This is a genomic window from Metapseudomonas otitidis (assembly GCF_900111835.1).
Lineage (GTDB): Bacteria > Pseudomonadota > Gammaproteobacteria > Pseudomonadales > Pseudomonadaceae > Metapseudomonas > Metapseudomonas otitidis.
Genome location: NZ_FOJP01000009.1, coordinates 225,682 through 272,521 on the forward strand (window position 1 = coordinate 225,682; position 46,840 = coordinate 272,521).

Genomic DNA, 46,840 nt, shown 5'->3' on the forward strand with positions numbered 1-46,840 from the left:
GGTGATGGTGGTCGGCGGCGGTCCGGCCGGCATGAAGGCGGCCGCCGTGGCGGCCCGCCGTGGCCATCAGGTCACCCTCTACGAAGCCGGCGCCCAGCTCGGCGGACAGGTGTTGCTGGCCCAGCTGCTGCCCCGGCGCAGCGAATTCGGCGGCGCCGCCACCAACCTGCAGCGCGAGCTGGAGCTGGCCGGCGTGCAGGTGCAGCGCAACACCCGGGTGGACCTGGCCCTGGTGGAGCGGGAGCGCCCGGACCGGGTCATCCTCGCCACCGGCGCCCGCCCCTACTGGCCGGCGTTCGAACGCGGCGGCGACCTGCAGGTGGTGGATGCCTGGCAGGTGCTGCGCGGCGAGGTGAAGGTCGGTCGCTCGGTGCTGGTGGCCGACTGGCGCTGCGACTGGATCGGCCCCGGCATCGCCGAGCACCTGGTGCGCCAGGGGCATGCGGTGCGGCTGGCGGTGAACGGCACCCACTGCGGCGAGAGCCTGCCGCTGTACGTGCGCGACCAGATGGCCGGCGAGCTGCATCGCCTGGGCATCCCGGTCACGCCCTACGCGCGGCTGTATGGCTGCGACGACGACACGGTGTACATGCTGCACAGCGCCAGCGGCGAGCCGATGCTGTTCGAGCAGGTGGACACCCTGGTGCTGTGCCAGGGCCATGCGCCGTTCGATGAGCTGGGCAGTGCCCTGGAAGGCCGGGTGCCGTTCCAGCGCATTGGCGATTGCCTGGCGGCCCGCACAGCGGAAGAGGCGATCTTCGAGGGGCTTCAGGCAGCCTGGACGCTCTGAAGCCGGGGCGCGCGGCAAGGGTCGAACCTGCCTTACAATGCCGCGCCCGACACACCGGGCCGCCGGCCTACAAGGACAGCCAGACCATGAGCCCACTGCCGCCCTCGCCCCAGGCCGTACCGCCTGAAAGCCAGTTCCTCGGCACCCGCATCCGCGGCCTGCGCAAGCGCCGCGGCATGACCCTGAGCGAGCTGGCCGAGCAGAGTTCGCTCACCGCCGGCTACATCAGCCAGCTGGAACGCAACCTCGCCTACCCCTCGATCCCGGCGCTGTTCAACATCGCCCGCAGCCTGGGGGTGACCATCCAGTGGTTCTTCGGCAGCGAAGCCCCCGTGGCCGAGGCCGACCGGGGCTACGTGGTGCGGCGTAACGCCCGCATGAGCCTGCATTACGAGGACGGCATCACCGACGAGCTGCTCAACCCGCAACCCAGCCGCTCGCTGGAGGTCCTCCATTCGCGCTTTCCGCCCGGCACCTACAGCGAGGAGAGCTACAGCCACGAAGGCGAGGAAGCCGGCTACGTGCTGAGCGGGCAGTTCGAGCTGTGGGTCGGCGAACGCCACTTCCTGCTGAACGAAGGCGACAGCTTCGCCTTCTCCAGCCAGGAGCCGCACCGCTACGGCAACCCCGGCGAGCGGGATGCCCTGGTGCTGTGGATCGTGACCCCGCCGACCTTCTGATCCGGCGCCGCCTCGGCGACGCTCCTCACTTCTTGATTCGGGCAGCCAGGCCAGCCAACAGGCGCTCCAGCGCGCCCTGGTTCGCCCGCAGCACGCCGAGCCCGGCATCGCGCATGGCAGCGGCGCGTGCGGCGTCGGCCCAGAGCCCTTCGACGTCGCGGGCCAGGGCCTCGGCGCCGTCCACCTCCAGCAGGGCGCCGGCATCGCGCAGTTGCGCGGCGATTTCGAGGAAGTTGAACAGGTGCGGGCCGGACAGCACCGGCTTGCCCAGGGCCGCCGGCTCCAGCAGGTTGTGCCCGCCGTTGGGCACCAGGCTGCCACCGACGAAGGCGCTGTCGGCCAGGGCGTAGAGGAACAGCAGCTCACCCATGGTGTCGCCCACCAGCACCAGGGTCTGCGCCGCCACCGACTCGCCACTGGAGCGGCGCTGGCTGGCGAAGCCGGACTGGCGGCTCAGTTCGTACACCGAGGTGAAGCGCTCCGGGTGGCGCGGCACCAGGATCAGCAGGGCATCCGGACGCCGGGCCAGCACGGCGCGATGGGCCGCGAGGATGATCTCGTCCTCGCCGGCATGGGTGCTGGCGGCGATCCACACCGGTCGCCCGCTGGCGCCCCAGGCGGCGCGCAGCTCGGCGGCACGGGCCGGCAGGGCCGGGTCGATGGTGAGGTCGTACTTGATCGAGCCGGTCACCCCCACGCATTCCGGGCGCGCGCCCAGTTGGCGGAAGCGCTCGGCTTCGGCCTCGGTCTGCACGGCGATCCAGTCCAGCTCGGCCAGCATCGGCGCGGTGAGCCTGGCGAAGCGCGCATAGCCCCGGGCGGAGCGGGCCGACAACCGGGCGTTGGCCAGCACCACCGGGATCCGGCGCCGCGCGCACTGGTGGATGTGGTTGGGCCAGAGTTCGGTTTCCATGATCACCGCCAGCTTCGGCCGCACCCGGTCGAGGAAGCGCGACGCGGCCCAGGGCAGGTCGTAGGGCAGGTAGCAGTGCTGCACGCGATCGCCGAACAGCGCCTGGATGCGCTCGGAGCCGGTGGGGGTCATGCAGGTGAGGGTGATGGGCAGGTCCGGGTGGCGCGCCATCAGCTCGCGCACCATGGGCGCGGCGGCGATGCTCTCCCCCACCGACACGGCATGCACCCAGATGCCCCCCGGCTTGAGCGGCGGCAGGCCGAGGGCGAAACGCTCGCCGATGCGCCGGGCATAGGCCGGCGCCCGCCAGGCGCGCCAGGCCAGGCGCAGGGCCACCAAGGGCAGGCCGAGATGGAACAGCAGGGTGTAGAGGGTGCGATTCATGGTGAGGCCAGTGATGCGGACAGGGGGCGGATGATAACTGAGCGGTCCGCCAACCGAAGCGTTTTCGGGCGCCGGCGGCTGGGCCTCAGCCCAGGGCCTGCAGGTGCTCCGCCAGTTGGTCGGCCAGCCACAGCGCGGCGGGGCCGAGGGCTTCGTCGCGCCGGCAGACCAGCTCCACCACCAGCGAGGGCGGCGTCCAGTCGCTGCGCAGCTCCACCAGGTGGCCCTGGTAGGCCGGGTATTGGGCCACGTGCCGGGGCAGCCAGGCCCAGCCCAGCCCGCGCATCACCAGTTCGGCCATGACGTAGAAGCTGTCGGCGCGCCACACCTGGGGCCCGAGCTGCTCGCCGCCGGGGTAGTGGCTGTCCTGCGGGGCCATGAGGATCTGCCGGTGGCGCACCAGCTCGCGGCGGTCGGCGTAGCCGCTGGCGGCCAGGGCGTGAGTCGCGCCACAGACGGTGACCATCTCGATGGTGCCGAGGCGCTGGCGCTCCAGGGCGTCGGGCATGTGTTCGTGGTGGAACAGCAGGCCGAGGTCGGCGCGGCGCTCCAGCAGCTTGCGCGCCACGTCGCCCTGGGCGCTGCTGGCCAGTTGCACCTCCAGCAGCGGGAAGGCTGCCCCCAGCGCCTCCAGGCTGGCCAGCACCGGCTGGTAGGGCATGGCCTCGTCCTGGGCCAGGCGCAGGCGTGCCTCCTCGCCACGGGACAGCCCCTGGGCGCGGCCCTCCAGGCGCTGGCACTGGCGCAGCACTTCGCGGGCCTCCTCCAGCAGGGCCGCCCCTTCCAGCGTCAACCTGGGCTGGCGCCCGCTGCTGCGGTCGAACAGCGCCACCCCCAGGTCCTCTTCCAGCAGGGCAATGGCGGTGCTGACGGCGGACTGGGCGCGGCGCAGATCCCGTGCGACGGAGGAAAACGAGCGCCCCTCGGCCACGGCGACGAAGACGCGGATCTGTTCGAGGTTCCAGTGCATGGCGGCTCAACCTATCTCTGATTCAGATGGGTAATGACTTTATCCCATCACAGAAAACTCTAGAATCCGCCCACCTGACAGGAGGGCCCGACCATGACCGGCTACATCTACCTCGCCATCGCCATCGCCGCCGAAGTGGTCGCCACCACCTCGATGAAGGCCATCGACGGCTTCAACAAACCCCTGCCGCTGGTGCTGGTCATCGGCGGTTACGCCATCGCCTTCTGGATGCTGACGATGGTGGTGAAGAGCATCCCGGTGGGCATCGCCTACGCCATCTGGGCCGGCCTCGGCATCGTCCTGGTGAGCATCGCAGCGCTGGTGATCTACCAGCAGAAGCTCGACCTGCCGGCCGTGGTGGGCATGGGGATGATCGTCTCGGGGGTGGTGGTGATCCAGCTGTTCTCCAGCAGCACGGGGCACTGATCCAGCGGCGAACGGCCACGCACGGCACACTCGACAGGGGCGCTATACTGCGCCCCTGTTTTTTCCCAGGCGTCGTCTCCCATGGCCGAACCCCTCAGCACCGACATCCTCATCCTCGGCGGCGGCATCGCCGGCCTCTGGCTCAACGCCCGCCTGCGCCAGCTAGGCTACGCCACGCTGCTGGTGGAATCCGCCAGCCTGGGCGGCGCCCAGAGCGTGAAGTCCCAGGGCATCATCCATGGCGGCACCAAGTACGCCCTGCACGGCGCCCTCACCGGCGCCTCCGAAGCCATCTCCGACATGCCGCGCCGCTGGCGCGAAGCCGTGGCCGGCAGCGGCGAGCTGGACCTCTCCGGCGTGCGCCTGCTCTCCGACGCCCACTACCTGTGGTCGCCGGGCAGCCTGTTCGGCAACGTCACCAGCTTCTTCGCCAGCAAGGCCATGCGCGGCCGGGTCGACCCGGTCAGCGGCAGCGAGCTGCCCCCGGCGCTGCAACACCCGAAATTCAAGGGCAAGGTCTACCGCCTGGCCGAGCTGGTGCTGGACGTGCCCAGCGTGATCGCCCGCCTGGCCGAGCTGGCCGGTGACAGCCTGCTGGCCGGTCACCAGGTGGAGCCGCTGCGCGACGGCGAGGCCCTGGTGGGCCTGCGCGTGGACGGCCGCGAGATCCGCGCCCAGCGCATCGTGCTCAGCGCCGGCGCCGGTAACGAGGCGCTGCTGCAGGCGCTGGGCATCCAGCAGCCGGCCATGCAGCGCCGCCCGCTGCACATGGTCATGGCCAAGGGGCCGGGGCTGAAACCGCTGTATGCCCACTGCCTGGGCGGCGGGCCGAAGCCGCGGGTCACCGTCACCAGCCACCCGGCGGCCGATGGCCAGTGGGTCTGGTACCTGGGCGGCGACCTGGCGGAAGCCGATGGCGTGGCCCGCAACGAAGCCGAGCAGATCGCCGCTGCCGAGCAGGAGATGCAGCAGTTGCTGCCGTGGATCGACTACACCGGCACCCAGTGGGCGACCCTGCGGGTGGAACGCGCGGAGCCGGCGCAATCCGGCCTGGTGCGCCCGGACAACGCCTTCCTCGCCGAGCAGGGCAACCTGCTGGTGGGCTGGCCGACCAAGCTGGCCCTGGCGCCGGACTTCACCGACCGCGTGCTGGCCAGCCTGGACCGCGACGGCATCCGCCCCGGCCAGCACGCACCGCTGCCCACCCTGCCACGCCCGCCGGTGGCCCAACCGGCCTGGGAGGAACTGCTGGGATGAACAGCCTGCACCACCTGCACCGCCCTCTCGGCGACACCGGCCTGCGGGTCTCCCCCCTGGGGCTCGGCACCGTCAAGCTGGGCCGCGACCAGGGCGTGAAGTACCCCTCCGGCTTCACCATCCCCGACGATGCGGAAGCCCGCCAGTTGCTGGCGCTGGCCCGTGACCTGGGCATCAACCTGATCGACACCGCGCCGGCCTATGGCCGCAGCGAGGAGCGCCTCGGCCCGCTGCTGCGTGGCCAGCGCCAGGACTGGGTGATCGTCAGCAAGGTGGGCGAGGAGTTCGAAGCCGGCCAGTCGCACTTCGACTTCAGTCCGGCCCACACCCGCCGCTCCGTGGAGCGCAGCCTCCAGCGCCTGGAGACCGACGTGATCGACCTGGTGCTGGTGCATTCCGACGGCAACGACGTGGCGGTGCTACGGGACAGCGGCGTCTACGAGACCCTCGCTGAGCTGAAGCAGGCCGGCAAGATCCGCGCCTTCGGCCTCTCCGGCAAGACGGTGGAAGGCGGCCTGCTGGCGCTGGAGCACGGCGACTGCGCGATGGTCACCTACAACCTCAACGAACAGGGCGAGCGCCCGGTGCTGGACTATGCTGCCCAACACGCCAAGGGCCTGCTGGTGAAGAAGGGCCTGGCCAGCGGCCATGTCTGCCTGGCCCCCGGGGTGGACCCGGTGCGGGCCAGCTTCGAGCTGATCTTCGGTCACCCGGGGGTGACCAGCGCCATCATCGGAACCATCAATCCGCTGCACCTGTCCCATAATGTCGCGACGGCCGCCGCGGTACTGGGTGGGCCAGCCTGACGCCGCGCCCGCGGCCGACCCCGACGCAAGGAGGAGCCGCCATGCCGCGCACCCTGGCACGCAAGGACCCGACCCTCTTCAAGACCCTGCCCCTGCAGGTGGACGCCAGCCCGGACGGGCTGGCCTACCGCAGCCTCGGCCTGCCGATGAACTTCGCGCAGATGCTCGAACGGCGTCGCCAGCCCCTGGTGATCGACGACAACCAGCGCTTCTCGGTGCAACTGGCCAACCTCGGGGTTTCGGTGCGCCTGACCCTGACCCTGCACGGCCAGACCTACTGGGTGGTGGTGCGCCAGCGCCGCCAGGACCGGGGCGACACCGTGCTCAAGCTGATTTCCGGTTATGTGCCGGCCCATGAACTGAACCTGCCGCTGCTGACCGCCATCCAGGAAGTGGCCGAGGAATGCCTGATCGAGACGCCGGACGGCTGGCTCGCCGGCCGCTTCGCCGACACCTGGCTGCCGACGCCCTACCCCAAGGCCCTGCATTACCTGGAGCACGCCTACTTCCGCCTCAGCCCGCTGTCCGGCGCGGCACGGCCGGCGCAGAGCGGCAGCCTGACGCTGCTGGAGCGCCCCCACGCCTACGTGCACCTGCCCACCGCCTCCCTGCAGTTGGTCTACGACCTGGCCCTGGAGCTGCCCCGCGAGGCGCGCCAGCCGAGCCTGTTCCACGTCGATGAAGTGCTGCAGGGCGAGGCCCTGGTGGCCAGCCTGGAGCGCCGCCGGCCGGACATCTACCTGCTGCCCTGCCAGGACGGCCAGCCCACCGGCGAGCTGTTCACCCTGCTGGATGGCGAGCTGAAGCCGGCCAGCACCCGGGGACTGTGGCTGTCGGAAGGGTTTGCCGAGCAGGACGGCTGGCTGGTGCGGGACGAGCGGGTGCGCTGGAAGGACTGGCTGGCACGGGTCGGCACCGCGCCGATGAGCCGGCGGCGACTGGCGGGCTGAGCCCGCCAGCCGCACTCGCGGCCTACTTCAGCTCGCTGGAGCTTTTGCCCAGCAGGCGCCGGGCCACGATCAGCAACTGGATCTGCTGGGTGCCTTCGAAGATGTCGAGGATTTTCGAGTCCCGCGCCCATTTCTCCAGCAGTTCGTCTTCCCCGTAGCCCAGCGCGCCACACAACTCGACGCACTTGAGGGTGACCTCGTTGGCGACGCGCCCGGCCTTGGCCTTGGCGATGGAGGCTTCCTTGGAATTGGGCAGCTTGTTGTCGGCCATCCAGGCGGCCTTGAGGGTCAGCAGCCGCGCCGCTTCCCACTCGGCCTCCAGGCGATAGAGGGTGGCTTCGGCGTGGCTCACGCTGAGCAACGGCTTGCGGTAGTCGAAGCGGCAGCCGGCCTTCTTCAGCAGCTCGCGGGTCCTGTCCAGCGCGGCCTTGGCGACGCCGATGGCCATGCCTGCCACCAGGGGTCGGGTGTTGTCGAAGGTCTCCATCACCCCGGCAAAGCCCTTCTGCACGTCGATCTCAGGGTTGCCCAGCAGGTTGGCCGCTGGCACGCGGCAGTCGTTGAAGCTGATGGAGGCGGTGTCGGAGGCCTTGATGCCGAGCTTCTTCTCCAGGCGGGTGACGGTCATGCCCGGGGTGCCCTTCTCCACCACGAAGGACTTGATCGCGGCGCGGCCGAGGCTCCTGTCCAGGGTGGCCCAGACCACCACCGCATCGGCGCGCTCGCCGGAGGTGACGTAGATCTTCTCGCCGTTGAGCACATAGTGATCACCGTCCTTCACCGCCGTGGTGCGGATGGCGGCGGAGTCCGAGCCGCAGCCCGGTTCGGTGATGGCCATGGCCGCCCAGGTGCTGCCGAAGCGCTTGAGCTGCTCCTCGTTGGCCACGGCGGCGATGGCGGCGTTGCCCAGGCCCTGGCGGGGCATGCCCAGCAGCAGGCCGACGTCGCCCCAGCACAGCTCGATGACGCCCAGCAGGGCCGAGAGGTTGCCGCCGTTGCGCACGCCCTCCTCCGCCTGGCCACTGCCGCGCTTACTGGCGGAGGTGGCGCCGACGGCGTCGGGTGAGCCGGCGTTCATGCCGTCCAGCAGGGCGGCCAGCAGGTCCAGCTCCTTGGGGTAGGCGTGCTCGGCCTTGTCGTACTTGCGGGAAATGGGGCGGAAGTAGTTCGCCGCCACCTGGTGGGCCTGGTTGGCCAGGCCACGGAATTTCTTCGGGGTTTCCAGGTTCATCACAAAGTCCTCAGGACCGGATTTCGACCGCTCGAGCTAGACGCGCAATCGGTAGAAAACGGTTCTCACAAGTGCAGGCCGCCGGCCATGACGGCCACGGCACGCAGGTCGCGGTACCAGCGCTCGGCCGGGTGTTCCTTGGTGAAGCCGTGGCCACCGAGCAGCTGCACGGCGTCGGTGCCGATCTTCATGGCCTTCTCGGCGCACAGCAGGCGCGCCAGGTAGGCCTCGCGACGGAAGTCCTCGCCGCGCTCGGCACGGGCGCAGGCCCGCCAGACCATCAGGCGCATGGCATCCAGCTCGATGCCGATGTCGGCCACCATGAAGGCCACGCCCTGGCGATGGCTGATGGGTTCGCCGAAGGCGACGCGCTCGTTGCAGTAGGTCACCACGTAGTCCAGCGCGGCCTGGGCGGTGCCCACGGCGAGGGCGCACCAGGCCAGGGTGGTGTAGGCGAGAAAGCGCTCCAGATCGAAGGCACTGCCGGCCAGGCGGTCCTCCACCGGCACCCGTACGCCCTTCAGGCTCAGCCGGGCGGTGGCGCAGGCCTTGAGGCCCATGGCCGGTTCGGGGCGCAGGTTCAGGCCCTTGGCACCGACATCCACACGGAACAGTGCCGGGCCGTCGGCCGTCTGGGCAGCGACCAGGATGGCGCTGGCGTTGAGGCCTTCGAGCACCAGGCATTTCTCGCCGTCGAGCTGGTAGTGACGCCCCTTGCGCTTGGCCCGGGTGGCCAGGCGCAGCGGGTCGACCAGCAGGCCCGGCTCGCTGACGGCGATGGCCATGGCCGGCGGGCGCGCAGCCCCGACGAAGGCGGGCAGCCAGCGGGCCTGCTGCTCCTGGGAGGCCCAGCGGCGGATGCAGTTGGCCACCGACAGCGGCACCAGCAGCGAGGCCGCCAGGGACAGGTCGCCCCCGCCGAGGGCTTCGGCGATCAAGGCGTTGGTGACGACGGTGCGCTCGCCGGCCATGCCGCCCAGCGCTTCGCTGACGCCGTAGTGGGCCAGGCCCAGTTCCAGGGCCTGGTTGATCAGCTCGGCGGAAACGCAGCCCTGGGCATCCGCTGCTTCCGCAGCGGGTCGCAGGACCTCGCTGGCGAAGGCGCCGAGCATTTCCACGAGCATCTGCTGCTCGTCACTGAGAGACAGGTCGAAGAGGCCGTCCGGGTCCGCCGGGCGCGGGGCCTTGGCAGATTTGGCGGGCTTGGCCGCCATCCGGAAGCCGGCACGGCTGCCGGTGTACAGGAGGCGTTCGAAGGGTTTGCGCAGCTTGAACCGGTCCGGCCAGTCGGCCTGGGCCACGCGGTTCAGCACGGACAGGGCACGGCCCTGCACATCGGTACTCATGGCATCGCTCCACGCGGGGTGAGGATGCCGGGATGATGCGCGCGCGCCGCCAGGGGCGCCTATGACCGGGCCGACGTGCCGCTGTGGCGCATCGGCCAGTGGGAGCCCCGTTCAGGGGCTGCTGGGCGTCGGCCCTGCCGGACCGTGGGAAAGCTCAGCGAATCAGCGGCTGCGGATCTTCTCGACGATGGCGGTGGTGGAGCTGTTCTCCACCAGGCCGAGCACCCGCACCTCACCGCCGTAGGCACGGACCAGGTCGGCGCCGACCACCTGCTCGACGCCGTAGTCGCCACCCTTGACCAGGATGTCCGGCTTGACCTCGCCCAGCAGGCGCTCGGGGGTGTCTTCGCTGAAGCTCACCACCCAGTCCACGGCGCCGAGACCGGCGAGCACGGCCATGCGCCGGTCCACCGAGTTGATCGGCCGGCCGGGGCCCTTGAGGCGGCTGACGGAGGCGTCGTCGTTGATCGCCACCACCAGGCGGTCGCCCTGGGCGCGGGCCTGCTCCAGGTAGGTCACGTGGCCGGCGTGGAGGATGTCGAAGCAGCCGTTGGTGAAGACGATCTTCTCGCCGTGGGCGCGGGCGTCTTCGATGGCCAGCAGCAGTTGTTCCAGGCTCAGCACGCCGCGCTCGGAACCCTGCTCGCGCTGCACCGCGCGGCGCAGCTCGGGGGCACTGATGGCGGCGGTACCCAGCTTGCCGACCACGATGCCGGCGGCCAGGTTGGCCAGGGCGACGGCCTGGGGCAGGTCTTCACCGGCCGCCAGGCTGGCGGCCAGGGTGGAGATGACGGTGTCGCCGGCGCCGGTGACGTCGAACACTTCGCGGGCACGGGCCGGCAGGTGCAGGGCCGGGTGGCCGGGGCGCAGCAGGGTCATGCCGTGCTCGCCACGGGTCACCAGCAAGGCGCCGAGGTCCAGCTCCTGCATGAGCCGGGCGCCCTTGGCGACCAGCTCGGCCTCGTCGGCGCAGCGGCCGACGATGGTCTCGAATTCATTGAGGTTGGGGGTGATCAGGCTGGCGCCCCGGTAGATGCCGAAGTCCTTGCCCTTGGGATCGGCCAGCACCGGGATGCCCTTGCGACGGGCTGCCTGGATCAGCGCCTGGTGGTTCTTCAGGGCGCCCTTGCCGTAGTCGGACAGCACCAGCACCTTGACGCCGGTGAGCAGGCGTTCCACCTCGGCGGCCAGGGCCTCGGCGTCGGTGTCGAAGGGCTCTTCGAAGTCCATGCGCAGCAGTTGCTGGTGGCGGCTCATGACCCGCAGCTTGACGATGGTGGGCTGCCCGGCGATGCGCTGGAAGCGGGCATCCACGCCGGCGGCGCCGAGGCTGGCGAGCAGGCTCTCGGCGGCTTCGTCCTCACCGGTGACGCCGACCAGGGCCGCGGGTGCGCCCAGGGCGGCGATGTTCAGCGCCACGTTGGCGGCACCGCCCGGACGGTCTTCGATCTGGTCCACACGCACCACCGGAACCGGCGCCTCGGGGGAGATGCGCGAGGTGCCGCCATGCCAGTAACGGTCGAGCATGACATCGCCCACCACCAGAACGGGGGCCAGATCGAAACGGGGCATGGTGAGCTTCATGAAGACTCCAGGGCATGGAAAAACGGCGCGGATCATACCATAGCAGCCGATCCACCCCGGCGAAGGCGCCCGTCAATCGGAAAGCCGGCGGACCCAGAACAGCTCGTGGCGACGCACGGCCTTGCGGAAGAATTCGTCCTCGCCGGTGGCTGGCCAGCGGCGGCCTGCGAGGCAGCGCTGGATCAGCCGGCGCAGGCGTTTCTTGGTGGGCAGCGGCCCCTGCAGGTCATGCTGCATGGCCAGGGCCTGGGCCTTGTCACGCTGTTGCGCGGCATCCAGGCAGAGGCTCCACAGCGGGTCGGCCGGAAGCGGCTCGATGGCCGGCGGCAGCGCGATGCCCTGGCCGGCGGGGCCCATGGGCCAGCGGTCGTTGTCGTGCAGGTGGTTGGCGTAGAGCAGCAGGCTGGCGGGCTGCCAGTCGGCTTGCTGGATGGCCGCGAGCAATGCCTGGGTCGCGGCGACGTGGTCGCTGTGGGGGTCCAGCTCGGGATGGGGCGTGACCACCACCTCGGGGCGGAAATGCTCCAGCAGGTGCGCCAGGTCAGCCACCAGATTGGTCCAGCTGGGCACGCCGTCGGCGTCGCCTGGCAGCTCGATGGGGTTGTGCTGGCGCACGGTGCGGACGTCGGCATCCCTGGAAACCTTCGAGCCGAAGCCCTGGTCGGGTGCCTGGGCCATGGCCGGGAGCTGCAGGCAGTAGTAGCCGAGCTGCACACAGCGGGATTGCGGGACACCGCCCCAGAGCGGGATGGCCAGGCTGTCCCAGCTGCGCAGGCGCCCTTTGAGGCGGGCGGCATCGGCGGCATCCAGGCCGAGCCGCTGGTAGTGCTCGGCTTCGATCTCGCCCTGGGTGAGGGTGACGATGCTGGCCTCGGCGGCCTGGCTGTACAGCCCGAATGCGGCCAGTTCGGCGTCGTCGGCGTGGGGGGCGATGACCATCACCCGCTGCTGGCGGAAGTCCGGCTGGGCGAGGGCGTAAAGAGTGGCGTCGGCGGCGACCCGGCAGAAACGCCCACGAATGACGAGGGTGCCGGCCTGCAGCAGGTCGTGCTGGCCGGTCAGGTTGAGGTAGCGCCAGCCATCGACGCCGCGCTCGAAGTCCTGGCGGTCGTCACCCACGCAGACCGTCGGGTCCAGCCAGCGGCCCAGCCAGGACGCGCGCAGGCGCACCCGCAGGATCAGCGTATCCGCGGCGCCTGCGCCCTCGGGCAGGTGGACACGGCCGCTGGCCAGGTCGAGCTGCCACTCGGGCGTACCGGCCGGGAAGGCGTAGCGGTAGTCATCGCTCGGGGCGTAGAACAGGTGGTCGGCGAACCAGGCCTCATGGGCGATCCAGCCCAGCACCAGGGCCAGCGGCACCAGCCACCAGGCCACGCCGATGCCCAGGGCCACCAGCAGGACGAGGGCCACCAGCAGCGCGATGCGCTTCTGCCGGCGGTGGCGTTTCAGCAGTTGCTGCTTGCGTCCGCTCATGGGTTCACACCTGGTAGACGGGCACGCGGTGGCACCAGCGGTCCTTGTATTCGCGGTCGGCACGCCCGAAGGAGTAGCGCAGCGGCTTGTCCAGGGCGCGGGCCTCGGCCCAGGCGGCCTGGGTGTTGACGAAGCTGAGGACGCTGCCGGGGCTGAAGGCGCGCTCCTGGGGATCGACGCCACCGTTGATGTATTCGAGGCTGACCCAGCGCGGGGCCTCGACCCGGTAGAGCACCTGGATGGCCACGGGGCGGTCCTCCAGGTAGATCAGCGAGCCGGTCATGAACTCGCGCATCAGGCCGAACACCTCGGCCAGGTGCGCCTTGCCGGTGGCCTCGAAGCCCCAGCGACGGTGGAAGAGGTCGGCATAGATGGCCGCCTGCTCCGCCGGTTCCAGCTCCAGCATGGGGCGGATCACGCCGCCCGCCTCTTCCAGCAAGCGTTGCTCGCGGCGCTGGTTGTAGCGGAACTTCTTGCTGTAGTCCTCCGGCTCGCGGGCCAAGGCCAGACCCTCGGGCTGCTCGCGCAGGCCGGTGATGCCGCCGAGGTTGAGGGCCGAGACATAGCGGGCCCGATGACGCAGGGCTACGCCGGCCTGATCGGCGATGGGCAGGATGATTTCGGCGTTGCCCAGGTCGAACAGACCGCGTTTGCCCTGTTGCTTGAGCACGTCCTTGGACAGCGCCAGGTGTCGGCCCCAGGTGGGCAGCGCGGCGACCAGGCGGCCGCCCTGGTTCCAACCCAGGTAGCGCACGGGGATGCCGACCAGGCCGGCCAGGCGCTCGACCACCTCGGGGTGAGTGGCGACGCTGCCGCCGAACTCATGCCAGGCACGGGCATAGGTGGCGGCGTCGATGGGCTCCCAGCCCCGCTCACGCCAGGCGCGCAGGTAGCTGAGCATCAGGCGTCCTGCTCCACCACGTCCTTGCCGTCGTCCTCGAACTGCTTGGCGTGCAGGCGGGCGTAGTAGCCGTTGAGGGCCAGCAGTTCGCGGTGGGTGCCGCGCTCGACGATGCGGCCCTGGTCCATCACCAGGATCAGGTCGGCCTTCTCGATGGTGGAGAGGCGGTGGGCGATCACCAGGGTGGTGCGGCCCTTCATCACTTCGTCCAGCGCGGCCTGGATGTGCCGCTCGGACTCGGTGTCCAGCGCGGAGGTGGCCTCGTCGAGGATCAGCAGCGGGGCGTTCTTCAGCAGGGCGCGGGCAATGGCCAGGCGCTGGCGTTGGCCGCCGGACAGCAGCACACCGTTCTCGCCCACCAGGGTGTCGTAGCCCTGGGGCATCTTCTCGATGAACTCGGCGGCGAAGGCGGCTTCGGCAGCGGCCTTGACGTCTTCCAGCGGGGCGCTGGCGAGGTCGCCGTAGGCGATGTTGTTGGTGACCGTGTCGTTGAACAGGGTGACGTGCTGGGTGACCAGGGCGATGTGCCGGCGCAGGTTACGCAGGCGGTAGTCCTCGATCTCGACGCCATCCAGCAGGACCTCGCCGTTCTCGTGGTGGTAGAAGCGCGGAATGAGGTTCGCCAGGGTCGACTTGCCGCTGCCGGAGCGGCCCACCAGGGCCACCATCTGGCCGGGTTCGGCGACGAAGGAGATGTCGTCCAGCACGGGCTTCTCGCTGCCCGGGTACTGGAAGTTCAGGTGGCGGACCTCCAGGCGGCCTTCGACGCGCTCGCGCTCGACGGTGCCGCGGTCGATCTCGGGCTCCTCATCGAGCTGTTCGAAGATGCTCTCGGCACCGGCGACACCGCGCTGGATGGTGGAGCTGACTTCGGACAGCTGGCGGATCGGCTTGGGCAGCAGGCCGGCCAGGGTGATGTAGGCCACCAGGTCACCGGCCGAGGAATCACCACGCATGTAGAGGACGAGGAACATCAGCACAGCCATGGCGCTGTAGATCACCAGCTGCAGCATGGGGGTGTAGACCGCCGAGGTCTTGGTCATCTTCAGCTGGCGGTCGGTGTTGCTGGTGCTGGCGTCGAGGAAGCGGCTCGACTCGTAGGACTCGCCGCCGAAGCTGCGAACCACCCGGTAGCCCTGGATGGTCTCGGAGGCGACGTGGGTGACATCCCCCATGGCGACCTGGATCTTCTTGCTCTGCTTGCGGAACTTGCGGCTGGCGCTACTTACCATGAAGGCGATCAACGGCAGGATGGCCACCATCACGAGGGTCAGCTGCCAGTTCATCCAAAGCAGGGAGGCGAACAGGAAGACCACCGTCATGCCTTCGCGGATCACCACCTTGATGGCGTCGGTAGCGGCGCCGGTCACCATGGTGACGTTGAAGGTGATGCGGGAGATGAGGTGCCCCGAGTTGTGGTTGTCGAAGTAGCGGTTCGGCAGCACCAGCAGGTTGTTGAACAACGCCAGACGCAGGTCATGGACCAGACCGAGCGAGACCTTGGCCAGGAAGTAGTTGCCCAGGTAGGAGCCGATCCCCTGCCAGAGCGCGATGAACACGATCAGCAGCGGCACGGCCTGCAGCAGTTGCAGGCGCGCCAGCCAGGGGTGGTCCTGCACGAAGGGCACGCCAGCGAAGAAGCTGGCCTCGGGGTTGTTCAGCCCGTCGACGAAGTACTTCAGCACATAGCCGAACATGGGCTGGGTCGAGGCGAAGATCAGGAACCCGACGATGCTGATGAGGAAGAGGCCGATGTAGGGCTTTACGTAGGAGAGCAGCCGGAAATAGATCTTCAGGCTGGAGACGTTGCCCTGCTTGGGGGAATCGGACATCGGTGGACTCGACTGGACAAGGGGCAGCTATATTAGCACCGCCATGAAGCCATCATGGAACCGCAGGCCGCCCTTGGGGCATCATATGCCGCCCCCTGCCTGCCCGAGTATCGTCCGTGTCCACCTTCACGCCCCTGCCCGCCGCCGACCTTGAACAGATGATCCAGGGTGCGACCCTGGTGGAACAGGACAGCTTCGGCCCAAAAGTCTACCTATTGGCTAACGGCGATTACCTCAAGCTGTTCCGGCGCAAGCGCTGGCTGTCCTCGGCCTTGCTCTGCCCCCATTCGAGGCGTTTCCTCGCCAACGCGGCGGCTCTTGGAAAACTCGGCGTCCCGACCCTTGAACCCCGTCAACTGTTCCGCCTGGACAAGGCAGGCTGGACAGCCGTGACCTACCGACCACTCCCCGGGCAGACCCTGAACCAGTTGTTGAAAAGCGGAGAGGAGAGCTGGGAAAGCCTGGTGCAACCTCTAGCCTGGTTCATCAACCAACTGCACCTCCAAGGCATCTATTTCCGCTCGCTACACCTGGGGAACATCGTCAGGACTCCGGAAGGCACGCTGGGGCTTATCGACATTGCCGACATGCGCGTGCGCCGCGCCCCTCTGGGCCGCAGCCTCATACAGCGCAACCGGGAACACTTCGACAAATACATCCGCAAGGAAAAGTTGCCTTATCGCAGCGAAACGCTCTGGGCACTCTGCGATGAACTGAGCCCCACCTGAAGCAGGCGGGGCTGTCTCGGGTTCAGCGTGTCGCAACAGCAGGCCGCTGGGAGGGGTTTTCCAGCAGGGCCAACGGCAGGAGTATCAGCACCCAGAGTTCATCAGGGTTGCCGATCAACTGGCTGCCATCGAAGTTCAGGCAGGCCAGTGCCGAACACAGGTAGAGCCCCCAGGGATCGCGGAACTTCCAGGCCTTGGCCAGGGCCAGCAAGCTGATTGCCAGGAACAGCAGCAGCGCCGGCAACCCGTTGTAGACACCGAAGGCGATAAAGATGTTGTGGGGGTGCTGGATAGGCGTGCCGTTATTGATGGTAACGGCGGTATGGAACTCCACACCGCAGCCCCTCAAGATACCGCAGTTGTTCCACTCGTCCATCATGATGCGCCAGAGGTCGAGGCGGCCTGAATCGCCTCGTTCTAAAATGAGGGCATGATACTCTGGGTAAAGCCACCACACGGTCACGCCCACCCCGACAACGGCAACCAAAAGCCCGACCAGGCTGATGAGCAGACGCCCGCCTGAACGCACTGCCCACAGAAGCGCCAGCCCCATAACTAAACTCAATCCGACCAGGCCGGTACGGCTTTGCAGAACGAAGGAAACGCAGAACAGTGCCAGCGCAAGGGCTGCCCCCATTTCCAACCAGCGACGCCCAGTAACCCAGTAGGGCATGGCCAAGGCAAAGCAGCAGGAGATCCACATGCTGGTGTAGATCGGGCCGGACATGCGCGACGGGAGCCAGATGACCCGTTCACCCACTGCGTAACGTCCAGTGATCCAGTAGACGATGGCCGACCCGGTTACATAAAGAATAAGCACCCAGAACAATCCGCGTGCGAACAGTTCACTGCGAAAGAAGTCCGGTGATACCAGGCGACTCGCTGCTACCAGGAACAGCGCCACGTAGAGCACATGCTTGACATACTGGCCACCTCCATCGGAGACGCCGACGGCGAGACTCCAGATCAGAAGCAAGGCCCAGCACGCAACCGGCCAGCCCAGAGGTGGGAGTCGATCCCGTAACACCCACAACCCCGCGAACGTGGGTAATGCCAATGCTGCGTAATACAGATTGTTGACCATCTTCGCGGTGGGCAACAGTAAAAATGCAGCGACAAACGCTATGAGCGCAAGTGTCAGGTAGCCGGAAAAGCGCCCCTGGCCAAATACCTGCGTCTTGACATTCATATCAACCATCCCAGCAGAACTCCCAATCCAAACACTACAACCAGGCGCACCCGATCCATTTGTTTACGTTTCTTCTTCTTCCTACGCTCTTCGGGCACCCCAACGTGCTCACCGAAACCGGTATGCAGTACCGCATCGTTCTCCAGGATCAGGGCATAGCGCTGGTCGGCGGCATACAAGCGCGAAAGATCCTTTTCCCCGTCATGCTGCGCATAAGGCGCATGACGCTGGTAATCCTGCATCCGCCGCAACCCCGGATTGAAGGAGAACCCCTGCCACTCTGCCTTGGACGAGCGAACCTCATAGCTGACGACACCATCCACTACGCGGCGCTCCCCCAGGGAAACGTAGGGGCTGTGAATGGCCAGGTCATGAGCGGCACTGCGCAACCATACCTGCAGGGCCTGGGGATCGGCTTTCAGCAGCGCCATGGAGTCTTCGATGAACCCAGGCCGGTAGAACGCCCAGTCATCCTCGCAATGAAAAACCCAAGGGGTCTCGATATGGCTGTAGGCCAGGTCGACAGACGCCATCTGCCCCAGTCGAGGCCGGTTGACGAACACCGTAGTATGCGGACGCCAATGCTCCGGAATGCACTCGCGCACGGCCTCTTCACCCGAATCCTCGGTGATGAACACAGCACGGATCGGGTAGGTATTGAATCGATCCAGTGACTCCAGTGTGCGGCGCAGCAGATCGAACCGGCCACAACTGGTCACCATCACGCTGACATCGCTGTCCTCAGAAAAGATCACGGATCACTCCTCACGGAAACCTTCGGCGGTCACGCACCAGGACGCACGCTCAGCCAAGCCGGCAGGGCCACACAGGACCGGCTCTGCATGTGCCGGCCAGCGGTCGCACTTCCAGGCAATGAAATGGAAATAGGGAAAGCTTCGATCGCCATCCCGGTCGTTGGTCAGCACACCTTCCCGCCATACCCATTTCGACGGGAAATCGAATGAGCCATCGTGCCAGGGGATGCGTCCCCCCGGGGTGCTGAAGGCCTCTTGGAACAACGATTGACGGCGCCAGGGGTTCAGGCGGTCCAGCAGCCAGCGCAAGGCCGCAGGGCGATTCTTGTAGCGTACGAACAACCGGCTGAATGCTGCCTCGTCGAAGGCGTTATGCGTTGGACTGGCCAGGGCCTCACGCCATCCATCGACCTGCATGAAGGCCTCTCTCATCCTGGCGCTGTTGCGCATCATGCACAGATGCCCTGACACACGACGCACATGAGTCGAGACCAGCTCATAGCGTTGCAGTTGAAGGGCACTCAGGTAGCCACGCAGGTCGCCATAGATCAGGTCGATGTCGCTGAAACCCCAGTAGTCATAAGATGCAAGACGATCCGTATGGATGTATCCAAGGGCCGGTTTCAGGTCGCACAACTTATAAGGTGAGTCGGGCGTGAAGGCGATTCCGAGCCGATCGGACACGTGCTCGCAATAGGCCTCGAAGGCCAAGGTCTCGAAGCGGACGTTGGCGGGCGCCTGTTCGGGTACGCCGCAATCCGTGAAAAAGAGCCAGTCGATGTCTGGATTACCTGCACATCCACGCAAGAAGAACGGCATCCAGAACGGCCAGCGACCAAAGTAGGGAATCAGGAAGAGCAGCCGAGGCGACGCTTTCATAGACCCAACCGCAAACGCAATCGCTCAAGCAGGCCAGGCGGCGGCTGGTCTCTCAGGGCGGGCTGCATGGCTGCTACGACCTTATGGCCGATAGCCCCGAACCCATAGGCATCCTCCACGAGCCGCCGTCCGTTAACGGCGATCCGCTGAGCAAGCTCCGGATCGGCACGCAGGGCAGCCAGCTTTTCCTGCAGGGCCTCCACAGAACGGTAGAGCACGACGTTGTCCATGTCCTCGAACCCCAGCGCGCGATTCTCCTCATCCCCCTGGTCATAGGCCAGGAGTACACAACCGCAGGCCATCGCCTCGAAGTTCTTGATCATGTATTCGCCCATCCCCACATCCGCACTGACGAAGAAGCGGATGCGATTGAGCATCGACAGGTACTCGTCTCCTGAATTGGTGCGGGTGACGACGAGGTTCTCGACCTGGCTCAGCGACTCCAGCAACTGGCGACGACCGCTGTAAGCGACGCTCTTGATACTGCCGACGAAGCCCAGTTCGATATCCCGGGACTGCTCCAGATCCCGAAGGAGCGCCTGGTCGTACCCCTTGGGTACGAAGCAGGCATCGAACCCCTCTTCACGCAACCGCCGCGCGACTTGCGCGCCCGAGCTGATGACACGCACCCAGGGCATGCGGGCGTAGTGCCGACTGAAGGCGCCGGTGTATTTGCAGGGGATGTAGTTCTGATAGGCGTCATGCTCCAGAACGACGAGGTTCGGCACGCCACGCAGGAAGCGCCACTGGCGCATCTCCTTCTTGAAGCGCAGGAAGCACAGCACCCGGTCATAGCGGGAAAGGTCTACATTCCGCTTGAAGTAGCGACGCAGATTGGCCTGTTCGTCGCTGCTCAGCCAGCGGATGTCACAGGTGTCGCACGCCTCGACGATGCCGTCGTACAGACGATCCAGGATGGCCCTCTGCTCGGCCTGAACCAGAAACAAGACCCGCATCAGAACAAGCTCTCCTCATCCAGTGAACGGCAACCCGTGCTGGCAATATCCACGATGGAATAGGTTGCAGTCCCTCCATTCGAGGCCGCGAGCGCTGCACAAAAGCGCTCAGGCTGATCCAGAGGAAGTGAATGCAGTGCAGCGGGCGCAGCTGTCCACCAGCGGCTGTCCAGCAATTGCTCACGAAGGGGCTCGGGAAAGCGGAACCTGACGACACGAGCGGGCACGCCCGCAACTATCGCATAGGGTGGAACATCACGCGTCACCACCGAACGCGCCGCCACAACAGCACCAATGCCGATGGAAACGCCTTCAAAGACCATCGCCTCGCGACCAATCCAGACATCGTGCCCCAGGGTAGTGGCACGAACCCGTGCATCGTAACGGCGTGACTCAACCTCGTGTGCGATGGGATGGGTAGTCACCCAATCCAGCGGATGGCCCGCCTTGTCCTGCCCCAGCACCACACCGTTGCCGATCGAACAGAAACGGCCGATCTCGCTGACGTTGTGTAGCTCACACCCGCTGCGCAGATACGATTGGGCACCGATGCGGATTTCCCTGCAGCCGAATTGGACATTGCTGATGGCGACCCCTTCCTCGACAAGAATCCGGGTACGCGATGGAAGCCCTGCGAGGCTCGTGGCGAACTTGACGCCCCGACGGCGAAGCCATCGGCGGAAGTACCTGTCCCGGAGTGCGGCTAGCAGCTTCACAGGCGAACGCCTTCGCCAGTTACGGGCAACAACGGCAACGCCCAGAAAGCGCGGCGCACAGCGGCATCGGAATAGACACGCTGGAGCCGCTCTTGCGCGGCGCTGACATTCGGTGCTGCTGCAACGCGCTGCCCCAGTAAATGCGATAACGCGGCCGCATCGCCCATCGGGAACAGATCCTCAGCCGCCCCGACCACCTCGGGCGCTCCGCCACAATCGGTTGCGATCACAGGCAGTCCGGCCGCCATCGCCTCCAGCAGCACCATGCCGAAGGGCTCCTGATCGGACGAGAGCACGAACAGGTCGAACGCACGGAAATAACGCCGCCCCTCCGGGACCTGCCCAAGGAAGCGTACCCGTGCAGTAACGCCCAATTGCTCGGCCAGCGCTTTCAGGGAAGCCTCAAGCCGTCCACTGCCCATGATGGCCAGCAGGCTGCCAGTTGGCAGTTGCGGCAACGCTTCGGCGAATCCGCGGATCAGCGTGGCCTGGTCCTTGTCCGGGTGTAGGCGGCCGACATTACCGACCACCCAGGCATCCTGGGGCAGGCCCAGCGCCTCGCGCGCTTCTTCGCGAGACTTGAGGCCAGCCTGGACCGCCGCGATATCGATCCGGTTGTAGAGGGTCTCGATCCGCTCAGCAGGCCAGTCGGGCAGGCAACGGCGCATGTCGTCACGCACCGCGTTGGACACCCCCAGCAACGCCAGGCGCTTGCGGAAGAAGTTGGCGAACACCCGGCGCGACGACCGCTGGTAGTCACCGAAAGCATGGTGCACGCCGATCACAGGCAGCGATGTACCCAGCAAGGCGATGTAGATCGGCTTGAAACGGTGGGCAATGCAGAAACGGAAATCGCGACCTGCCACGATCTTGCGGATCGCACGGATCGCACCGAGCTTGAGCCCCCTCACGTCACGGCTGCTCTGGCCGAGGAAGATCACTTCATCGGAAGCCGATCCCTGCACCACCGCCTCACTCGGCTCGCCCGTGAGGTAGACGGTCGTCACCTTGTAAGGGGTGCCCTCGAACAGCACGGCGTACTGACGGGCGCAATCCAGAAAGGGCCCGTCATAGCCGTGGCAGAACTGCAGGACGCGCGGTTCAGAGCTGCTCATACCACTCGGCGCCTTCCTTGACCACGAGGATGTCTTCCATGATCAGGTACTGCAGGTCCGACCCGTAGAACATGTTCAGGGCATCGGTCGGCGAGCAGATCATCGGCTCGCCGCGACGGTTCAAGGAGGTGTTCAGCGACACGCCGTTGCCGGTCAGCTTCTCCAGCTCGAGCATCAGGTCGTACCAGCGCGGGTTGTGCCGACGCTCCAGCACCTGGGCCCGAGAGGTGCCGTCCTCGTGCACCACCTCTGAGACACGCTCCTTCCACTCCTCGTTGACCTCGAAGGTGAAGGTCATGAAGGGGCTCGGGTGGTCCACCTTGAGCATCTTCGGGGCAACGGTATCGAGCATCGACGGGCAGAAGGGCCTCCAGCGCTCGCGGAACTTGATCTGTTCGTTGATGCGATCGGCAACGCCCGGAACGCTCGGGCAACCGATGATGGAACGACCGCCCAGGGCACGCGGGCCGAACTCCATGCGTCCCTGGAACCAGGCCACCGGGTTGCCGTCGACCATGATGCGGGCGATGCGCTCCGGGGTGTTCTCGATACGCTTGAACACCGGCTTGTTCGGGTGCTTGGCGCAGGCGGCGATGACCTCCTCGTTGGAGTAGGACGGACCGAGGTAGACGTGCTCCATCCTCTCCACCGGCACGCCGCGCTTGTGGGAGACATAGGCCGCGGCGCCCACGGCGGTGCCTGCGTCGCCGGAGGCCGGCTGCACGAACAGCTCCTTCACCTCCGGGCGGGCGATGATCTTCTGGTTGAGCTTGACGTTGAGCGCGCAACCGCCGGCGAAAGCGATCTTGCCGGTGTCACGGATGATGTCGCCCAGGTAGTAGTCCATCATCTCCAGCGCCAGCTTCTCGAACAGCGCCTGCATGCTGGCGGCGTAGTGGATGTAGGGGTCGTCGGCGATGTCGCCCTGGCGCTTCGGTCCGAGCCACTCGATCAGCTTGGGCGAGAAGTAGTAGCCCTTGCCGTTTTCCTTGTAGCGGCGGAAGCCGATGACGTTGGCGTAGTCGGTGTTGATCACCAACTCGCCGTTCTCGAACTTGGCCAGGCGGGAGAAATCGTACTTGGCGGCGTCACCATAGGGCGCCATGCCCATGACCTTGAACTCGCCGTCGAGCATCTCGAAGCCAAGGTACTCGGTGATCGCGCCATAGAGGCCGCCGAGGGAGTCCGGGTCGAAGAATTCCTTGATCTTGTGGATCTTGCCGTTCTCGCCCCAGCCGAAGAAGGTGGTGGCGTACTCGCCCTTGCCGTCGATCCCGAGGATCGCGGTCTTCTCCTTGAAGCCGGAGCAGTGGTAGGCGCTGGAGGCGTGGGCCAGGTGGTGCTCCACCGGCTCGATCTTCACCTTCTTGGCGTCGAAGCCCAATTGCTCCAGGCACCAGACGATCTTGTTGCGGTAGCGCTTGTAGCGGCGGTTGCCCATGAGGATCGCGTCAAGGGCGCGATCCGGTGCGTACCAGTAGCGCTTGGCGTATTGCCAACGGGCCTTGCCGAAGAGGCTGATGGGGGCGAAGGGGATGGCTACCACGTCCACGTCGGACGGCTTGATGCCCGCCTGCTCCAGGCAGAACTTGGCCGACTCGTAGGGCATGCGATTCTTTGCGTGCTTGTCGCGCACGAAGCGCTCTTCTTCGGCGGCCGCGATCAGCTTGCCGTCGATGTAGAGCGCGGCTGAAGGATCATGGCTGAGGGCGCCGGAAAGGCCGAGGATCGTCAGTGCCACAGTGTTAAGCCTCTATCAAAGCGGCCGGGTGTCGTGACGCCCGGCAAGTTGTCCAGTACACAGCCCCTCGGGGCTCATTCCCAGCTTCAAGCCTCGGGCTTCAAGCTGGCCTTGGGTAAACGTTCATCCAGGTGGCGGTACAGCACCGAATCCGCCGGCCAGTTGCGCAGGAAGCGCTCGCGATCCCGGGCATAGGCCCTGGCGAAGCTGCGCTCGCTGCCGTGTTGCCGGACCGCATCCAGGTCGATCAAAGACCAGTGCCCGTCCTGCCAGAACAGGTTGTGCCCCTTCAGGTCGCCGTGGCTGATGCGCTCACGGATCAGCGCGGCAAACAGGCGATCCAAGGCTCCCAGCTCGGCTTCCGGCGGCAGCCCCTGGTTCGCAGCGTCCGCCTGGGCGTCTCGAAAACGGGCGATTATATCTTGACCCGGCAGATATTCGGTAATCAGGTACGCGCGTCCGCGCAGGCCCAGCCAACGGTGCTCCACCACCGCCAGCGGACGCGGCGTGGCGATGCCGAGGAAGGCCAGGCGATGACCCTCGCGCCAGCTATGCCAGGCACGGGACGGCCGCCAGAAGCGTTTTAGCCAGTGCAGCAGGTTCTTGATGTTGTAGCGTTTGACCAGCAGCGTCTCGCCGCCCTGCTCCACCCGTGCCACCGTTGCGGCACCGCCGTCCTTGAAGCGATGACCGGCGGCAATGGCGGCATCCGGCGCGGCCAGCAGCGGCGCCACGCGCGCCTCGGCATCCCGACGAACGGCACGCAGGCCGAACAGCGAGCGCCGGACGCTGAACAGGCTGCATTCGCGACCGACCTTCTCGAGGAAGTCACGCAGGCGCCAGCGGCGGACCCGGGCGATCTCCTTCTCCAGCATTTCCAGCGGCAAGGCGTGCTCGCCGTTGGCCAGCAGGTAATGCACCAACAACTCTTCCAGGTAGGGCGCAAGGGTGGCGGGCAACTGGGCGAAGAACACCCCGAGATTGGCCAGCACCTGCTCGCGGGGCAGGGGTTCGCCCTCGCAGACGGCACGCACGCCGCCACCATCGATCAGCTTGAGCTGCCCGTCATGCCGGAGGATGTTGTCCAGATGCAGGTCCTCTTGCACCAGGCCGCGAGCATGCAAGTGGGCGACCAGCTCCAGGGCTTCACCCACGACGCGCTGCTGGCCGTCGGAGAGCAACGGCTCGCCTTCGACCCGGCGCCACTCGTCCCACAGGCTGCTGGCGCCCTTGAGGAACTCGAACAACAGCCAGCCACCCTGCCCGGGCACCAGCCCGCTTTCCAGCAGGGCCGGAGTCGGCAGGCCCTGGCGCGCCATCAGCTCGGCGCCCTGGCGCTCGCGCTCGAAGTGGCGGGCTGCCTTGCCCCCCACCAGCAACTTGGCCAGCACCCGGCGCCCTTTCCACATCGCAGCACCTACATAGCGCTGGCCCGGCAACACACGCAACAGAGTCTCCAACTGCAGCCGTTCGCCGTTCAGCTCAAGCTGCAGGGGCAAGGCAGGGGAACGCCCCATGCCAGCAAGTTCAACGAGCCTCATGCGCGGCTCTCCTTGTCCCGCTGGCGCCGCATCAGGAGCTGTTCCCAATGCTCGACATCGGTGCTGCTTCCCAGGTAGGCAACCAGGAAGTGCCGGATATCAGCGGTGCTCCAGATACGCGCACGGCGCAACAGAGGCTCCAGGTCCTTGACCCGATCGCGACGACCGAACAGCAGCGGACGCGTCTTCTCCAGATCGATCAGGCACGCCTCGTAGCCGACGGCCGCAGGGCGCAGGAAGATGTGCTTGGGGTAGAAACAGCCATGCATCTGCCCGGCTCCGTGCAGCTGGCGCGCCAAGCGGCCGCAGGCGTCCAGCAGGGCCTCGCGCTGGCCGGCTTCGACCGCAGGCCATTGGTCGAGCCAGTGGTCAAGTTCGTGCCAACCATCCAGAGCACGGGTCAACAGGATGGCGCGGTGCTCGCCCGAGCAGCGCCGCTCAGCGAAGAAAGCCGCTTGCAATGCGGGAATGCCCAACTTGGCGTAACGGCGGATATTGCGGAACTCCCGAGCGAAGGTCGGCTCGCCGAAGGGATGCGCCAGGCTACGGGTCAGGTGATTCGACTGGCGCTTGAGGTAGTACGCACGCTCACCCAGCTCCAGGCGGAACACGCTGCTCCAGCCGCCGCGCTCGGTATTGGGGAGGTCCACGGCTTCGAGCTTGAGCGCCCACAAGGCATCGAAGTCGGCCAGGCCGTGGGCCTGCAGGCAGGCCAGGTCGTCAGAGGCCACGAAGTCGTTCATTCGCGCCCCTCGAAGTAACCCAGCACACGGCGGACCTGAGCCTTGCCACTGCGATCCAGGCGCGCGAGCCCACGGTATTGCAGGTAGAAGCGCATCCGCTGAACGCGGGACAGCTTGTACTTGGCCACCTTGTCGAGGCAGGCGAGATCCTTGACGATCCGTCGCTCCAGGAAGCGCCCCCACCAGAAGGCTCCCGTGGGGCAGTCGATGAAGAACAACTTCCCGGCCGGGTCCACCAGCAGGTTTCGCCATTTCAGGTCGTTGTGCGCAAACGCGTGATCGTGGAGGGTCCGGGTCGCCTTGGCCAGTTGCAGGCTGATGCCGTCCACCCAGCGCCGGTCGAGCAGACGCGGATCATCGGTGAGCGCCAAGTGCGCCAAGTCCTCGGTGTCCAGCAGCTCCCGAGTGATCAGCGCACCCCGCAGAAAAGCGCCCCCCCGGCGCTCCATGCCGTAGGCGACGATGGGCGCGGTGGGTATGCCCCACTTGGCGAACCAGCGAAGGTTCTGCCACTCCGCCTTGACCCGGGGCCGCCCGAGGTAGCGACGCAGGCCCTTGCCCGCCCCCCAGTAACGCTTCACGTAATAACGGATGCCGTTACGCTCCAGACGTACGACTTCGGACAGCGGATCGCTGGTGATGCGCTCCGCCTCCAGGGCAAAGACGCGATCCAGGCTGCCAAAGTCCTCCGCCAGCGCGGCGTAATCGGGGGCCAGTGTCCAAGCCGCCATCAGAGTGCATCTCCATAGCGCTGCTTGCGCGCATAGAGCTTCGCCGCCTTGCGAGCCAGGTGGGCCAGCAGGGGCCGCTCCTGGCGCAAGACCTCGCTCAATGGCCGGTCGAAATAGACCCGCAGGAAGCGAAGCCAGTCATGTCGGGTCAGCCCGATATCCAGGGCCGAGAAATAGAGCGCAGCCAGGTCCTTGTCGCGCCAGCGGCGCGGCAGGCTCGGGCGGACCTGGGCGCGGTGCAGGTCGATGACCGACAGGCGGAAGTCGCTCGGGGTCACCGGCCGGTCGGTGTGCAGCAGGAAGTGGCAGATGTAGCAGTCGCGGTGGTTGACGCCCGCACGATGCATCTCACGCACCATTCGCGCCACCTCGTCGATCAGCGCGCGCTTGAGCGCCAGGGGCGGCGGGTTGCGCGGCCAGTCGAGGGAGAAGTCCTCCAGGCTGACGGTTGGCGCCAGCTCCTCGGTGATGATGAAGGAGTGCTGCTGGGCCGGGTTGTCGCCGCGCTCGCCGAAGGCGACGGCGGTCATGGTCGGCACGCCCACCTCCTGCAGGCGATGGATCGCCCGCCACTCCTGGCCGGCGCCGAGCACCGGCAGCTTGGCGGTCACCAGGTTCTTGAGGATTTCGCCCCAGCCGATGCCGCGATGGATCTTGACGAAGTAGCCCCGCCCGTCGACTTCGGTACGCAACGTGCGGCGGCCGTCCAGCTCGCGATAGACCTGGCCCTGCAGGGCCTCTACCGCTTCGAAGGCGTCACGCCCGTGCCACAGCTGCTCGAAAGGCGCCCTCAGTTCCAGCTTCATGGACGCTCCTGGAGAATCAGGTCGGCCGCCCGCTGGGGCATGCTGTACAGGTCGGCATGATCGGCAAAGGCCAGGCCATTGGCCGACCAACGCTGGCGCGCCGCATCGTCGGTGAGCATCTCGGCGAGCATGCGATTGAGGGTGTCCTGCTCGAAGGGACTGGGCACCACACGGCCGGCCTCGGCCTCATCGATGTAGTGGGCATAGCCACAGACGTCGGTGACCAGGACCGGCAGGCCGGCCACCAGCGCCTCCAGCAGCACCGTGCCGGTGTTCTCGTTGTAGGCGGGGTGGATAAGCAGGTCGGCACCCAGCAGGAAGCGCGGGATGTCGCTACGCCCCTTGAGGATGTCCACCTGGTCGGAAATGCCCAGGGCCTTCACCTGCAGCAGGAACGGCTTGGGGTCGTCCTGGCCGATGACGATCAGCCGGGTGCGCTTGCGCAACTCCCGCGGCAGGGACGCCAGCGCCTTGAGAGAGCGGTCCAGCCCCTTGGTCTTGAACCCGGAGCCGATCTGCACCAGCAGCCGGTCGTCGTCGGACAGCTTGAACTCCCGGCGGAACTCGGCACGGATGTCCGCCGCATTGGCCGGAGCACGACGGTCACTGGCAATGCCCGGTGGCAGCAGATGGAAGCGCGACGCCGGGGTGGCGTAGTGCTTCACGAACAGCGGCTGCTGCACTTCGGAAATCATCAGCACGTCGGTCTTCGACTCGGGGGCGAACACGGCGCGCTCGTAGTCGGAGAAGTGCTTGTAGCGCCCCCAGCGACGGTACAGGCCGTTGCGCAGGGTCTGCGCCTTATCCTCGAAGCAGGGGTCGGCGGCGTAGTAGACGTCCAGCCCAGGCATCTTGTTGAAGCCGATCACCCGCTCCACCGGCTGGCGCGCCAGGTCGGCCTCGACCCAGGCGGTGAACTTCTCGTTGCGCTTGTGGTTGAACAGCGCCTTCACCGGCGCGACCCGCACGTCAAAGCCGTCCGGCACGTCGCCCTCCCAGATCATGGTGTAGACGCGGATAGCGTGGCCACGACGCTGGCATTCCTGGGCGATGCGCATGAAGTCGCGCTGCAGGCCGCCGAAAGGGAAGTACTTGTAGAGCACGAAGGCCAGTTGCATCAGTGGGAGTCCTCGGTCAGCAGCAGGGCCTCCAGCTGGGTGGCCACCCGCTGCGGGTTCAGCCGGGTGAAGCACAAGGGCTGCTCGCGCTTGAGGTCGAAGCGACGGCGCTCCTCTTCGCTCGGCTGGTAGGCGCACTGCTTCTTCAGGCAGGGCGCGCAGGGGAAGTCGCTGCCCAGGTGGACCTGCGAACGCCCGTAGGCACCGGTGAAGCCCGGGTTGGTCGGGCCATAGAGCGACAGGGTCGGCACATCCAGGGCGGCGGCCAGATGCCCCAGCCCGGTGTCCACGGCCACGCAGGCACGCGCGCCGGCGAGCACCTTGGCCATGCCGGCCAGGGACAGGCGCGGCAGTACGGCGGCGCCATCCAGGCCTTCGGCGAGGCGTTCGGCCCTGGCCTTCTCTGCGGCATTGCCCCACGGCAAGCGCAGGTTCCAGCCATGCTCGCAAACCCGCTCGGCCAGCTCGCGCCAGTAGGCTTCGGGCCAGTGCTTGGTGTCCCAGGTGGTGCCGTGGAGGAACAGCAGGTAAGGCGCGGCGCCCGGCGCATCGGCCAGTTGCGCGCGATTCAGGCCGTAGTCACCGGTGCTCTGTGGCAACGGGTAGTCGAGTGCCTTGGCAAACAGCTGGCGCACTCGCTCGACGGCGTGTTGCCCCCAGGCGACGGCATGGGGCTGGTCGTAGAAACGCGCGGCGATGGGCTCACGGGCGGACGCGCGATCGAGCCCGGCCACCGGGGCCTTGGCGTAGCGGGTCAGCCAGGCGCTCTTGAACAGCCCCTGGGCGTCGATCACCAGGTCGTAGCGGGTCTCCCGCAGGCGCCGCTTGAAGCGCCCCCATTCACCGCTGCGCAGGGTCTGGAACAGGTTCTTGCGCCAGCGGCGGATCGCCACCGGAATGACCTGGGCCACCGCCGGGTGCCAGGCGGGAATCTCGGCGAAGCCTTCCTCCACCACCCAGTCGAACTGGATGCCGGGGATGGCACGTGCCGCATCGGTGATGGCCGGCAGCGTGTGGATCACATCGCCAAGGGAAGAGGTTTTGACCAGCAGAACCCTCATCCGGCGACCTCGATCGGGTCCGCCACCAGGCGCTCGAGGGCCTCGATGACCGGGCGCGGCTTGAGCTGGCGCAGGCAGTTGTAGTGCCCGAAGCGGCAGGTGCGCTCGAAGCACGGACTGCACTCCAGCCCCAGGCGGACGATTTCGACGTTCTCGGCCAAGGGCGGCGTGAACTGCGGCGAGGTGGAGCCGTACACGGCCACCAGAGGGCGGTTCAGGGCGGCGGCGACGTGCATCAGGCCGGAGTCGTTGGAGACCACCGCCTCGGCACAGGAAAGCAGGTCGATGGCTTCGGCCAGGCTGGTCTGCCCGGCCAGGTTGACCACCTCTTCCCGCAGGCCGGGAATGAGGCGCATGCGGATGTCTTCGCCGCCGGGGTGGTCATTCTTCGAGCCGAACAGCCACACCTGCCAACCGGCGCGGATCTTCACTTCCGCCACCTTGGCATAGTGTTCGGCCGGCCAGCGCTTGGCCTCGCCGAACTCGGCACCGGGGCACAGGGCCAGGACCGGGCGATCCAGTCCGAGGCCGAAGCGGTCGAGGGCGGCGTCGCGGCTCTGTGCCTCGATGCGCAGGGACGGGCGTGGATACGGCTGGGGCAGCTCGGCACCAGGCTCGAATGCCAGCGCCATGAAGCGCTCGATCATCAGCGGGTAACGGGCCTTGTCCAGCGTGCGGATGTCATTGAGTAGGCCGTAGCGCATCTCGCCCTTCCAGCCCGTGCGCTTGGGAATCCCGGCGAAGAACGGAACCAAGGCCGACTTCAGCGAGTTGGGCAGCAGGATGGCCTGGTCGTACTGGCCGGCCAGGGATTTGCCGATGCGCCGGCGGGTGGCGAGTTCGAGCACGCCATGCCCAAGCGGGAAGCTCAGCGCCTGGCGGACTTCCGGCATGCGCTCGAGGATGGGGCGGCTCCACTCGGGGGCCAGGACGTCGATCTCGCAGTCGCCATGGCGCACCTTCAGACACTGGAAGAGCGTCTGGGCCATCACCATGTCACCGACCCACGAGGGGCCTACGATCAGAATTTTCATAAGCGGGCAGCTTCACGCCTCAAGCGACAAGCCGCAAGCTCCAAGCGGTCGCCCACTTGCAGCCTGCGGCTTGCGGTATGCAGCTCAGTCGGATTACTTGACCAGGGTGCGCCATTCACCGTGAGCGGCAGTCTTGCCGGTCACCAGGTCGAAGTAGGCCTTCTGCAGTTTCTCGGTCACCGGGCCGCGACGGCCGGCACCGATCTGACGGCCATCCACTTCACGGATCGGGGTCACTTCGGCGGCGGTACCGGTGAAGAATGCTTCGTCGGCGATGTACACCTCGTCGCGGGTGATGCGCTTCTCGACCACCTTGATGCCCAGCTCGCCGGCCAGGGTCAGGACGGTGTTGCGGGTGATGCCGTTGAGGCAGGAGGTCACTTCCGGGGTGTACACCACGCCATCCTTGACCAGGAAGATGTTCTCGCCCGAGCCCTCGGCCACGTAGCCTTCCGGGTCCAGCAGCATGGCCTCGTCGGCGCCACCGGAGATGGCTTCCTGCAGCGCCAGCATGGAGTTGATGTAGTTGCCATTGGCCTTGGCGCGGGTCATGGCGATGTTGACGTGGTGACGGGTGTAGGAGCTGGTGCGCACCTTGATACCCGCTTCCAGCGCGGCTTCGCCCATGTAGGCGCCCCAGTGCCAGGCGGCGACGATGACGTGCACCTTCAGGCCGGAGGCGCGCAGGCCCATGCCTTCGCTGCCGAAGAACACCATGGGGCGCAGGTAGGCGCTTTCCAGGCCGTTCTCGCGGACGGCGGCGCGCTGGGCTTCGTTGATCTCCTCCTTGGTGAAGGGGATCTGCATGTTGAAGATGTGGGCGGAGTCGAACAGGCGGTCGGTGTGGGCCTGCAGGCGGAAGATGGCAGTGCCGTCCGGGGTGTTGTAGGCGCGCACGCCTTCGAACACGCCCATGCCGTAGTGCAGGGTGTGGGTCAGGACGTGGGTGGTCGCATCGCGCCACGGCACCAGTTCGCCGTCATACCAGATCACGCCATCACGGTCGGCCATCGACATATTGCCAGCTCCTCAAGAGTTCGATTGATTCAGCACGGCGAGTTGGCAGGCAGTCAGCTCAAGCCCAACTCGCGCCAGATCCGCATCACGCCATGGCGTTCCGCCTGGAACTGGTCCCCACTCACCACGCCGGGCTGCTTCTGCAGGGCCAGGCGATGCGCTGCGGAACGATAGGCCTTGTAGGCCTCCTGCAGCAGGCTGACGGTCTCGGCGGTCAGCAGTCCCACCGCGCCGAGACCATCCAGAATGCGGATGTTGTCGGTGTAGCGAACCAGCTCTGGATGCCGTCGCGACCAGGCGAGGGCCGCATATTGCACCATAAATTCGATATCGACGATACCGCCGGCGTCCTGCTTCAGATCGAACGGCGATGCGGCTTCGAAGGCATTCTCGCCGGTGCCGGCAGCGGTCGAGCGGCTGCCCAGGCTGTCGCGCATCTTGGCGCGCATCTCGCTCACTTCGCGGCGCAGGGTGTCGATGTCGCGCTCGCGCCCGAGCACCGCCAGGCGGACCGCTTCGAAGGCCGACGCCACGCGCGGGCAGCCCACCAGCACCCGCGCCCGAACCAGGGCCTGGTGCTCCCAGGTCCAGGCTTCGCTCTCCTGGTAGCGCTGGAAGGCGCCCAGTGAACTCACCAGCAGCCCTGCCGCGCCGGAGGGACGCAGGCGCATGTCTACTTCGTACAGGTCGCCGGAGGTGGTCTGGGTAGTTAGCAGATGAATGATGCGCTGCCCCAGGCGGGTGAAGAACTGCGCGCCGTCGATGGGCTTGGCGCCGTCGGTCTCGGCCTGGGGGTCGCCGTCGTGGATGAACACCAGGTCCAGGTCGGAGCCGTGACCGAACTCGAGCCCGCCGACCTTGCCGTAGCCAACGATGATGAAGTCCGGGTCGCAGGCCGAGCCATCGGCCCGGCGCGGCGTGCCGTGGCGTGCCACGGTGTGACGCCAGGCCAGGGCCAGCACCTGGTCGAGGATCGCCTCGGCCAGCCAGGTCAGGTAGTCGCTCACCTTCATCAGGGGCAACGTGCCGGCGATTTCCGAGGCCGCGACCCGCAGGCTGTGGGCCAGCTTGAAGTGCCGCAGCGCTTCCATCTGCTGCTCCAGGTCGTCTTCCGGGATCCGCGTCAGGCGCTCACGCAGCTCGGCCGCCAGTTCGGGTGCCAGCGGCGGGTGATAGAGACGCCCTTCGTTCAGCAGCTCGTCCAGCAGCAACGGGTAGCGGGCGATCTGCTCGGCGATCCAGGGGCTGGCCGCGCAGAGGGTGATCAGGCGTTCCAGGGCGCCCGGATTCTCGGTCAAGAGGACCAGGTAGGCAGAGCGGCGCGCGACCTTTTCCACCAGCGGCAGTACCCGCTCCAGCACCAGGTCGGGGGTGGCATGCTCGACGGTCATTGCCAGCAGCCGGGGGATGAAGGCGTCCATCCGCTCGCGCCCCAGGCGCTGCATGGCACGCAGCTGGGGGCCGTTGCGCAGGTCGGTGAGGCGCTTGAAGGCAGCCGGGGCATCACGAAAGCCCGCTTCCTCCAGTTGGCGCTCGGCGCTTTCAGGGTCCAGCGCCTCCTCCCAGAGCGGCAGCCATTCGGCACCGATGCAGGCTTCACCGGCACCGCCGGCCTCGTCCTCATCGGGATCGGCAATCACCTGCTGGAAATGCCACCCCACCCGGCCCCGCCAATACATCAGGCGCTCATGGAACGCCGCCCAATCGTCGAAGCCCATGATGAAGGCAACGCGTGCGCGGTCCAGCTCGTCGTCCGGCAGCATCTGGGTCTGGCGATCAGCGATGGCCTGCAGGGCGTGCTCGGTGTAGCGCAGGAAGGCATAGCCTTCGCGCAACTCGTCGACCACCTTGCCAGGCAGATAGCCCTGGCCCGCGAGTGTGGCCAGGACCTTCAGCAACGGACGCTGCTGCAGGCTGAGGTCGCGCCCGCCATGGATGAGCTGGAAGGCCTGGGCGATGAACTCCACCTCGCGGATGCCACCCGAGCCGAGCTTGACGTTCTCGGTCATGCCCTTGCGGCGGACTTCCTGCTGGATCAGTTGCTTCATCGAGCGCAGCGCCTCGATGGCCGAGAAGTCCAGGTAGCGGCGGTAGACGAACGGCCGCAGCATCTCCAGCAGTTGCGCCCCGGCAACCGGGTCGCCCCCCACCACACGGGCCTTGATCATCGCGTAGCGCTCCCAGTCCCGCCCCTGGTCCTGGTAGTACTGCTCCAGCGCATTGAAGCTGAGCACCAGCGCGCCGGAGGAACCGTAGGGGCGCAGGCGCATGTCGACACGGAACACGAACCCATCGACGGTGATGGCATCCAACGCCTTGATCAGGCGCTGCCCGAGGCGGATGAAGAACTCCTGGTTGTCCAGCGCACGGCGCGCGCCTTCCGTCTCGCCGCCCTCCGGATAGCCGAAGATCAGGTCGATGTCGGAGGACAGGTTCAGCTCATGCGCCCCCAGCTTGCCCATGCCCAGGATGACCATGTGCTGCGGCTGCCCTGACCGTCGGCCCATGGGCGTACCGAACTGGGCGCAGTGGCGCGGGTAGAGCCAGTGGTAGGCACGATCGATACAGGCGTCGGCGAGGTCGGAGAGGTCGCGGCAGGTTTCGGCGAGATCGGCCTGGCGAGTCAGGTCGCGCCAGATGATGCGCACCTGCTGCTGGTTGCGAAAACGCCGCAGGCAGCGGCCTAGCGCCTCATCGTCTGCGCAATCGACAAGGAGTTCATCAATTTTTGTACACAATCCTCCAGATTCGAGTGTACATTCAAGCCCGCCCGACTCCACCAACTGCACCAGCAGGGCCGGATCGCGACGCACCTGTTCAGCCACGAAGTCACTGGCTGCACAGACCCGGCGAAACGCCTCCCAGCGTGCCTCGGGCCACTGCTCGAAGGTCGCGCGCAGCGATTCGGGGAGGTGCTCGAGCCCGGCAAGAAAGCTGGTGCGGGCGCGCTCGGCAAGGGGTTGCAGCAGGTGGGGCAGGGCGACAAGCGGGGGCAGGCTCATGGTCTATCCTGTGATCGGCGCGCGCCGGGCCTCGGTTCCAGAGGCCTCGCATCGTGGATCTGTAGTTTTACTACGAAAGATTGTGCCCAGAGAGCTGAATCCGCCGTCGATTTGTAGTAAAACTACACAAGGCCGGTTCGACCCCCCGGTTAATCCAAGAATTAGCTTCTGCCTGCCCAAAAGGCCGGCAGTGAACATAGGCATCCGATTCTGGAAGCCTTTCCGCCCTGGAGCAAGCCATGCAAGACCTCGATACCGTCGAAACCCAGGAATGGCTGGACGCCCTGGAGTCCGTACTCGACAAAGAAGGTGAAGACCGCGCGCACTACCTGCTGACCCGCATGGGTGAGCTGGCCGCCCGCAGCGGCACCAAGCTGCCCTACTCCACGACTACGCCGTACCGCAACACCATCCCGGTCTCCCACGAAGCACGCATGCCGGGTGACCTGTTCATGGAGCGCCGCATTCGCTCCCTGGTGCGCTGGAACGCACTGGCGATGGTGATGCGTACCAACCTCGAAGACCCGGACCTGGGCGGCCACATCTCCAGCTTCGCCTCCTCGGCGACCCTCTACGACATCGGCTTCAACTACTTCTTCCAGGCTCCCACCGAGGAGCACGGCGGCGACCTGATCTTCTACCAGGGCCACGCCAGCCCCGGCATCTACGCCCGCGCCTTCATGGAAGGCCGCCTGAGCGAAGAACAGATGCAGAACTTCCGTCGCGAAGTCGACGGCAAGGGCCTCTCCTCCTACCCGCACCCGTGGCTGATGCCGGACTTCTGGCAGTTCCCCACCGTGTCCATGGGCCTCGGCCCCATCCAGGCGATCTACCAGGCCCGCTTCATGAAGTACCTGGAAGCCCGCGGCTTCATCCCCGCTGGCAAGCAGAAGGTCTGGTGCTTCATGGGCGACGGCGAGTGCGACGAGCCCGAATCCCTCGGCGCCATCTCCCTGGCCGGCCGCGAGAAGCTGGACAACCTCATCTTCGTCATCAACTGCAACCTGCAGCGCCTCGACGGCCCGGTTCGCGGCAACGGCAAGATCATCCAGGAACTCGAAGGCGTTTTCCGTGGCGCCCAGTGGAACGTCAACAAGGTTGTCTGGGGTCGCTTCTGGGACCCGCTGTTCGCCAAGGACAAGGACGGCTCCCTGCAGCGCCGCATGGACGAAGTGGTCGACGGCGAATACCAGAACTACAAGGCGAAGGACGGTGCGTACGTCCGCGAGAACTTCTTCAACAGCCCCGAACTCAAGGAAATGGTCCAGGACCTTTCCGACGACGAGATCTGGAAGCTGAACCGTGGTGGCCACGACCCGTACAAGGTCTACGCGGCCTACCACCAGGCCGTGAACCACACCGGCCAGCCCACCGTCATCCTCGCCAAGACCATCAAGGGCTATGGCACCGGTGCCGGCGAAGCGCAGAACACCGCCCACAACACCAAGAAGGTGGACGTGGACAGCCTGCGCCAGTTCCGCGACCGCTTCGACATCCCGGTCCGCGACGAAGACCTGGAAAAACTACCCTTCGTACGCCCCGAGCCGGGCAGCGCCGAGCACAAATACCTGCATGAGCGCCGTGCCGCCCTGGGTGGCTACGTGCCCCAGCGCCGTGCCAACAGCTTCAGCATCCCGACTCCGCCGCTGGATACCCTCAAGGCCATCCTCGACGGCACCGGCGACCGCGAAATCTCCACCACCATGGCCTTCGTGCGCATCCTCGCGCAGCTGGTCAAGGACAAGGAGCTCGGCCAGCGCATCGTCCCGATCATCCCGGACGAAGCCCGTACCTTCGGTATGGAAGGCATGTTCCGCCAGCTGGGCATCTACTCCTCTGTCGGCCAGCTCTACGAGCCCGTCGATAAGGACCAGGTGATGTTCTACAAGGAGGACAAGAAGGGCCAGATCCTCGAAGAGGGCATCAACGAGGCGGGCGCCATGTCCTCGTTCATCGCGGCCGGTACCTCCTACAGCAACCACAACCAGCCGATGCTGCCGTTCTACATCTTCTATTCGATGTTCGGCTTCCAGCGCATCGGCGACCTGGCCTGGGCGGCCGGCGACAGCCGTGCCCGTGGCTTCCTGATCGGCGGCACCTCCGGCCGGACCACCCTCAACGGCGAAGGCCTGCAGCACGAGGACGGTCACAGCCACATCATGGCGGCCACCATCCCCAACTGCCGCACCTACGACCCCACCTACGGCTACGAGCTGGCGGTGATCGTGCGTGAAGGCATCCGCCAGATGACCGAAGAGCAGCAGAACGTCTTCTACTACATCACCGTGATGAACGAGGCCTACCAGCAGCCCGCGCTGCCCGAAGGCACCGAGGAAGGCATCATCAAGGGCATGTACCTCCTCGAAGAGGACAAGAAGGAAGCCGCGCACCACGTACAGCTGCTGGGCTCCGGCACCATCCTGCGCGAAGTCCGCGAAGCCGCGAAGATCCTGCGTGACGAGTACAACGTCGCCGCCGACGTCTGGAGCGTCACCAGCTTCAACGAACTGCGTCGCGACGGCCTGGCCGTGGAGCGTCGCAACCGCCTGCACCCGGAGCAGAAGCCGCAGCAGACCTACGTCGAGCAGTGCCTGACCGGCCGCAAAGGCCCGGTTGTCGCCTCCACCGACTACATGAAGCTGTTTGCCGACCAGATCCGCCAGTGGGTCCCGAGCAAGGAATACAAGGTGCTCGGCACCGACGGCTTCGGCCGCAGCGACAGCCGCAAGAAGCTGCGCCACTTCTTCGAAGTGGACCGCTACTGGGTTGTGCTGGCTGCCCTGGAGGCCCTGGCAGACCGTGGCGAGATCGAACCGCGCGTAGTGGCCGAGGCCATCGCCAAGTTCGGCATCGACCCCGAAAAACGTAACCCGCTGGACTGCTAAGGAGCGTAGCGATGAGTGAGTTGATTCGCGTACCCGACATCGGCAGCGGCGAAGGTGAAGTGATCGAACTGTTCGTCAAGGTCGGCGACCGCATCGAAGCCGACCAGAGCCTGCTGACCCTGGAGTCCGACAAGGCCTCCATGGAGATCCCCGCGCCCAAGGCCGGGGTGATCAAGAGCCTCAAGGTCAAGCTCGGCGACCGCCTCAAGGAAGGCGACGAACTGCTGGAACTGGAAGTCGAAGGTGCCGCCGCAGCCCCTGCTCCGGCTGCTGCCCCGGCCGCCAAGGCCGAGGAAAAGCCCGCCGCCGCACCGGCCCCTGCAGCAGCCCCGGCTGCTTCGGGCGCCAGCGTGCAGGACGTCCACGTGCCGGACATCGGCACCAGCGGCAAGGTCAAGGTCATCGAAGTCATGGTCAAGGCCGGTGACACCGTCGAGGCCGACCAGTCACTGATCACCCTGGAGTCCGACAAGGCCTCCATGGAAATCCCCTCCCCCGCCGCCGGCGTGGTGGAGAGCGTCATCGTCAAGCTGGACGACGAAGTCGGCACCGGCGACCTGATCATCAAGCTGAAGGTCGCGGGTGGCGCTGCTGCCCCGGCACCGGCACCGGCACCTGCCGCCGCGCCGGCACCGGCTGCCGCCCCCGCAGCAGCGCCGGCTGCCTCGGCCGCCAGCGTGCAGGACGTCCACGTGCCGGACATCGGCACCAGCGGCAAGGTCAAGGTCATCGAAGTCATGGTCAAGGCCGGCGACACCGTCGAAGCCGACCAGTCGCTGATCACCCTGGAGTCCGACAAGGCCTCCATGGAGATTCCCTCCCCCGCCGCCGGCGTTGTGGAAAGCGTCATCGTCAAGCTGGACGACGAAGTCGGCACCGGCGACCTGATCCTCAAGCTCAAGACCGCAGGCGCCGCCGCGGCTGCCGAGCCGGCCGCCCAGCAGCAACCGCTGCACCGCGTACCGGAAGGCGCCCACCCGGTGGCCGCCGCCGAGGTCTCGGCGATTGCCTCGCTGTCCGCCGCTGCCGCCAACACCACCGGCGTACCGGCCCGCTCCAGCGGTGCCAAGGTCCACGCCGGCCCGGCGGTTCGCCAGCTGGCCCGCGAGTTCGGCGTCGACCTGGCGGCCGTTCCGGCCACCGGCCCCCACGGCCGCGTGCTGAAGGAAGACGTGCAGGCCTACGTGAAGTCGGTCATGCAGAAGGCCAAGGACGCCCCGGCAGCTGCTGCCGCCGCGCCCACCGGTGGTGCCGGCATCCCGCCGATCCCCACCGTGGACTTCAGCAAGTTCGGTGAAATCGAAGAAGTGGCCATGACCCGCCTGATGCAGGTCGGTGCCGCCAACCTGCACCGCAGCTGGCTCAACGTGCCCCACGTCACCCAGTTCGACTCCGCCGACATCACCGAGCTGGAAGCTTTCCGCGTCGCCCAGAAAGCCGTGGCCGAGAAGGCGGGCGTCAAGCTCACCGTCCTGCCGCTGCTGCTCAAGGCCTGCGCCTACCTGCTCAAGGAACTGCCGGACTTCAACAGCTCCCTCGCCCCGAGTGGCAAGGCGCTGATCCGCAAGAAGTACGTGCACATCGGCTTTGCCGTGGACACCCCGGACGGCCTGCTGGTCCCGGTGATCCGCAACGTCGACCAGAAGAGCCTCCTGCAGCTTGCTGCCGAAGCCGCCGCCCTGGCCGAGAAAGCACGCACCAAGAAGCTCTCCGCAGACGACATGCAAGGCGCCTGCTTCACCATCTCCAGCCTCGGCCACATTGGCGGTACCGGCTTCACGCCGATCGTCAATGCGCCCGAGGTGGCGATCCTCGGCGTCTCCAAGGCCACCATGCAGCCGGTGTGGGACGGCAAGGCCTTCCAGCCTCGCCTGATGCTGCCGCTGTCGCTGTCCTACGATCACCGCGTGATCAACGGTGCCGCTGCCGCGCGCTTCACCAAGCGCCTTGGCGACGTGCTGGCGGACATCCGTACCATGCTGCTGTAACACCCTTTGCTTCATTGCGAGCACGTCAGGCTCGTACCTCAACCCCGCCGATTGGCGGGGTTTTTTTTGAGTGCGAAACAGAGGGGCAGACAACAACGACCCGCCGCGCAAATGCGCGGCAGGATGCAAGGCCAGGAAGAAGAAAGGAACGGGTGCCAAGGGCCGAGGAAGGCCCCGGAACTCAACCCTTCTGGACGTTGCGGATCAGGAAGCTCAGCGCCTTGGCCAGCTCGCCGGCGCCCTTCACGTCCCGCACGATGGTCAGCAGCGGCGCGTTACTGCCGGGCGCATTGAAGGTGCAGCTGATGCCGCCACGCGGGCACTCGTAGCTGATGCTCGGATCGACGCCGAACACCGGCAGCAAGCGGTTGTGCACCGCCACCCCGGTGCCATTGGCGGCACGGGTTTCCTCGCGCAGCATCAGCTCCCCCGGGCGCGCCAGGCTGAGCTGGTAGCGCAGGTCCCGGCGATCCGCCTGGCCAACCTGGTAGCCGGCGCTCAAGGCGTAGGTGCTGAGCAGCGAATTGGCGTGTGCGAACAGCGCCTTGCGCTCATCGGAGGTCATGTACAGGCGCTTCAGTTCGGACAGGTAGCGCGCCTGTTCCTCACTGCTCAGGGCCGGTTGCGTCTCCGCCGCGCGCGCCCCAACGGAAAAAAGCAGCCCGCACAGCAACAAAGCCCCACCCAGTTGTCTTGTCAGCCCCATCAGCATGATGCACCCTTGCCCGACGCCAAATTTTAGAAGTGGGCCGAGGCCCGAACTCGGCCAGCATACTGGAACCCACCCGCCCGATGAAAAGCCATCCCGATGCCGCCAGCCGTACGGTGGCCGAGGTTGTGACGCAGTTGCCAGTCCCTTCGCGGCTTGGCCTCATGCGTTTCGAGCGGCTGAACGAGGCCAGTTGGGCGATGCTCTTCCTCGATGCCAGTTGCGAACGCCACATCGGCCTGCCCGCCACCGAACTCTGCGCCCTGGTGGGCTCGCCCTACGCCAGCCTGATGAGCCCCGAGTCGCGCTACCGCCTGCATGACGACATCCAGCAGCAACTGGTCTCCAGCGCCAACTACCAGGTGCACTACCCGCTTCACGGCCCCGATGGCGTGCTCCAGCTGCTGGAGATCGGCGAAGCCTTCCAGCAGCACGGCCGGCAGCTGCTGCGGGGCTACCTGCTGCTGGTGGACACCCCGGCCGAGGAATCCGACCACGCCCAGCAGATCCAGGAGCTGGAAGCCCAGAACGCCCGCCTCAAGAGTTCCCTGGAGCTGTACCAGCGCTCCCAGGAAGACCACCTGCAACACCTCATCCGCTCCCGCGCCCAGCAAAGCCTCATCGTCCGCCTGGCCCGCCACCGCTACAGCGCGGGTGACCCGGCGCAGGAAGCCGCGCGGCTGATCACCCAGGCCGCCTGCGAAGCCTACGAAGTCGCCCGCGCCTCCCTGTGGATGCTCGAAGACACCACCCTGCGCCCGGTCAGCCGCTACCTGCGCGACCAGGGGCACCACGAGCTGCCGGCGGTGATGGACGTCAGCCGTTTCCCGCGCTACCTGGAGGCCCTGCACAGCGGCCGCGCCATCGACGCCCACAGCGCCCAGCGCGATCCCCGCACCAGCGAACTGCAGGAGGAATACCTCAAGCCCTCCGGCGTCGTCGCCCTGCTCGACGCCAGCGTGCGCATCGGCGGTGAAGTGGTCGGCGTGCTGTGCCTGGAACACACCGGCGCACCCCGCGTCTGGCAAAGCGACGAGATTGCCTTCGCCGGCGAACTGGCCGACCAGTTCGCCCAGGTGCTGGTCAACCAGCAGCGCCTCGACGCCACCACCGCCCTGCACCTGTTCCAGCGCGCGGTCGAACAGAGCGCCAGCGCCTTCCTGCTGGTGGACCGCGACGGCCTGGTGGAATACGTCAACCCCAGCTTCACCGCCATCACCCAGTACAGCGCCGACGAAGTCCATGGCCGCCGCCTCTCCGACCTGCCCGCCCTGGAGAACCTCAGCGACCTGCTGTTCGACGCCCGCTCCAGCCTCAGCACCTGCAACAGCTGGCAGGGCGAATTCCGCAGCCGCCGCAAGAACCTCGAGCCCTACTGGGGCCAGCTGTCCATCTCCAAGGTGTTCGGCGAGAACGGCGAGCTGACGCACTACATCGGCATCTACGAAGACATCACCCACAACAAGCTGGCCCAGCAGCGCATCGAAAAGCTGGCCTACACCGACAACCTCACCGGCCTCGGCAACCGCCCCTACTTCATCCGCAGCCTCGAAGAGCGCTTCCGCCACGAACAGGAGTCGCCCCTCTGCCTGCTGCTGGTGGACATCGACAACTTCAAGCGGATCAACGACAGCCTCGGCCACCAGACCGGCGACAAGCTCCTGGTCAGCCTCGCCCGGCGCCTGCGCAACACCCTGAGCCCCGGCGACATCCTCGCCCGCTTCGCCAGCAACGAATTCGCCGTACTGCTCGACGGCGCCGACCTGGAGACCGGCCAGAAGACCGCCGGCCAGATCCTCCGCACCCTGGACAAACCCCTGTTCGTCGACAACCAGCTGATCAGCGTCACCGGCTCCCTCGGCCTCGCCTGCGCCCCCCAGCACGGGCGTGACCCGCAGACCCTGATGAAGCACGCCGGCCTCGCCCTGCACAAGGCCAAGGCCAACGGCAAGCACCAGCTGCAGCTGTTCACCGAGACCCTCAACGCCGAGGCCAGCTACAAGCTCTTCGTCGAGAACAACCTGCGTCGCGCGCTGGCGCAGAACGAGCTGGAAGTCTTCTACCAGCCCAAGCTGTGCCTGCGCAGCGGCCAATTGCTCGGTATGGAAGCGCTGCTGCGCTGGCAGCATCCCGAGCGCGGCATGATCCGCCCGGACCAGTTCATCAGCGTCGCCGAAGAGACCGGGATGATCATCCCCATCGGCAAATGGGTGATCCGCGAAGCCTGCCGCATGAGCCGCCGCCTCAGCGCCGCCGGCCTCGGCCAGGTGCAGGTCGCCATCAACCTCTCGCCCAAGCAGTTCAGCGACCCCGACCTGGTGGGCTCCATCGCCGCCATCCTCCAGGAAGAGGAACTGCCCCCCGCACTGCTGGAACTGGAGCTGACCGAAGGCCTGCTGCTGGAAGCCACCGACGACACCCGCCTGCAGCTCAACCGCCTCAAGGCACTCGGGCTCACCCTGGCGATGGACGACTTCGGCACCGGTTACTCCTCCCTGAGCTACCTGAAGAAGTTCCCCATCGACGTCATCAAGATCGACCGCAGCTTCATCAACGACATCCCCGACAACTCCGACGACATGGAAATCACCGCCGCCGTGATCGCCATGGCCCACAAGCTCAAGCTCAAGGTCGTCGCCGAAGGCATCGAAACCGCCGCGCAGCTGGGCTTCCTGCGCCGCCAGCGCTGTGACGTCGGCCAGGGCTACCTGTTCGACAAGCCCATTCCCGGCGCCCAGCTCATCGAGAGCCTGCACCGCTACCCCTGCCGCACGGCTCACTGACGCCGCTGTAACATCAGGCCCCGAAGCGGGTCTATCGACCAGCCCCATCCTCAGGAGAACGCCATGGTCCTGCGCTCACAGATCCTCGCCCACAAGATCGAACTGCCCACCGCAGCCCAGGCGCTGCCCGGCCGTGAGACCCCGATGCCGGTGCCCGAAGCTCATTACGTCAACGGCCACCCGCTGCAAGCGCCCTTCCCCGCCGGCCTGGAACAGGCCGTGTTCGGCCTCGGCTGCTTCTGGGGCGCCGAGCGGCGCTTCTGGCAACAGGACGGGGTCTGGAGCACCGCCGTCGGCTACGCCGGGGGCCACACCCCCAACCCCACCTATGACGAAGTCTGCTCCGGCCTCACCGGGCACACCGAAGTGGTGCTGGTGGTGTTCGACCCGCGTGTGATCAGCTACGAACGGCTGCTCGCCGTGTTCTGGGAAGCCCACAACCCCACCCAGGGCATGCGCCAGGGCAACGACATCGGCACCCAGTACCGCTCCGCGATCTACTGCACCAGCGACGCCCAACTCCAGGCCGCCCGTGCCAGCGAAGCACGCTTCCAGGCCGAACTGGACAAGGCCGGCTTCGGCGCCATCACCACCGAGATCGCCGAAGCACCGGCCTTCTACTACGCCGAGGCCTACCACCAGCAGTACCTGGCCAAGAACCCCAACGGCTACTGCGGGCTGGGCGGCACCGGCGTCTGCCTGCCGGCCTGACCCTCAAGGGCTGATCGCCGGCGGGCCACCCTGAGCGCAACGCCACGGCGCTGCAGAGGTCTGCTAGCCCTCGGCGATCAGCCAGTCCAACCGCCAGTCGCCCTGGCTCTGGGCCAGTTCACCGGCCAGCCAGGGCAGCACCTCGCGCAGCTCCTCCTCCAGGCCCCACGGCGGGTTGGCGATGGCCAGCCCCGAACCGTTCAGGCCGATGCTGTTGTCCGTCGGGTGCACCATCAGCTCCGCCCGCAGCAGCTTGGGCGCACCGGACGCCGACAGCCCCTGGTAGAAGCGCTTCAGCTGGCGTTCGTCCTTGATCGGGTACCAGATCGCCACCACCGTCTGGCGCATCCGGCCAATCGCCTCCTTCAGCGCCGTCACGCAGCGCTCCAGGTCATCGGCCTGTTCGAACGGCGGATCGATCAGCATCAGCGCGCGCTTCTCCGCTGCCGGCAGCAGCGCCCGCGGCAGGTGCCAGCCATCACCGAGGCGCACCGTCACCCGGCGATCACCGGCCATGTTCTCCTTCAGCGCCTGGCCGTCTTCCGGGTGCATCTCGTTCAGCACCAGGCGGTCGTGGGGGCGCATCAGCCGGCGCGCCACCTCCGGCGAGCCCGGGTAGTAGCGCAGCGTACCCGACGGGTTCAGCGCGGCCACGGTGCCCAGGTAGTCCGCCAGCGGAGCCGGCAGGTCGTCGCGGCCCCACAGCCGGCCGATGCCCTCCTCCCATTCGCCGGTGCGGCTGGCCTGGTCGCCGGCCAGGTCATAGAGGCCGACCCCGGCATGGCTGTCCAGGTAGGCGAAGGGAGCGTCCTTGCGCGACAGCAGGGCGATCATCCGGGCCAGGGCCAGGTGTTTGAGCACGTCGGCGTGGTTGCCGGCGTGGAAGGCGTGACGGTAGTTCATGGCATGGTTTCCTCGCGAGGCGCGCAGTTTACCAGCCGCGACCCAGGCCGGGTTTGGCCGCTGCATCACCCTCATGGATGTTGCTAGGCGGCCTTCATTCACCAATCTAGACTCCGGGCATTCCACCGGAGACCGACCATGTCCGAGACCCTGCTCAGCTCCCGCAACCTGGCCTTCGAACTCTATGAAGTGCTCGATGCCGAAGCCCTGACCCAGCGCCCGCGCTTCGCCGACCACAACCGCGAGACCTTCGACGCCGCCCTCGCCACCGCGCGCGGCATCGCCGAAGAGCTCTTCGCCCCGCACAACCGCAAGAACGACGAGCACGAACCGCAGTACGTCGACGGCGCCGCCCAGTTGATCCCCGAGGTCAAGCCCGCGCTGGAAGCCTTCATCGAAGCCGGCTTCCTCAACGCCACCCGCGACTTCGAGGTGGGCGGCATGCAGCTGCCCAACCTGCTGTCCCAGGCCTGCTTCGCCCACTTCCAGTCCGCCAACGCCGGCACCGCGTCCTACGCCATGCTCACCATGGGCGCCAGCAACCTGATCGAAAGCTTCGGCAGCGAAGAGCAGAAGGCCCGCTTCCTCGCCCCCATGATCGAAGGCCGCTACTTCGGCACCATGGCGCTCACCGAGCCCCACGCCGGCTCCTCCCTGTCGGACATCCGCACCCGCGCCGAACCCCAGGCCGACGGCACCTACCGCCTCAAAGGCAACAAGATCTTCATCTCCGGCGGCGACCAGCCGATCTCCGAGAACATCGTGCACATGGTCCTGGCCAAGCTGCCGGACGCCCCGCCCGGGGTGAAAGGCATCAGCCTGTTCATCGTTCCCAAGTTCCTGGTCAACGACGACGGCAGCCTCGGCAAGCGCAACGACGTCATCCTCGCCGGCCTGTTCCACAAGATGGGCTGGCGCGGCACCACCTCCACCGCGCTCAACTTCGGCGACAACGGCGAATGCGTCGGCTACCTGGTGGGCAAGCCCCACCACGGCCTGTCCTACATGTTCCAGATGATGAACGAGGCCCGCATCGGCGTCGGCATGGGCGCCATCATGCTCGGCTACGCCGGCTACCTGTACTCACTGGACTACGCCCGCAACCGACCCCAGGGCCGCCACGCGGACGGCAAAGACCCGAGCAGCCCACAGATCCCGATCATCCAGCACACCGACGTACGCCGCCTGCTGCTCACCCAGAAGGCCTACGTCGAAGGCGCCTTCGACCTCGGCCTGTATGCCGCGCGCCTGTTCGACGACACCCAGACCCTCGCCGACGACAACGCCCGCCAGCAGGCCCACGAACTGCTCGACCTGCTCACCCCCATCGTCAAGTCCTGGCCCTCCGAGTTCTGCCTCAAGGCCAACGAACTGGCCATCCAGGTCCTCGGCGGCCACGGCTACACCCGCGAATACCCGGTGGAGCAGTACTACCGCGACAACCGCCTCAACCCCATCCACGAAGGCACCCACGGCATCCAGTCCCTCGACCTGCTCGGGCGCAAGCTGGCGCAGAACAACGGCGCCGGCCTCAAGCAGCTCAACCGCCTGATGAACGAGACCTGCCAGCGTGCCGCCGCCCACAGCGAACTGGACACCCTGCGCCAACCGCTGGAGCAACTGCTCGCCCGCCTCTCCACCGTCACCCTCGCCCTGCTCGGCGACCTGATGCAGGGCAAGGTCGCCCAGGCCCTGGCCAACTCCGCGCTCTACCTCAACAGCTTCGGACACGCCGTCATCGGCTGGCGCTGGCTGGAACAGGCCATCCGCGCGCAGGAAGGCCTGGCCAACGGCAACCCCGCCGACACCGAGTTCTACAAAGGCAAACTGCAGGCCGCCCGCTTCTTCCTCACCTGGGAAGTGCCCGGCGTCCACCACGCCCTGGCCATCCTCGAAGCCCGCGACGACACCTGCCTGGGCATGCAAGCCGACTGGTTCTGAGTCCAACCGGACCTTTCACGCCCCGCGCACATGCGGGGCTTTTTTATGGCTCGCGGTCAGTCTTCAGCCTTCAACAGCACATACGCCTCACCGCCAGCCCGGTCATGGGCGAGGATGAAAACCTGGCCATCCAGCGTGATCTTCGCAGGCGAGGTTTGCGCAACCGGCGTACTGGACAAATCACGAGCCGCGTCCAGCAATTGCCGGGTAAGGCTCTCGTCCCGCTGCGAAGGCGTGGTCACGAC

Annotated in this window: 38 protein-coding genes and 1 pseudogene (1 of these 39 cut by a window edge); 12 read left to right on the forward strand and 27 right to left on the reverse strand. The window is 66.8% G+C overall.

The annotated features are described in order from the left end of the window. Window positions 1–790, forward strand: the end of a protein-coding gene (locus BM198_RS13675) for an oxidoreductase (RefSeq protein ID WP_074970615.1). It extends 1,160 nt beyond the left edge of the window; the window shows 790 of its 1,950 coding nt (coding positions 1,161–1,950); the start codon falls outside the window, past its left edge; it ends in the stop codon at window positions 788–790. A gap of 86 nt (window positions 791–876) precedes the next feature. After that, window positions 877–1,470, forward strand: coding sequence for a cupin domain-containing protein (locus BM198_RS13680; protein ID WP_074970617.1), 594 nt, complete (start codon window positions 877–879; stop codon window positions 1,468–1,470). Between the two features lie 25 nt (window positions 1,471–1,495). Here BM198_RS13680 and waaA read toward each other — a convergent pair whose 3' ends face one another. Beyond that, on the reverse strand, window positions 1,496–2,767 hold the full coding sequence (gene waaA / locus BM198_RS13685; protein WP_074970619.1) for a lipid IV(A) 3-deoxy-D-manno-octulosonic acid transferase: 1,272 nt from the start codon (window positions 2,765–2,767) through the stop codon (window positions 1,496–1,498). An 85-nt stretch (window positions 2,768–2,852) separates the two neighbouring features. Next, window positions 2,853–3,737: a LysR family transcriptional regulator gene (locus BM198_RS13690; protein ID WP_074970621.1), complete on the reverse strand. Its 885-nt coding sequence runs from the start codon at window positions 3,735–3,737 to the stop codon at window positions 2,853–2,855. Window positions 3,738–3,830: 93 nt separating this feature from the next. Between BM198_RS13690 and BM198_RS13695 the strand changes: the two genes are divergently transcribed. From BM198_RS13695 to BM198_RS13710, 4 genes are all read left to right on the forward strand, one after another. Further along, window positions 3,831–4,163, forward strand: a complete 333-nt coding sequence (locus tag BM198_RS13695; RefSeq protein ID WP_044401034.1) for a DMT family transporter — start codon at window positions 3,831–3,833, stop codon at window positions 4,161–4,163. Window positions 4,164–4,244: 81 nt separating this feature from the next. After that, on the forward strand, window positions 4,245–5,420 hold the full coding sequence (locus BM198_RS13700; protein ID WP_074970623.1) for an NAD(P)/FAD-dependent oxidoreductase: 1,176 nt from the start codon (window positions 4,245–4,247) through the stop codon (window positions 5,418–5,420). Next, complete coding sequence (locus BM198_RS13705; RefSeq protein WP_074970625.1) at window positions 5,417–6,226, forward strand: aldo/keto reductase; 810 nt, start codon at window positions 5,417–5,419, stop codon at window positions 6,224–6,226. The genes BM198_RS13700 and BM198_RS13705 overlap by 4 nt, the downstream gene beginning before the upstream one ends. A 41-nt stretch (window positions 6,227–6,267) precedes the next feature. After that, window positions 6,268–7,176 carry a metal ABC transporter ATPase gene (locus BM198_RS13710; protein ID WP_074970627.1) on the forward strand — a complete coding sequence of 303 codons (909 nt, stop codon included), beginning with the start codon at window positions 6,268–6,270 and terminating at the stop codon, window positions 7,174–7,176. 22 nt (window positions 7,177–7,198) lie between these two features. On the opposite strand, the gene BM198_RS13715 is transcribed toward BM198_RS13710, so the two are convergent. The 6 genes from BM198_RS13715 to msbA all read right to left on the reverse strand — a co-directional run bounded on the left by BM198_RS13715 (window position 7,199) and on the right by msbA (window position 15,543). Next, window positions 7,199–8,407 carry an acyl-CoA dehydrogenase family protein gene (locus tag BM198_RS13715; RefSeq protein ID WP_074970629.1) on the reverse strand — a complete coding sequence of 403 codons (1,209 nt, stop codon included), beginning with the start codon at window positions 8,405–8,407 and terminating at the stop codon, window positions 7,199–7,201. Between the two features lie 65 nt (window positions 8,408–8,472). Next, on the reverse strand, window positions 8,473–9,753 hold the full coding sequence (locus tag BM198_RS13720) for an acyl-CoA dehydrogenase family protein (protein ID WP_074970631.1): 1,281 nt from the start codon (window positions 9,751–9,753) through the stop codon (window positions 8,473–8,475). Window positions 9,754–9,915: 162 nt separating this feature from the next. Beyond that, window positions 9,916–11,337: a bifunctional D-glycero-beta-D-manno-heptose-7-phosphate kinase/D-glycero-beta-D-manno-heptose 1-phosphate adenylyltransferase HldE gene (gene hldE / locus BM198_RS13725; RefSeq protein ID WP_074970633.1), complete on the reverse strand. Its 1,422-nt coding sequence runs from the start codon at window positions 11,335–11,337 to the stop codon at window positions 9,916–9,918. Between the two features lie 72 nt (window positions 11,338–11,409). Further along, the gene (locus BM198_RS13730; RefSeq protein WP_074970635.1) at window positions 11,410–12,810 is read right to left on the reverse strand and encodes a PIG-L deacetylase family protein; all 1,401 of its coding nucleotides are present in this window, start codon (window positions 12,808–12,810) and stop codon (window positions 11,410–11,412) included. 4 nt (window positions 12,811–12,814) lie between these two features. Next, window positions 12,815–13,711: a GNAT family N-acetyltransferase gene (locus BM198_RS13735; RefSeq protein WP_074970637.1), complete on the reverse strand. Its 897-nt coding sequence runs from the start codon at window positions 13,709–13,711 to the stop codon at window positions 12,815–12,817. Further along, window positions 13,711–15,543 (reverse strand): lipid A export permease/ATP-binding protein MsbA, encoded by a 1,833-nt coding sequence (gene msbA / locus BM198_RS13740; RefSeq protein ID WP_074970639.1) that lies wholly within the window; start codon window positions 15,541–15,543, stop codon window positions 13,711–13,713. The genes BM198_RS13735 and msbA overlap by 1 nt, the downstream gene beginning before the upstream one ends. Before the next feature lie 158 nt (window positions 15,544–15,701). Between msbA and BM198_RS13745 the strand changes: the two genes are divergently transcribed. Then, window positions 15,702–16,271 carry a BUD32 family EKC/KEOPS complex subunit gene (locus tag BM198_RS13745; protein ID WP_074970688.1) on the forward strand — a complete coding sequence of 190 codons (570 nt, stop codon included), beginning with the start codon at window positions 15,702–15,704 and terminating at the stop codon, window positions 16,269–16,271. 22 nt (window positions 16,272–16,293) lie between these two features. On the opposite strand, the gene BM198_RS13750 is transcribed toward BM198_RS13745, so the two are convergent. From BM198_RS13750 to glnE, 16 genes are all read right to left on the reverse strand, one after another. Continuing rightward, window positions 16,294–17,460, reverse strand: coding sequence for an O-antigen ligase family protein (locus tag BM198_RS13750; protein ID WP_074970641.1), 1,167 nt, complete (start codon window positions 17,458–17,460; stop codon window positions 16,294–16,296). Continuing rightward, on the reverse strand, window positions 17,457–18,182 hold the full coding sequence (locus tag BM198_RS13755; RefSeq protein WP_202119598.1) for a glycosyltransferase family 2 protein: 726 nt from the start codon (window positions 18,180–18,182) through the stop codon (window positions 17,457–17,459). Before BM198_RS13755 ends, BM198_RS13750 begins: the two co-directional genes overlap by 4 nt. 36 nt (window positions 18,183–18,218) lie before the next feature. After that, window positions 18,219–19,094 carry a DUF6625 family protein gene (locus BM198_RS13760; RefSeq protein ID WP_074970645.1) on the reverse strand — a complete coding sequence of 292 codons (876 nt, stop codon included), beginning with the start codon at window positions 19,092–19,094 and terminating at the stop codon, window positions 18,219–18,221. After that, entirely contained in the window at window positions 19,091–20,050 is a 960-nt protein-coding gene (locus tag BM198_RS13765; protein WP_074970647.1) for a glycosyltransferase family protein, read from the reverse strand. The genes BM198_RS13760 and BM198_RS13765 overlap by 4 nt, the downstream gene beginning before the upstream one ends. Next, window positions 20,050–20,766, reverse strand: a complete 717-nt coding sequence (locus BM198_RS13770) for a CatB-related O-acetyltransferase (RefSeq protein WP_244165694.1) — start codon at window positions 20,764–20,766, stop codon at window positions 20,050–20,052. The genes BM198_RS13765 and BM198_RS13770 overlap by 1 nt, the downstream gene beginning before the upstream one ends. Continuing rightward, a complete protein-coding gene (locus tag BM198_RS13775; RefSeq protein ID WP_074970649.1) occupies window positions 20,763–21,881 on the reverse strand; it encodes a glycosyltransferase in 1,119 nt (372 codons plus the stop codon). The genes BM198_RS13770 and BM198_RS13775 overlap by 4 nt, the downstream gene beginning before the upstream one ends. Beyond that, complete coding sequence (locus BM198_RS13780) at window positions 21,868–23,622, reverse strand: carbamoyltransferase family protein (protein WP_074970651.1); 1,755 nt, start codon at window positions 23,620–23,622, stop codon at window positions 21,868–21,870. The genes BM198_RS13775 and BM198_RS13780 overlap by 14 nt, the downstream gene beginning before the upstream one ends. Window positions 23,623–23,708: 86 nt before the next feature. Continuing rightward, complete coding sequence (locus tag BM198_RS13785; RefSeq protein WP_074970653.1) at window positions 23,709–25,163, reverse strand: lipopolysaccharide kinase InaA family protein; 1,455 nt, start codon at window positions 25,161–25,163, stop codon at window positions 23,709–23,711. Next, window positions 25,160–25,906: a lipopolysaccharide kinase InaA family protein gene (locus BM198_RS13790; RefSeq protein ID WP_074970655.1), complete on the reverse strand. Its 747-nt coding sequence runs from the start codon at window positions 25,904–25,906 to the stop codon at window positions 25,160–25,162. Before BM198_RS13790 ends, BM198_RS13785 begins: the two co-directional genes overlap by 4 nt. Next, a complete protein-coding gene (locus BM198_RS13795; protein ID WP_074970657.1) occupies window positions 25,903–26,637 on the reverse strand; it encodes a lipopolysaccharide kinase InaA family protein in 735 nt (244 codons plus the stop codon). Before BM198_RS13795 ends, BM198_RS13790 begins: the two co-directional genes overlap by 4 nt. Next, window positions 26,637–27,443, reverse strand: a complete 807-nt coding sequence (rfaP, locus tag BM198_RS13800; RefSeq protein WP_074970659.1) for a lipopolysaccharide core heptose(I) kinase RfaP — start codon at window positions 27,441–27,443, stop codon at window positions 26,637–26,639. The genes BM198_RS13795 and rfaP overlap by 1 nt, the downstream gene beginning before the upstream one ends. Then, window positions 27,440–28,561 carry a glycosyltransferase family 4 protein gene (locus BM198_RS13805; RefSeq protein ID WP_074970661.1) on the reverse strand — a complete coding sequence of 374 codons (1,122 nt, stop codon included), beginning with the start codon at window positions 28,559–28,561 and terminating at the stop codon, window positions 27,440–27,442. Before BM198_RS13805 ends, rfaP begins: the two co-directional genes overlap by 4 nt. Beyond that, window positions 28,561–29,622, reverse strand: coding sequence for a lipopolysaccharide heptosyltransferase I (gene waaC, locus BM198_RS13810; RefSeq protein WP_074970663.1), 1,062 nt, complete (start codon window positions 29,620–29,622; stop codon window positions 28,561–28,563). Before waaC ends, BM198_RS13805 begins: the two co-directional genes overlap by 1 nt. After that, window positions 29,619–30,656 carry a lipopolysaccharide heptosyltransferase II gene (gene waaF / locus BM198_RS13815; protein ID WP_074970665.1) on the reverse strand — a complete coding sequence of 346 codons (1,038 nt, stop codon included), beginning with the start codon at window positions 30,654–30,656 and terminating at the stop codon, window positions 29,619–29,621. The genes waaC and waaF overlap by 4 nt, the downstream gene beginning before the upstream one ends. A 93-nt stretch (window positions 30,657–30,749) precedes the next feature. After that, window positions 30,750–31,673: a branched-chain amino acid transaminase gene (locus BM198_RS13820; protein WP_044400969.1), complete on the reverse strand. Its 924-nt coding sequence runs from the start codon at window positions 31,671–31,673 to the stop codon at window positions 30,750–30,752. 53 nt (window positions 31,674–31,726) lie between these two features. Next, complete coding sequence (glnE, locus tag BM198_RS13825) at window positions 31,727–34,675, reverse strand: bifunctional [glutamate--ammonia ligase]-adenylyl-L-tyrosine phosphorylase/[glutamate--ammonia-ligase] adenylyltransferase (protein ID WP_074970667.1); 2,949 nt, start codon at window positions 34,673–34,675, stop codon at window positions 31,727–31,729. Window positions 34,676–34,914: 239 nt separating this feature from the next. On the opposite strand from glnE, the gene aceE reads away from it, so the two are divergent. Further along, window positions 34,915–37,560, forward strand: coding sequence for a pyruvate dehydrogenase (acetyl-transferring), homodimeric type (gene aceE, locus BM198_RS13830; protein ID WP_044400963.1), 2,646 nt, complete (start codon window positions 34,915–34,917; stop codon window positions 37,558–37,560). A gap of 11 nt (window positions 37,561–37,571) precedes the next feature. Then, entirely contained in the window at window positions 37,572–39,548 is a 1,977-nt protein-coding gene (aceF, locus tag BM198_RS13835; RefSeq protein WP_074970669.1) for a dihydrolipoyllysine-residue acetyltransferase, read from the forward strand. 181 nt (window positions 39,549–39,729) lie between these two features. On the opposite strand, the gene BM198_RS13840 is transcribed toward aceF, so the two are convergent. Then, complete coding sequence (locus BM198_RS13840) at window positions 39,730–40,260, reverse strand: hypothetical protein (RefSeq protein ID WP_107328978.1); 531 nt, start codon at window positions 40,258–40,260, stop codon at window positions 39,730–39,732. An 80-nt stretch (window positions 40,261–40,340) separates the two neighbouring features. On the opposite strand from BM198_RS13840, the gene BM198_RS13845 reads away from it, so the two are divergent. Both BM198_RS13845 and msrA read left to right on the forward strand, forming a co-directional pair. Beyond that, window positions 40,341–43,040, forward strand: a complete 2,700-nt coding sequence (locus BM198_RS13845) for a putative bifunctional diguanylate cyclase/phosphodiesterase (protein WP_074970671.1) — start codon at window positions 40,341–40,343, stop codon at window positions 43,038–43,040. 63 nt (window positions 43,041–43,103) lie between these two features. Continuing rightward, window positions 43,104–43,751 carry a peptide-methionine (S)-S-oxide reductase MsrA gene (msrA, locus tag BM198_RS13850; RefSeq protein WP_074970673.1) on the forward strand — a complete coding sequence of 216 codons (648 nt, stop codon included), beginning with the start codon at window positions 43,104–43,106 and terminating at the stop codon, window positions 43,749–43,751. 63 nt (window positions 43,752–43,814) lie between these two features. Here the strand turns inward: msrA and BM198_RS13855 are convergent, their stop codons facing one another. Continuing rightward, window positions 43,815–44,654, reverse strand: coding sequence for a 23S rRNA (adenine(2030)-N(6))-methyltransferase RlmJ (locus BM198_RS13855; RefSeq protein ID WP_044400950.1), 840 nt, complete (start codon window positions 44,652–44,654; stop codon window positions 43,815–43,817). 138 nt (window positions 44,655–44,792) lie between these two features. Between BM198_RS13855 and BM198_RS13860 the strand changes: the two genes are divergently transcribed. Then, the gene (locus tag BM198_RS13860) at window positions 44,793–46,595 is read left to right on the forward strand and encodes an acyl-CoA dehydrogenase (RefSeq protein WP_074970675.1); all 1,803 of its coding nucleotides are present in this window, start codon (window positions 44,793–44,795) and stop codon (window positions 46,593–46,595) included. Window positions 46,596–46,651: 56 nt separating this feature from the next. On the opposite strand, the pseudogene BM198_RS13865 reads toward BM198_RS13860, so the two are convergent. Next, a pseudogene (locus BM198_RS13865) lies at window positions 46,652–46,840 on the reverse strand (hypothetical protein); the annotation flags it as partial.

Coding starts and splice junctions, on each gene's coding strand:
- BM198_RS13680 (WP_074970617.1), top strand. CDS start 877: ATGAGCCCACTGCCGCCCTCGCCCCAGGCCGTACCGCCTGAAAGCCAG.
- waaA (WP_074970619.1), bottom strand. CDS start 2,767: ATGAATCGCACCCTCTACACCCTGCTGTTCCATCTCGGCCTGCCCTTG.
- BM198_RS13690 (WP_074970621.1), bottom strand. CDS start 3,737: ATGCACTGGAACCTCGAACAGATCCGCGTCTTCGTCGCCGTGGCCGAG.
- BM198_RS13695 (WP_044401034.1), top strand. CDS start 3,831: ATGACCGGCTACATCTACCTCGCCATCGCCATCGCCGCCGAAGTGGTC.
- BM198_RS13700 (WP_074970623.1), top strand. CDS start 4,245: ATGGCCGAACCCCTCAGCACCGACATCCTCATCCTCGGCGGCGGCATC.
- BM198_RS13705 (WP_074970625.1), top strand. CDS start 5,417: ATGAACAGCCTGCACCACCTGCACCGCCCTCTCGGCGACACCGGCCTG.
- BM198_RS13710 (WP_074970627.1), top strand. CDS start 6,268: ATGCCGCGCACCCTGGCACGCAAGGACCCGACCCTCTTCAAGACCCTG.
- BM198_RS13715 (WP_074970629.1), bottom strand. CDS start 8,407: ATGAACCTGGAAACCCCGAAGAAATTCCGTGGCCTGGCCAACCAGGCC.
- BM198_RS13720 (WP_074970631.1), bottom strand. CDS start 9,753: ATGAGTACCGATGTGCAGGGCCGTGCCCTGTCCGTGCTGAACCGCGTG.
- hldE (WP_074970633.1), bottom strand. CDS start 11,337: ATGAAGCTCACCATGCCCCGTTTCGATCTGGCCCCCGTTCTGGTGGTG.
- BM198_RS13730 (WP_074970635.1), bottom strand. CDS start 12,810: ATGAGCGGACGCAAGCAGCAACTGCTGAAACGCCACCGCCGGCAGAAG.
- BM198_RS13735 (WP_074970637.1), bottom strand. CDS start 13,711: ATGCTCAGCTACCTGCGCGCCTGGCGTGAGCGGGGCTGGGAGCCCATC.
- msbA (WP_074970639.1), bottom strand. CDS start 15,543: ATGTCCGATTCCCCCAAGCAGGGCAACGTCTCCAGCCTGAAGATCTAT.
- BM198_RS13745 (WP_074970688.1), top strand. CDS start 15,702: ATGATCCAGGGTGCGACCCTGGTGGAACAGGACAGCTTCGGCCCAAAA.
- BM198_RS13750 (WP_074970641.1), bottom strand. CDS start 17,460: ATGAATGTCAAGACGCAGGTATTTGGCCAGGGGCGCTTTTCCGGCTAC.
- BM198_RS13755 (WP_202119598.1), bottom strand. CDS start 18,182: ATGGTGACCAGTTGTGGCCGGTTCGATCTGCTGCGCCGCACACTGGAG.
- BM198_RS13760 (WP_074970645.1), bottom strand. CDS start 19,094: ATGAAAGCGTCGCCTCGGCTGCTCTTCCTGATTCCCTACTTTGGTCGC.
- BM198_RS13765 (WP_074970647.1), bottom strand. CDS start 20,050: ATGCGGGTCTTGTTTCTGGTTCAGGCCGAGCAGAGGGCCATCCTGGAT.
- BM198_RS13775 (WP_074970649.1), bottom strand. CDS start 21,881: ATGAGCAGCTCTGAACCGCGCGTCCTGCAGTTCTGCCACGGCTATGAC.
- BM198_RS13785 (WP_074970653.1), bottom strand. CDS start 25,163: ATGAGGCTCGTTGAACTTGCTGGCATGGGGCGTTCCCCTGCCTTGCCC.
- BM198_RS13790 (WP_074970655.1), bottom strand. CDS start 25,906: ATGAACGACTTCGTGGCCTCTGACGACCTGGCCTGCCTGCAGGCCCAC.
- BM198_RS13795 (WP_074970657.1), bottom strand. CDS start 26,637: ATGGCGGCTTGGACACTGGCCCCCGATTACGCCGCGCTGGCGGAGGAC.
- rfaP (WP_074970659.1), bottom strand. CDS start 27,443: ATGAAGCTGGAACTGAGGGCGCCTTTCGAGCAGCTGTGGCACGGGCGT.
- BM198_RS13805 (WP_074970661.1), bottom strand. CDS start 28,561: ATGCAACTGGCCTTCGTGCTCTACAAGTACTTCCCTTTCGGCGGCCTG.
- waaC (WP_074970663.1), bottom strand. CDS start 29,622: ATGAGGGTTCTGCTGGTCAAAACCTCTTCCCTTGGCGATGTGATCCAC.
- waaF (WP_074970665.1), bottom strand. CDS start 30,656: ATGAAAATTCTGATCGTAGGCCCCTCGTGGGTCGGTGACATGGTGATG.
- BM198_RS13820 (WP_044400969.1), bottom strand. CDS start 31,673: ATGTCGATGGCCGACCGTGATGGCGTGATCTGGTATGACGGCGAACTG.
- glnE (WP_074970667.1), bottom strand. CDS start 34,675: ATGAGCCTGCCCCCGCTTGTCGCCCTGCCCCACCTGCTGCAACCCCTT.
- aceE (WP_044400963.1), top strand. CDS start 34,915: ATGCAAGACCTCGATACCGTCGAAACCCAGGAATGGCTGGACGCCCTG.
- aceF (WP_074970669.1), top strand. CDS start 37,572: ATGAGTGAGTTGATTCGCGTACCCGACATCGGCAGCGGCGAAGGTGAA.
- BM198_RS13840 (WP_107328978.1), bottom strand. CDS start 40,260: ATGCTGATGGGGCTGACAAGACAACTGGGTGGGGCTTTGTTGCTGTGC.
- BM198_RS13845 (WP_074970671.1), top strand. CDS start 40,341: ATGAAAAGCCATCCCGATGCCGCCAGCCGTACGGTGGCCGAGGTTGTG.
- msrA (WP_074970673.1), top strand. CDS start 43,104: ATGGTCCTGCGCTCACAGATCCTCGCCCACAAGATCGAACTGCCCACC.
- BM198_RS13855 (WP_044400950.1), bottom strand. CDS start 44,654: ATGAACTACCGTCACGCCTTCCACGCCGGCAACCACGCCGACGTGCTC.
- BM198_RS13860 (WP_074970675.1), top strand. CDS start 44,793: ATGTCCGAGACCCTGCTCAGCTCCCGCAACCTGGCCTTCGAACTCTAT.